The 57450-nt window shown below is 60.1% G+C and carries 46 protein-coding genes (2 of these 46 cut by a window edge); 18 read left to right on the top strand and 28 right to left on the bottom strand.

Annotation, left to right across the window (positions count from 1 at the left end):
- Window positions 1-1217: the 3' portion of a mandelate racemase/muconate lactonizing enzyme family protein gene (locus HNQ65_RS19430; RefSeq protein ID WP_184342091.1), read on the top strand. 166 nt of this gene lie to the left of the window's left edge; the window shows 1217 of its 1383 coding nt (coding positions 167-1383); its start codon lies beyond the left edge, outside the window; it ends in the stop codon at window positions 1215-1217.
- A gap of 33 nt (window positions 1218-1250) precedes the next feature.
- Here the strand turns inward: HNQ65_RS19430 and HNQ65_RS19425 are convergent, their stop codons facing one another.
- The 5 genes from HNQ65_RS19425 to HNQ65_RS19405 all read right to left on the bottom strand — a co-directional run bounded on the left by HNQ65_RS19425 (window position 1251) and on the right by HNQ65_RS19405 (window position 6623).
- On the bottom strand, window positions 1251-2030 hold the full coding sequence (locus HNQ65_RS19425; RefSeq protein ID WP_184342089.1) for a cyclic nucleotide-binding domain-containing protein: 780 nt from the start codon (window positions 2028-2030) through the stop codon (window positions 1251-1253).
- A gap of 53 nt (window positions 2031-2083) precedes the next feature.
- The gene (locus HNQ65_RS19420) at window positions 2084-2731 is read right to left on the bottom strand and encodes a family 16 glycoside hydrolase (protein WP_184342087.1); all 648 of its coding nucleotides are present in this window, start codon (window positions 2729-2731) and stop codon (window positions 2084-2086) included.
- Window positions 2731-4134, bottom strand: a complete 1404-nt coding sequence (locus HNQ65_RS19415; protein ID WP_184342084.1) for an outer membrane protein assembly factor BamB family protein — start codon at window positions 4132-4134, stop codon at window positions 2731-2733. The genes HNQ65_RS19420 and HNQ65_RS19415 overlap by 1 nt, the downstream gene beginning before the upstream one ends.
- A gap of 88 nt (window positions 4135-4222) precedes the next feature.
- A complete protein-coding gene (locus HNQ65_RS19410; protein ID WP_184342082.1) occupies window positions 4223-5824 on the bottom strand; it encodes a TIGR03790 family protein in 1602 nt (533 codons plus the stop codon).
- A gap of 10 nt (window positions 5825-5834) precedes the next feature.
- A complete protein-coding gene (locus tag HNQ65_RS19405) occupies window positions 5835-6623 on the bottom strand; it encodes an MBL fold metallo-hydrolase (RefSeq protein WP_184342079.1) in 789 nt (262 codons plus the stop codon).
- A gap of 127 nt (window positions 6624-6750) precedes the next feature.
- Here HNQ65_RS19405 and HNQ65_RS19400 point away from each other — a divergent pair, with 127 nt between their 5' ends.
- Complete coding sequence (locus HNQ65_RS19400; RefSeq protein ID WP_184342077.1) at window positions 6751-7548, top strand: hypothetical protein; 798 nt, start codon at window positions 6751-6753, stop codon at window positions 7546-7548.
- 22 nt (window positions 7549-7570) lie between these two features.
- On the opposite strand, the gene metX is transcribed toward HNQ65_RS19400, so the two are convergent.
- Window positions 7571-8776, bottom strand: coding sequence for a homoserine O-acetyltransferase MetX (gene metX, locus HNQ65_RS19395; RefSeq protein ID WP_184342075.1), 1206 nt, complete (start codon window positions 8774-8776; stop codon window positions 7571-7573).
- Between the two features lie 175 nt (window positions 8777-8951).
- On the opposite strand from metX, the gene HNQ65_RS19390 reads away from it, so the two are divergent.
- Window positions 8952-9890: a polymer-forming cytoskeletal protein gene (locus HNQ65_RS19390; protein WP_184342073.1), complete on the top strand. Its 939-nt coding sequence runs from the start codon at window positions 8952-8954 to the stop codon at window positions 9888-9890.
- 50 nt (window positions 9891-9940) lie between these two features.
- A complete protein-coding gene (locus HNQ65_RS19385; RefSeq protein WP_184342071.1) occupies window positions 9941-11716 on the top strand; it encodes a hypothetical protein in 1776 nt (591 codons plus the stop codon).
- A gap of 3 nt (window positions 11717-11719) precedes the next feature.
- On the opposite strand, the gene HNQ65_RS19380 is transcribed toward HNQ65_RS19385, so the two are convergent.
- From HNQ65_RS19380 to HNQ65_RS19355, 6 genes are all read right to left on the bottom strand, one after another.
- Window positions 11720-12508, bottom strand: coding sequence for an alpha/beta hydrolase (locus tag HNQ65_RS19380; protein WP_184342069.1), 789 nt, complete (start codon window positions 12506-12508; stop codon window positions 11720-11722).
- A gap of 76 nt (window positions 12509-12584) precedes the next feature.
- Window positions 12585-13991, bottom strand: a complete 1407-nt coding sequence (locus HNQ65_RS19375; protein ID WP_184342067.1) for a DUF1501 domain-containing protein — start codon at window positions 13989-13991, stop codon at window positions 12585-12587.
- 2 nt (window positions 13992-13993) lie between these two features.
- Window positions 13994-16531 carry a PVC-type heme-binding CxxCH protein gene (locus HNQ65_RS19370; RefSeq protein ID WP_184342065.1) on the bottom strand — a complete coding sequence of 846 codons (2538 nt, stop codon included), beginning with the start codon at window positions 16529-16531 and terminating at the stop codon, window positions 13994-13996.
- 106 nt (window positions 16532-16637) lie between these two features.
- Complete coding sequence (locus tag HNQ65_RS19365) at window positions 16638-17576, bottom strand: DUF6807 family protein (RefSeq protein WP_184342063.1); 939 nt, start codon at window positions 17574-17576, stop codon at window positions 16638-16640.
- Window positions 17573-18991, bottom strand: a complete 1419-nt coding sequence (locus tag HNQ65_RS19360; protein WP_184342061.1) for a DUF1501 domain-containing protein — start codon at window positions 18989-18991, stop codon at window positions 17573-17575. Before HNQ65_RS19360 ends, HNQ65_RS19365 begins: the two co-directional genes overlap by 4 nt.
- Before the next feature lie 3 nt (window positions 18992-18994).
- Window positions 18995-22045, bottom strand: coding sequence for a PSD1 and planctomycete cytochrome C domain-containing protein (locus HNQ65_RS19355; RefSeq protein WP_184342059.1), 3051 nt, complete (start codon window positions 22043-22045; stop codon window positions 18995-18997).
- A 117-nt stretch (window positions 22046-22162) separates the two neighbouring features.
- On the opposite strand from HNQ65_RS19355, the gene HNQ65_RS19350 reads away from it, so the two are divergent.
- Window positions 22163-22726, top strand: a complete 564-nt coding sequence (locus HNQ65_RS19350) for a sigma-70 family RNA polymerase sigma factor (protein ID WP_184342057.1) — start codon at window positions 22163-22165, stop codon at window positions 22724-22726.
- Window positions 22719-24308, top strand: coding sequence for a LamG-like jellyroll fold domain-containing protein (locus HNQ65_RS19345; protein WP_184342055.1), 1590 nt, complete (start codon window positions 22719-22721; stop codon window positions 24306-24308). The genes HNQ65_RS19350 and HNQ65_RS19345 overlap by 8 nt, the downstream gene beginning before the upstream one ends.
- Before the next feature lie 4 nt (window positions 24309-24312).
- Here the strand turns inward: HNQ65_RS19345 and HNQ65_RS19340 are convergent, their stop codons facing one another.
- From HNQ65_RS19340 to HNQ65_RS19300, 9 genes are all read right to left on the bottom strand, one after another.
- Complete coding sequence (locus HNQ65_RS19340) at window positions 24313-25404, bottom strand: serine hydrolase domain-containing protein (protein ID WP_184342053.1); 1092 nt, start codon at window positions 25402-25404, stop codon at window positions 24313-24315.
- Between the two features lie 34 nt (window positions 25405-25438).
- Window positions 25439-26215: a 3-keto-disaccharide hydrolase gene (locus HNQ65_RS19335; RefSeq protein WP_184342051.1), complete on the bottom strand. Its 777-nt coding sequence runs from the start codon at window positions 26213-26215 to the stop codon at window positions 25439-25441.
- Window positions 26216-26358: 143 nt separating this feature from the next.
- Window positions 26359-27069 carry an SDR family oxidoreductase gene (locus HNQ65_RS19330; protein ID WP_184342049.1) on the bottom strand — a complete coding sequence of 237 codons (711 nt, stop codon included), beginning with the start codon at window positions 27067-27069 and terminating at the stop codon, window positions 26359-26361.
- Window positions 27066-27776 (bottom strand): TrkA C-terminal domain-containing protein, encoded by a 711-nt coding sequence (locus tag HNQ65_RS27020; RefSeq protein WP_184342047.1) that lies wholly within the window; start codon window positions 27774-27776, stop codon window positions 27066-27068. The genes HNQ65_RS19330 and HNQ65_RS27020 overlap by 4 nt, the downstream gene beginning before the upstream one ends.
- A gap of 38 nt (window positions 27777-27814) precedes the next feature.
- Complete coding sequence (locus HNQ65_RS19320; RefSeq protein WP_184342045.1) at window positions 27815-28195, bottom strand: toxin-antitoxin system YwqK family antitoxin; 381 nt, start codon at window positions 28193-28195, stop codon at window positions 27815-27817.
- Between the two features lie 48 nt (window positions 28196-28243).
- Window positions 28244-29590 (bottom strand): hypothetical protein, encoded by a 1347-nt coding sequence (locus tag HNQ65_RS19315; protein WP_184342043.1) that lies wholly within the window; start codon window positions 29588-29590, stop codon window positions 28244-28246.
- A 19-nt stretch (window positions 29591-29609) separates the two neighbouring features.
- The gene (locus HNQ65_RS19310; RefSeq protein WP_184342041.1) at window positions 29610-30050 is read right to left on the bottom strand and encodes an Rrf2 family transcriptional regulator; all 441 of its coding nucleotides are present in this window, start codon (window positions 30048-30050) and stop codon (window positions 29610-29612) included.
- Window positions 30051-30208: 158 nt separating this feature from the next.
- A complete protein-coding gene (locus HNQ65_RS19305; RefSeq protein ID WP_184342039.1) occupies window positions 30209-30388 on the bottom strand; it encodes a hypothetical protein in 180 nt (59 codons plus the stop codon).
- 207 nt (window positions 30389-30595) lie between these two features.
- On the bottom strand, window positions 30596-30850 hold the full coding sequence (locus HNQ65_RS19300) for a hypothetical protein (RefSeq protein WP_184342037.1): 255 nt from the start codon (window positions 30848-30850) through the stop codon (window positions 30596-30598).
- A gap of 151 nt (window positions 30851-31001) precedes the next feature.
- On the opposite strand from HNQ65_RS19300, the gene HNQ65_RS19295 reads away from it, so the two are divergent.
- The 3 genes from HNQ65_RS19295 to HNQ65_RS19285 all read left to right on the top strand — a co-directional run bounded on the left by HNQ65_RS19295 (window position 31002) and on the right by HNQ65_RS19285 (window position 33773).
- Window positions 31002-31745, top strand: coding sequence for a hypothetical protein (locus HNQ65_RS19295; RefSeq protein WP_184342035.1), 744 nt, complete (start codon window positions 31002-31004; stop codon window positions 31743-31745).
- A gap of 55 nt (window positions 31746-31800) precedes the next feature.
- Complete coding sequence (locus tag HNQ65_RS19290; RefSeq protein WP_184342032.1) at window positions 31801-32721, top strand: sugar phosphate nucleotidyltransferase; 921 nt, start codon at window positions 31801-31803, stop codon at window positions 32719-32721.
- A gap of 62 nt (window positions 32722-32783) precedes the next feature.
- A complete protein-coding gene (locus tag HNQ65_RS19285; protein ID WP_184342030.1) occupies window positions 32784-33773 on the top strand; it encodes an aminoglycoside phosphotransferase family protein in 990 nt (329 codons plus the stop codon).
- A gap of 6 nt (window positions 33774-33779) precedes the next feature.
- Here the strand turns inward: HNQ65_RS19285 and HNQ65_RS19280 are convergent, their stop codons facing one another.
- Window positions 33780-34418 carry a C40 family peptidase gene (locus tag HNQ65_RS19280; protein ID WP_184342028.1) on the bottom strand — a complete coding sequence of 213 codons (639 nt, stop codon included), beginning with the start codon at window positions 34416-34418 and terminating at the stop codon, window positions 33780-33782.
- A 100-nt stretch (window positions 34419-34518) separates the two neighbouring features.
- Between HNQ65_RS19280 and HNQ65_RS19275 the strand changes: the two genes are divergently transcribed.
- Window positions 34519-35427: a phosphatidate cytidylyltransferase gene (locus HNQ65_RS19275; protein ID WP_184342026.1), complete on the top strand. Its 909-nt coding sequence runs from the start codon at window positions 34519-34521 to the stop codon at window positions 35425-35427.
- 18 nt (window positions 35428-35445) lie between these two features.
- Window positions 35446-36588: a 1-deoxy-D-xylulose-5-phosphate reductoisomerase gene (locus HNQ65_RS19270; RefSeq protein ID WP_184342025.1), complete on the top strand. Its 1143-nt coding sequence runs from the start codon at window positions 35446-35448 to the stop codon at window positions 36586-36588.
- A 107-nt stretch (window positions 36589-36695) separates the two neighbouring features.
- On the opposite strand, the gene HNQ65_RS19265 is transcribed toward HNQ65_RS19270, so the two are convergent.
- A complete protein-coding gene (locus HNQ65_RS19265; RefSeq protein ID WP_184342022.1) occupies window positions 36696-37940 on the bottom strand; it encodes a hypothetical protein in 1245 nt (414 codons plus the stop codon).
- 181 nt (window positions 37941-38121) lie between these two features.
- Here HNQ65_RS19265 and HNQ65_RS19260 point away from each other — a divergent pair, with 181 nt between their 5' ends.
- The 4 genes from HNQ65_RS19260 (at window position 38122) to HNQ65_RS19245 (ending at window position 50040) form a co-directional block, all read left to right on the top strand.
- A complete protein-coding gene (locus tag HNQ65_RS19260) occupies window positions 38122-44076 on the top strand; it encodes an alpha-2-macroglobulin family protein (protein ID WP_184342020.1) in 5955 nt (1984 codons plus the stop codon).
- Window positions 44077-44333: 257 nt separating this feature from the next.
- A complete protein-coding gene (locus tag HNQ65_RS19255) occupies window positions 44334-45617 on the top strand; it encodes a hypothetical protein (RefSeq protein ID WP_184342018.1) in 1284 nt (427 codons plus the stop codon).
- A 22-nt stretch (window positions 45618-45639) separates the two neighbouring features.
- Entirely contained in the window at window positions 45640-46506 is an 867-nt protein-coding gene (locus HNQ65_RS19250) for an alpha/beta hydrolase (RefSeq protein ID WP_184342016.1), read from the top strand.
- 60 nt (window positions 46507-46566) lie between these two features.
- Complete coding sequence (locus HNQ65_RS19245; protein ID WP_184342014.1) at window positions 46567-50040, top strand: PAS domain S-box protein; 3474 nt, start codon at window positions 46567-46569, stop codon at window positions 50038-50040.
- Between the two features lie 69 nt (window positions 50041-50109).
- On the opposite strand, the gene HNQ65_RS19240 is transcribed toward HNQ65_RS19245, so the two are convergent.
- Window positions 50110-50913 (bottom strand): alpha/beta fold hydrolase, encoded by an 804-nt coding sequence (locus HNQ65_RS19240; RefSeq protein WP_184342012.1) that lies wholly within the window; start codon window positions 50911-50913, stop codon window positions 50110-50112.
- Window positions 50914-51052: 139 nt separating this feature from the next.
- On the opposite strand from HNQ65_RS19240, the gene HNQ65_RS19235 reads away from it, so the two are divergent.
- On the top strand, window positions 51053-52324 hold the full coding sequence (locus HNQ65_RS19235) for an efflux RND transporter periplasmic adaptor subunit (protein WP_184342010.1): 1272 nt from the start codon (window positions 51053-51055) through the stop codon (window positions 52322-52324).
- Between the two features lie 51 nt (window positions 52325-52375).
- Here the strand turns inward: HNQ65_RS19235 and HNQ65_RS19230 are convergent, their stop codons facing one another.
- Window positions 52376-53725, bottom strand: coding sequence for a Gfo/Idh/MocA family protein (locus HNQ65_RS19230; RefSeq protein WP_184342008.1), 1350 nt, complete (start codon window positions 53723-53725; stop codon window positions 52376-52378).
- 90 nt (window positions 53726-53815) lie between these two features.
- Between HNQ65_RS19230 and gmk the strand changes: the two genes are divergently transcribed.
- Window positions 53816-54418, top strand: a complete 603-nt coding sequence (gmk, locus tag HNQ65_RS19225; protein ID WP_184342006.1) for a guanylate kinase — start codon at window positions 53816-53818, stop codon at window positions 54416-54418.
- On the opposite strand, the gene HNQ65_RS19220 is transcribed toward gmk, so the two are convergent.
- From HNQ65_RS19220 to HNQ65_RS19210, 3 genes are all read right to left on the bottom strand, one after another.
- Entirely contained in the window at window positions 54419-55189 is a 771-nt protein-coding gene (locus HNQ65_RS19220) for a carbon-nitrogen family hydrolase (protein ID WP_184342004.1), read from the bottom strand.
- Window positions 55186-56448, bottom strand: a complete 1263-nt coding sequence (locus HNQ65_RS19215; RefSeq protein WP_184342002.1) for an MFS transporter — start codon at window positions 56446-56448, stop codon at window positions 55186-55188. The genes HNQ65_RS19220 and HNQ65_RS19215 overlap by 4 nt, the downstream gene beginning before the upstream one ends.
- Before the next feature lie 87 nt (window positions 56449-56535).
- Complete coding sequence (locus HNQ65_RS19210) at window positions 56536-56790, bottom strand: hypothetical protein (RefSeq protein ID WP_184342000.1); 255 nt, start codon at window positions 56788-56790, stop codon at window positions 56536-56538.
- A 193-nt stretch (window positions 56791-56983) separates the two neighbouring features.
- Here HNQ65_RS19210 and HNQ65_RS19205 point away from each other — a divergent pair, with 193 nt between their 5' ends.
- Window positions 56984-57450, top strand: partial view of a hypothetical protein gene (locus tag HNQ65_RS19205; protein WP_184341998.1) — the beginning only. It continues 550 nt past the right edge of the window; only the first 467 of its 1017 coding nucleotides appear in the window; it begins with the start codon at window positions 56984-56986; the stop codon falls past the right edge of the window.

The raw sequence follows: 57450 nt of genomic DNA, 5'->3' as shown, positions 1-57450 counted from the left end.
GCTGGGGTGAGACGCCGCTGAGCGTGTCCTGGGTGTGGCCCAGCAGCCTGAGCGTGGCGGTGCGTGCGCAGCGCATGAAGGACTTTTCCACCCTGCTGGCCACGCGGCTGGTGGAAAGCGGCTTTTCCGGCCATCCGATGGAGATCGGTGCGGATTTCATGCACGGTCCGCTGGCTGCCACGCTGAAGGAGGCCAATGCGGCTGCTGGTGGAGACGAGATGCCCTACCTGGGATCTTTGGTGGCCTTCAGCGCTTTCGACATCGCCGTGCATGACGCCTATGGCGTTCTGCACAACCGTGACATCTACGCCACCTATAATGCGGAGTTCATGAGCCGTGATCTTTCTGCCTACATCACGCCGGAGGAAGGCAGTGGCATTGATTTCAAGGGACGTTATCCGCAGGACTATCTGGTGATGGACGCGCCAAAGCAGCTGCCGGTATGGCATCTGGTCGGCGGAGTGGATGCGCTGGAGGCGGCGGATCTGACCGGCTCTGAGCCCAAGGACGCCCACCCACTGCTCCTGGCGGACTGGATTCAGCGAGACGGGCTGAAGTGCCTCAAGGTGAAGCTGCGGGGCACGGATGCGGCCTGGGACTATGAGCGCATGCAGCGCATCGGGAAGATCGGGTTTGCCAATGGTGTGAAATGGCTGAGCGCCGACTTCAACTGCACGGTGAAGGAGCCAGGATATGTGAATGACATCCTGGACAAGCTGCTGCGCGATGAGCCGGAGATCTATGCCCGCACTCTGTACGTGGAGCAGCCTTTCCCGTATGATCTGGAAGCGCACCAGATCGACGTGCGCAGCGTCTCGGCGCGCAAGCCGTTGTTCCTGGATGAAAGCGCGCATGACTGGGAGTTTGTGCGCCTGGGCCGTCGTCTTGGCTGGTCGGGCGTGGCTCTGAAGACCTGCAAGACGCAGACTGGTGCGCTGCTGAGCCTTTGCTGGGCCAAGGCCCACGGCATGCCGCTGATGGTGCAGGACCTGACGAATCCGATGCTGGCCATGATCCCGCACGTGCGACTGGCTGCGCATGCAGGCACGATCCAAGGCGTGGAGTGCAATGCCATGCAGTTCTACCCTGATGCATCGCTGCCTGAGCAGGAGATCCACCCTGGACTTTTCCAACGCCGCAACGGCATCGTGGACCTCAGCACGATCCGAGGACCGGGCTTCGGCTACCGTGCCGATGAAGTGAAGCGCACGCTTTAAGCTGCGCGGAGAGCACCGCCTGCCAGGAGCTGCTTATTGCAGCTCCTCGATGGTGATGGAGTAGCGGTGCGGGCTGTCGGCGTTGCCAAAGATGATTTTGTTCTCGCCTGTTTTCAGTGAGGCGCTGATGCAGCCTGAATCGACGGAAACGTGCTCCCCATTCACCCAGGAGCCCAGTTTGCTGCCGCGGTCGCGCAGGACAAAATGGTCGTTCTCGAAGTCGATCTCACAGTGATTGCGCGAAAGCTGGTGGGGATGCACATCCTCAAGTGAGAGGTCGTTGCGAGCGAGGGAAGAGACGGCCGTGTCGAAGTAGCTGCGGCCGATGCGGAAGGGCAGCTTGGTGATGGTTTTTTCCACCGGCGGATGGTTGAAGCCGGTTTCACCATAGTGGGAATGAATCTTGACGCGGAAGACGGGTTCCTTGGGCGGCTTGGGCTTGCTGACCAGTGGCACGGTGGCGTTGGTGGTGGTGCTCAGCAGCAGGTCGGTGCGGCGGATGCGCTCAAAGAGCGTGGCCAGGTACACATGAAGACGATCCGAGCGCTGGATGATCTGCTGCTCAAAATCTTCTTCGGCGATGGTTTCCAGCGTGGTGTTTTCGAGTGCTGTGGCTGTGGCCGAGCGTGGGCGGTCCATGATCATGCCCATCTCGCCGAAGATTTCTCCCGGGCCCATCTTGGCGAGGGACTGGACACCGTGCGAGGTGTTGATGGTGATCTCCACCAGGCCGCTGATGATGAAGTAAGCCTCCTGGGATTTGTCTCCTTCACGGAAAATGACCTGACCTCTTTGAATGTGCTCGGTTGCCATGATTTAGGAGGATATGGGGTGGGCCTGTAAGGTCAAGCCTCAGGTCTGACAGTTTAGAGGCGGCGTATCTGCACCTGGCGAATACGCGCCTGAGTGGCGTAGCTGGCAAAACCGAATGGAGTGCATTTTTCAATGTCTCCGGCGCGCAGGCCGAGCTTGTGCCCGCGTGTGCTGGTGTTCACGAAAAGCTTGTCGTTGATCCAGGCGCGAAGTTCATCATCGCGTACTTCGATGCGTATTTTGTGCCAGCGATTGTTTTCAAAGAAGGCGTTTCCGGTGGTGGTGTTTTCGCTGGCGTCCATGTCGTCGATGCTGGAGATGCCCACCAGCGTGCCGCCCCAGCCGCCGACGACGAGGGAGACATAAGAGTCGCCGACAGGAAAGGTCACGGTGCCAAAGAAGTCATTTCCCTCCACGCGCATGGCCTCATACTCGATGGCGTAGCGGGAGGTGGGCAGCCCGGCGGATTTCCAGGCAGCCCATTGTGCGCCGGTCATGGGCTGGCCAGGGCTGAGGGTGATCTCGCCATGGTGAATGGTGATAGCTCCCTCTTCAGGGATTCCGGCAGCTATCCAAGCCGGGGCAAACTCATCTGCGAGCAGATGCCATTCTGTGCGCCGTGGCGGTCCGCATTGAGCGAGGATAAAAAAGAGGCAGAGCCATGCGGCTCTGCCTCCGAAGGATTTGATGTCAAAATTCATCAGCCTTTCACATCGTAGCAGGAGATGAACTCCTGGTCACGCAGATAGAGCTTGCCGTTTGAGATGACGGGGTGGGTCCAGATCTTGCCTTTGGGATTGCGCTGAGAGGAGGTGGCTGAGAGCTTGAAGCTGCTGATTTCCTGCCAGCCTTTCTTGGTGGCCTCGACAAGAGCGACGGTGCCGGTGTCTTCCGAGAGGCAGTAGAGCTTGCCGTCAGCATATGTGACAGCGCCTTTGCCGATGCCCTTTTCCTGCCAGATGATCTCGCCGGTTTTGAAGTCCTGGCAGGTCCAGCCGCCTTTGTCTGAGTAGCCGTAGAGCAGGCCATCGATGAGGACGACGCCGCCGTGGTGGTTGACCATGTTCGTATTGGAGTAGAGTTCGCTGACGCTGCCGCCTTCGATTTTCACCGATTTGCAGCCCACGCCGTAACCAGCGGCCACATAGACCTGGCCTTCGCTGTAGATGGGAGTGGGGATGACTGCGGTCTTGCCGGGGAACTCTGTTTTCCAAAGCACCTTGCCCGCTTTGGAGACGCCCATGATGCTGTTCATGAGAAGCTGCACGTATTCGCGTTCGCCGCCCTGAGTGATGGGGATGACGGAGGAGTACTGCGCATTTTCCGGCACATCACTGGTCTGCCACTCCACGTTGCCGGTCTTGGCATCGAGTGCAGCCACGGCACCCTTGGAGCCGCCGGGGGTCACGATGACGAGATCGCCATCCACGAGAGGGGACTCGGTGTAGCCCCAGCCTTGGATTTTACCGCCGAGGTCCTTGGTCAGGCTCTTTTCCCAGACCTTCTTGCCGGTGGCGGCATCGGCGCAGATGATTTCACCGGTGCCGTTGGTGGCATAGACTTTGCCATTGGCCACGGTGGGGGTGGCGCGAGGGCCGTCTCCCCAGCCGTTTTTCAAAATGGGGCCCACGGGAGTCTCCCATAGCTTCTTGCCGGTGGAGGTGTCGATGCAGATGAGCTTCTCCTCTGCGTCATAGAGGCCCATGGTGTAGAGCTTGCCACCGACGACGGCAAAGCTGGAGTAGCCGAGGCCAGCGTCTTCATTCACCCAGACACGTTTGGGGCCGTCAGCGGGCCATTTTTTGAGAAGACCGGTTTCCTTGGAGACGTCATCGCGGGCAGGGCCACGCCACTGCGGCCAGTCGCCTGGTGCAGCGCCGCTGGAGCCACCGCTGAGCAGGGCCTGGTCTTCTTTGCTAAGAGCGGTGAGCCCCAGGGTGACCAGCGTGCCGTTCTGGCGCTTGAGGGTGACTTTTCCACCCGCCACGCTGACGAGTTCGGCCTGGATTTCGTGGGTGCCGGAGGCGTCCTTCCAGGTGCGGATTTCTGCGCTGGCCTGGAGAGCGAGGCAAAGGGACAAGAGTACAGTCGTGGTGGTCTTCATGGTTTCGTGCGAATTAACGGCGGAGTTCAAACGGTCGAGAGAGGCCGGGTTTTAGCATAGAGCGCCACTTTCACGGTACAGGAAGTTTTCAGCCGCCCATATCTTTGAGCAGGGAATCTGCGGCGGCTCTGGCGGGCAGGTCTTTAAACGGGTCCTCTTTCAGCAGAGTGCGCAGCAGGCTGCGCGCGGCATCGGCTTTGTCACTGCGGCGGAGAATTTCGGCGCGGTAAAGACGCAGCCTGAGCAGCTCGGCTGGCTCTTTGGCGGTGGATTCAGCATGCTCCAGAAGATCGAGCGCCTGAGGCAGCTTGGACTGAAGCGAGGCTAGCAGGGCGGTGAGCTCCAGGAGGCGGGGGCGCTGGCGCTTTTCGGCAAACTCGGTCAGTGCGGTTTTGACGTGGCCGTCGGGCTCGCCTGCCAGGCGCTGCATCATGCCATGATAGAGGGCGTAGTCACGATCTGGTCCGTCTCCGAGCTTGGTGCCAAGGGCTTTGCCGAAAGGACGATAAAGAGGGTCGCCAAGGACGACATTCATCCAAGAGAGAGCCGGGGTGGCACTCCAGGCGGCCTCGGCCACGGTGAAGCCTTCGAGGAGGCGTTTGTTGAAGATGTCGAAATGCATGGTGAGGGCCAGATAGGGCTCGAACACATTGCCGAATGTGACAGCGGCCCCATGGGACAGCAGCGGGCCGACCCAGGCCTGATCGTGCGTGCGGATGATGCCGGCGCTGAAAGAGTGCAGGTGGCAGGCGATGGCCCCGCGCTTGAAACGAAACTCGGGAGAAGCCAGGGCTCCGGAGATGTGATCGGTGTACCAGCCAAAGTAGAGGATGGTGTCTGGCAGCGGCCAGTGATCTCGAAGGACTGCCTCTGAGTGGTCGATATAAACCGGGATGCCAGCGCGGCGGTAGGAGTCTGCGCAGGTTTTCAACCAGTCCTCTCCTTCCTGATAAGCCCCTGTTTTCAGTGCGAGATCAATGACGGCACGCCCGAGCAAGCCTGATTGCTCAGCTGCGAGCGCGTCATCGATCATGCGCTTTACGGTGGCGTCATCCGGTCCGTCCAGTCTGCCTACGAGCAGCAGGCCAGCGGTGTTTTGAGCCAGGGGAAAGCGAGATGGCTGGTTGAAGTAAGGATTGCGCAGGCCGCCTTGGATCGGTGGTTTGGCAAGCCCGAGCACTGCCAGTTCGGAGTCCACACTGGCTTCGTCCTCCTGGGATTGTTTGGGGTTTTGTGCTGAACGTCGGATCTGGAAAGGCACGCCGCGCATGATCGCCAGCACGCGGACCTTTTCGGTGGGCTGAGATGGAGTGCCAGGGGTGGGAGGCACCGCATTCCACCAGTGTCTGGACTCAAACATCTGCAGCAGAGGGCCTCGAATCTGAGTCTCGAACTCGCCACGCGAGATGGAGTCCTCCTTGGAACAGTGCAGGCCTATGAGACGCTCCTTGGGGATATGGCGCTGCTCGGCGTAATAGGAGGCGAGCTCTGCGGAGCCCGGGAAGTCGGCGTTGAAGACTACGGCAGTCTCCGCCGCCGCATTCCACTCAGGAATGTTTTGAGCGTGGGCGGAAAGAGTCAGCGCGGGAATAATGAGCAGCGCTGGGATGAGATGACGAAATTTACACCGGCCCGATGCCACTCTGGCCGCAGGCGGCTCGTTGATGGGCAGTGGGAAGTTGCTCGTCATTCGGAGGTTTTCATTGCACGTTCCATTCCAGTTTGAGCCCGTCGTAGGCGATGTTCACCCCAGGCGGCAGCTTCGGATCCTCCACGGAGTGCATGATCTCGCACTGGATGTGGGTGAACCAGGTCTGACGGGGCTGTAGCATGCGCTGGACCTCAAGGCTCTCGCTGAAGCTCATGTGCGTGGGATGCGGGGTATGGCGGAGAGCGTCGATGATGAGTGTGTCCACGCCGTGGAGCAGCTCGATCGTGTGTGGTAGAAGGGTCTTGCAGTCCGGGATGTAAGCGCAGAGCTTTTTGCCACCGCGTGTGAAGAGATAGCCGATGGTGTCCACCTTGCCATGCTGCACAGGCAGCGGAGTGAGGGTGGTCTCGCCGATGTGGAATGGGCCGTGAACCGGCTTGGGAAAAGGCTTGAGGTAGCCCCGGTAGCGATTCTCCCCATTGAAGGCATAGATGAACATGCGCTCCAGCACGGCGAGGCATTCCGCGGTACCATAGATTGGTAAAAAATGATCCGCCTCCACGGTGAAGCGGCGCAGGTCATCAAAGCCGGTGAGATGGTCCATGTGCGGATGCGTGAAGATGGCGGCATCCAGGCTGCGAATGTTTTCCCGCAAACATTGCATGCGGAAGTCGGGGCCGGTATCCACCACCCAGGAGGCCTCCGGCGTGCGGATGTAAACCGAGCTGCGCATGCGTTTGTCCCTGGGGTCTGTGCTGCGGCAGACGGCACAGTCACAGCCAATCACCGGAATACCGACAGAGGTGCCGGTGCCGAGGAATGTGAGGTGAAAGGACATGGGGAAATATGGGGCGTATCTCTTCAGATTTAGCCAAGATTTGCAAATTTCACAGGATGAGATGCGTCGAAATCATGGGCGATGAATTTAATCAGGGCGGAAAGGCTTTTTTCTCGACTTCTACTCAATGGTGAATTCAGACTCAATCAGGCAATCTATGAGCGAATCTCTCAATCCCTATGCTCCACCTGCTGCTCAAATAGCAGGCTTTTCCAGAGATCCGCTCAGGAGCGGCGAAATTTTGTCCAAGGCATGGTTCATCTATCGGAAGCATTTTGTGCTGATCGCACTTACGGTCATGGTGGTCTGGGTGCCATGCGAGCTTTTGGTCAGCTACATGGACGCATTTGTTTTCGATGAAAACGACACCCGCCGATCTTTCAAGTTTGCCCAGCTTGTTGGCAATGTGTTTGGCGTCATTGGCACAGCAGGTGTTATCCATGTGGCAATGAATCACAGCGCAGGCACGCCTGCGGGCATCGGCCAGGCTTTGGCTGCGGGGCTGAGCAACTGGTTCCGTATGTGGTGGACTCAGTTTCTGAGCACGCTTTTCCTTTTTTTATCATTTCTCCTGCTGATCCTCCCCTTTTTCTATCTGGCTCCCAGGCTGGCGCTGGTGGACAATGTGGTGGTTTGTGAGGGCCTCACCGGGACTGCTGCCATGAGGCGGAGCGAAGAACTTGTCCAAGGGCATTACTGGCAGATGGCGGGAATCTTATGTCTCCAATTGCTGATGGCATGCCTGCCCATTCTTTTCTACGTCGGACTGGCACTCTTTGAGATCGAAATCCCGAACTGGATGCTTGAAGCCGGAGTGGCGGTCGTGTTCGACATCATCGCCGCCTTCAGCACCGTTTGGCTGTATTGTGCCTATGAAGCGTTTTCACAGAAAAGCAGCGCCAAAATAGCTCAGCCAGCTGCCTGAGGAGCAGACTGGCGCGCAACCATTATTCCACCTCCGGCACCGGGCGGGCAAGGGAGCCTTTGTTCCAGCGGCCTTCCAGCAGGAAGGAGAGGTGGGGGGTGTAGAGCTGAGGTTCCAGGAGGAAGGAATCGTGGCCTTTGTCTGAGTGCACGGTGATGTGCATGTTGGACACCTCGGCTTTTTCGAGGTGGCTGACCAGCTCGGCCTGCTCCTCGGGATAGAAGCAGAAATCGCTGTCGATGCTGAAGACCAGGTAGTGCTGTCCTGCAGCGGCGCTGCGCGCAAAAAGCTCCGGGTAGGTCTGCACGCCTGCGTCCCGCAGAGGATCGTAGCGCAACCACATGTCGGCGATGCGCAGGTAGGTGTTGGCGTCGAAGCGTTTCACGAACTTTTTGCCCTGATGCAGCATGTAGCTCTCCACATTGTGCTGCACGCGGTACCACGAGAGGGTGTCGCCACCGTTTTTGACGTCCTGCCGGGCGCGACGCTCGATGGCATCCAGGTGGACGAACGTCTTGTGGCTGATCATGCGAGCGAGGGCGAGACCGTATTCAGGAGCTGCACCGTCATAGAAATTGCCGCCGCGGAAGTGTGGGTCGTTCTCGATGGCCAGGACCTGCTCAAACAGCGTCAGACGGGTGAGCACTGTGGTGCGGCAGCCGCTGGCGATGGGGACTACGAGCTTGACGCGTTCGGGGTGGAGAGTGGCGAGATTGATGGCCAGCAGGCCGCCGACAGAGGCACCGATGACGGCATGGAGCTGTTTGATGCCCAGGGAGTCCAGCAGAGCCAGCTGGGATTTGACGACATCGCTGGTGCGCACCTCGGGGAAGTCGCTGCCGTAGGGCTTGCCAGTGGCCGGGTTGATGGAGGCCGGGCCGCTGCTGCCGTAGCAGCCGCCGAGGTAGTTGGCGCAGATGATGAAGTAGCGTTTGGTGTCGAGCGCCTTGTCCGGGCCGACGAAAAGATCCCACCAGCCATTGTGGCAGTCCTCCGTCCAGCGGCCGTCTGTGCCGGGGACGTCGGTGGTGACACCTGCTGCATGTTGGCTGCCGGAGAGGGCGTGAAACAGCAGGATGGCATTGGATTTGGCGGCATTGAGCTTTCCGTAGGTCTCGTAGGCCACGGTAATGCCGGGCAGCTGCACGCCGGAGGCAAAAGTGAATGGTTCAGCGGCGCTTCCAGTGTGGAAAAATTTCGTTTCTTCGGTTTTGACTGCCTTCGACATGAGTGGCGGAAGAAAACAGGGTTTTGGAGGTGCGGCAAGGCGGATTGCTCATGGCTGCGCATAGACTTGGGCGGGGCTAGACAATGAATAAATGGGTGGTTGGTGCCCGCTGGAATGTGCTTAGGTACGGGATGGCCGCCTGGCGCGGCCCTTTTCCTCCTCCTTATCGCTCACCATGCTCGACCCGTTTGCCACCCTGGAAGAAGCTGGCTTCTCGCTACGGCGGGCCGGGGGCATGGACAGACTGGCCGGGTGGTCGCCGGAGCTGATCGCGGGCATGGACTGGGCACGGGTGTCTGAGCTGGCACGTGCGATCGCGACCGAGGCGGGCTGCGAAGTGGCTGGATCTCGTGTGATGCCAGATGGGGCGGTGCATTTTGGCATGATCGAGGAGCCCAAATCCGCCAAGGCCCAGCGAGCGATGGTGAAGACGGTGCCATGGAACGAGTGGGGGGCGACACCGGAGACAGTGCAGAGGTTTGCCCAGGAGGTGGGGGGGGCACGCAATGTACGGGGGATTTTGATCGCGCCGGGGGGATTCAGCCCTGCGGCGTTGCGAGCGGCTCAGGAGCTGCGGATTGAGGCGGTGGATGCTGCAGGTCTGGACGCTGCCGTGCGTGCTCTGCCGAGGGAGAAGAGCGACTATCTCTTTGTCATTACGACCGCAGGGGACTTTTCCGTGCCGTCATGCCCGGTGTGCCTGAAAAAGCTGCAACGGGTGGAGCAGGAGGCCTTTGAGCTGCCATCGCGACTTTTCGACATGGACGGGCTGATTGCCGACAACGTGGTATGCGACCGTCTGGAGGTGGCGGCGGGGTGCGACGTGACATTTTTGCATGAGGTGAAGGCGCGGGCGATCAGCGTTTCCGGGCATGTGGCAGGGGATTTTGTGTGTGAAGGCCCCGTGATTCTGGAAAGCGGAGGTACGCTCTCCGGTACGGTGGCTGCACGATCGCTCGTGGTGCGGGATGGTGGGCAGCTGCTCGGGCAGTTCCGCATCCTGGAGGGGGAGCTGGGCTCCTTTGTCAAACCAGTGGTCCGCTGGCACTGGCGCTGTGCAGGGGAAGAGGGCAAACGCGAGTGCGCCTGGGTGGTGTTTGAGCCGCACGAATGAGGGGAGAGTTCGCTCTTTGCACGTCGTGCCCTGCTGTGGCATGTAATGTCATGTCCTCCAACTCCTCCGGCCCCGGCGCTGTGCTACGACTGGTGTTTTATGCCGCCGCCATCGTGATGGCGCTGCTGCATGTGTTTGTGACATTTCGTGGACTGAGCAGCGCTGAGGGCATGAACCAGGCGCAGCTGGCCCGGCAGCTGGCGAGGACGGGCTCGTACCAGACGCATGTGATCGAGCCGTATGCCTGGGCTCAAATGGAGGCGGAGCAGAAAAAGACCACGCCTCTGGCGATGCCGGAGACCGTGCAGCCTCCGCTGCAGCCGCTGCTGTGGTCTGCGGCCTTTCGCTTCATGAAGCGCTGGGAGGTTTATGACCCCACGGCAGGAGGGGCTGTTTTCATTCTGGACCGCGTGATTGCATGCTTTGGCGTGTGCTGGTATCTGCTGACCATCTTTTTCACGCATGGTGCGGCACGGCGGCTGTTTGATGAACAGGTGGCGGCCATCGCAGCCATCGCGCTGCTGGTATGCGAGCCCGCCTGGGAGCTGATGGTCAGCGGTGCGCCTCGTGGGCTGCTGATGTTTTTGTTTGCCCTGGCCTTCCGCCTGTATGCGGCGGCGGCTGGGCGAGCGGTGGAAAATCGGGGGGCTTTTCTCCCGCTGATGAGCTTGGGAGTGGTATGCGCGCTGATGGTGCTGACCCACTGGATGGCGCTTTGGATTGTGATTGGGGTGCTCATCGGGCTGGCGATATTTCTTCCAAGGGGAAAGGCTGGAGCGATCGTGGTGGCGCTGCCGACGGCTGGTGTCCTGGCCGCCTGGGGCTGGTGGAATGTGCAGCTCTGCGGAGATCCGCTGGGGGGAGTGAAGGCGCTTCTGCAGGCGCAGACCTCCGCCACGGCGCATGACATGCTGTTGCGAGATTTTTCCCCCGGACTGCCCCTGCTGCAGGTGGATGACCTGCTGCGGCATGTGGGGATCGGCTGGCAGGATGAGATGGCCACACTCGTTGCGCATCTGGGTTATGTGGTGCCGGCGCTTTTGTTTTTTCTGGCGCTCATGCACCGTTTTCGCAAGGCGGATGCCGGCTCTGCACGCTGGATGCTGCTGGTGGTTTTTTGCTGCGTGGCGGCTGGCATGAGCTTTCTAGGACTGCCGGACCGTGAAAAGGATGACAATGCGCTCTACATCGTGCTCATGCCGGCCATGAGCGCCTTTGGCGCAGCGATGCTGGTGGTGCTGTGGTCGCGTTTTCAGGTGTCTGGAGAGTTCATGTCGCGCTGGGGCGCGCCGCTTGTGGCGCTGGTGATCACCGCGCTGCCCATGGCGGTGAATCTGCCAGTGGTGATGAAGTTTGGCCTGACCATGGGGGGGAAGATACCGCCGCACTGGCCGCCCTTTCTGCCAGAGCGCATCGCCATTCTGCGTCAGCTGGTGGAGAAGGATGAGTACACTTTTTCGGACTCTCCCGCCTTTGTGGCCTGGTATGGGGATGTGCCCTGTGTGAATCTCTGCACCCAGCGCGCCGACTACGAGGTCATGAAAGCCAAGGCGGAGGAGCGCGGAGCGAAGCTGGCAGGCTTTGTCATGACGCCGGTGTCTGCCAAGGTGGAGCGCATCACGGACATTTACACCGGGCCCTATGCCGAATGGCGCGATCTGGTGGCACGCGGGCCAATGCTGGCCTTTGACCGGGATTTCACCCCGAGCCCTGAATTTCCGTATAAAATTCCCATCCCGCTCGTGGGGCAGCCCGTGGGAGACAGGGAACACCTGAGCCTGCCAATGGTGTTTTATACCGACAAGGCGAGGTCTTTGAAAAAGTAGCAGCTAGAGCGTGAGGCAGGCTCTGAAAAAGCGGAGCGTGTCTGCCAGATGCTCGTGCCAGTAGTCCCAGGTGTGACCGCCGGGAAACTCTTCGTAAACATGGGGAATGCCAGCTGCCTGCAGGTCGTTGTGAAGCGTGCGGTTGTGCTCGATGAGGATGTCTTCTGAGCCGCAGTCGAAACGCAAGTGGGGCAGGCGTGGGGCGAGCTTGGCGCATTCGATGACCGCCAGCGGGTCTGTTTCTGTGATCTCAAATTCTACCAGTGACTCCTCCACAAAATCGCGCATTTGCGGGGGTACGTAAGTGATGCTGCTGTGTGCGCTGATGGCTGTGAATTTCTTCGGATTCAGCAGTCCCAGGCGCAGGGCTCCATATCCACCCATCGAGAGGCCGCTAATGAAACGCGTGGCACCCAGACAGCGTGCATCGATCTCAGCAGCGGCGTCAGGTACTTCATCGACGATCCAGCTTGCGTAGTCGGCATCGCGGTGCCGTACGTAGCCGGAGCCGTCTCCCCAGAGGCCGTCGGAGGGCATGGCCAGCATCATGGGAGGAAAGTTTTCCTCTTTGATGAGCCGGTCCAGCACCTCATGCGCGCGGCCTTTGTACAACCAGGCCCAGTGACTGCCGTAAACTCCGTGCAGGAGTATGATGAGGGGGAGCTTTTCTACAGCAGCATCAGGAGGAACGTAAAAGCTGATGTCTGCGCGGCGGTGCAGTGCGGCGGATTTGACCGTGACGTGATGAATGCCGTTGCCGATGGAGGCGGATTCGAAGGTGCGAAAGCTCATGGGACCAAGGATGACGAATGAATTCCGAATGTGCCAAGGTTTTTGGCCGTCCGGCATTTGTCACTGATTCGTCATTTCACGCGAGAATGTCTTTGATGACCTTGGCTCCCTCCACGCCGCTGAGGCGTGCGTCCAGGCCCTGGAACTTGAAGCTGAAAGCATCGTGCTGAATGCCGAGCTGATGCAGCATGGTGGCGTGGAGATCGTGAACGGTGGTGACTTTGTCGATGGCGGCGTAGCCTAGATCGTCGGTGGAGCCGTGGACGATGCCTCCCTGGATGCCTGCGCCTGCAAGCCAGACGGACATGGCCTTGTTGTGGTGGTCGCGGCCGCTGCCTCCCTGGGACATCGGGGTACGGCCAAATTCGCCAGCCCAGACGATGAGAGTCTCCTCCAGCATGCCGCGCTGCTTGAGATCGGTGATGAGCGCCATGCAGGCGCGGTCGATCTCCTGCGCCTTGAGGGCCACGCCTTCTTTGACACCACCGTGGTGGTCCCAGTCTTTGTGATAGAGCTGGATGAAGCGGGTGCCGCGCTCTGCCAGACGGCGTGCGAGGAGGCAGTTGGAGGCAAAGGAGCCGTCGCCGGGCTGGCAGCCGTAGAGCTCCAGAGTTTTTGCGCCTTCAGCACTGACATCCATCAGGTCTGGCACGCTGGCCTGCATCTGGAAGGCCATTTCGTACTGGGCGATGCGGGTGGCGATCTCGGGATCGTCCACCAGGCTGCTGCGCTGCTTGTTGAGCGCATTGATGGCGGCGACATCGCGGCCCTGCTGATCGCGAGAGATGCCACCGGGATTTGTGAGATACAAAACGGGGTCGCCCTGAGCGCGAAGCTGCACGCCCTGGTATTTGGAGGGAAGGAAGCCGCTGCTCCACTGGCGGGCGGCGATGGGCTGATTCTGGCCGCCTTTGCCGAGAGATGTCAGGACGACGAAGCCTGGAAGGTCTGAGGCCTCGGTGCCCAGACCGTAGGTGATCCATGAGCCCATGCTGGGGCGTCCGGCGATCTGCGAGCCGGTATTCATGAACATGTGCGCCGGATCGTGATTGATGGCATCCGTCGTCATGGAGCGGATGAGGCAGATGTCGTCGATAACGCTGCCGATCTGCGGGAGGAGAGAGCAAATTTCGATCTGGCTTTTGCCAAACTTGGCAAAGGGATGCTGCGGGCCGAAGCAGTTCAGGGGTTTGCCCTGGAGCTGCGCAAGCTGCTGGCCCTTGGTGAAGGACTCAGGCATGGGCTTGCCGTCCATTTCAGCCAGCTTGGGCTTGGGATCAAAGGTCTCCAGATGGGAGGGGCCACCTGCCATGGTGAGCCAGATGACGCGCTTGGCTTTTTGCGGCAGGGGCAGGGTGCCCAGGACGCCTCGTGTGGGAGCGGCCTGGGTGTGCTCAAGCAGGGAGGCAAGTGCCACCGCTCCAAGACCCTGGGAGGTTCTGCCGAGGAAGGCGCGACGATGGAGCGGGGATGGCGTTTGCATGATTACTTTGAACTCGGTTTCTTGCCCAAATTTTTCAATTCTTGTTCCGTCCACATGACCGTGCGGCCTTTGGTTTGTGTGCGGATGGCAGTGACTGCCTTGGTGTCCACAGGGGAGGCATTGTGCTCCCATTCGCGGCGGATGTAGGTGAGCACACCAGCGACATCTTCATCGGTAAGCTGGGGCAGGGGAGGCATGGCCAGATTGAAACTGCGGCCCCCGACTTTCACCGGACCGGCGAGTCCGTGCATGATGATGCGCGCGGGCAGCTCCGCTTTGCCGAGCACCCACTCGCTGTCCACCAGCGGCGGGGCCAGGCCGTCCAGACCAAAGCCGTGAGGCTGATGGCAGGCGGCGCAGAGGGTGGCGTAGATGGTTTTGCCTTTCTCATAGAGGGCGGTCTGCGCTTCGTTTAGAGGAACGATTTTCGGCGGTGGTGGTGCGCCGGGTTTGCCGGGCCAGGCGAGACGGGCCTCCACGCTGGTGAAGAGTTTGGCAGAGGTCTTGTCCGTCATCGCGGTTTTCAGCGTTTTGAGCGTGGCGGGCTCGGCTTCCAGCCAGAGCAGTTTGGGCGTGGTTTTGGATTTTGGATCAGCGCTGCTAGTGGCGAGGCCCTTGATGGCGGCCACCTGAATGGCACCGCCCTGCGGCTGTGCTGCGGCCAGCTCAAGCATGTCTTCAAAAGGACCGGCCTTGTTGGCGGATGCCAGCAGAGCGCCGAGTGCCTCGATCACAGGGGTGATGCTGGCGCTGTTGGATTTGGAAAGCTGGGCGGCCAGCAGCTTGGCAAAGGCTGCCTCTCTGCCACGCAGGCCGGTCAGGGCACCTTCGCGGACGAGGGCGTTTTTACCGTTGATGGAGAGCAGCTTGGCCACGGCGGTGTCGGCATCTGGGAGATTGAAGGAGGTGAGCTTGATGGCGAGATGCGCGAGAACGAGGGCGTCTTTTTCGGAGGTGAGCGCGATGAGGTCGGGTGCGAGGTCGCGACCGGAAATGCGCACGGCGGCGGCGCGCACCTGGGCGTCTTTGTCTGTGAGCGCGGTGCGGAGCAGATCTGGTGTGGCGGCGGAGAGGCCGTCGAGCGTCCACAGGGCGTGCAGACGTGTGATCGGAGAGTCGCTGGCGAGTAGCTCTTTCAGCGATGGAATGGCGGAGGAATCGCTGGATTCCACGATGAGGCGCTGGGCGGTGTCGCGCACCCAGCCGTTGGCGTGCGTGAGCATCTTGGCTTCCTTGCTTACCTTCACGGGCTGCGGGCGCTCCTTGGTGTCTGGCACGATGCGCCAGATGCGGCCCTGATTGAAGGGAGTCTCCAGCTTGCGGTCCTTGATGTTGGCGATGAGGTAGTGTGTGAGGAAGCTCTGGTGCTGGATGATGCCGCGATACATGTCCACGATGTAGAGTGCTCCGTCGGGGCCATCGGCGGCGTTTACGGGGCGGAAGCGCTCATCGGTGGAGGTGAGGAATTCGGTGGTCTTGGCCGTATTGGTGGCCTTCACGATGCCGTCATTTTCGCTCATGGTGAAGCGCTTCACCAGATTGGCGCAGGGCTCGGGAATGAAGGCGTTGCCGCGATAGGCGGCAGGGAAGGCATCGCCACGATAAATGAGTGCGCCGCAGGTGCCGGTGGGCTTGGTCAGCGTGCCGTCGGCGCGGAGAGATTTGGGATCATAGCCACGGTTTACTCCTGGTGTGGGGTGGGAGGGAAAGAGCGTCTGATCCGCAGCCACCTTGGCGTTGATGCTGGAGGCGTTGCGCAGGAGCGGATTACGAGTGAAGGCCTCCGTGGGCAGGAGGTCTGCGCGCAGCATGTCTGAGTTGTAGTTGAAGTAGAGTCTGCCGTAGTTGTCCTGGCAGAGGCCCCACTGGCCGCGACCGAGGCCGCTGTCTTTTTGCCACACGCCGCCGCGCAGCTTGAAGCGGGTGGAGTAACCGGCGCTCCAGATGGCGTTGTCCATGGCCCAGACTGGAGTGTTGGCCATGTGCTCAGGCTGGCCGCCGAGGGTGCCGTAGTCACTGGTCACGACCTCTTTCACATCGGCCTTGCCATCGCCGTCGGTGTCTTTGCAGAACAAGAGATTGGGCGGCTCGGCAACGAGGACGCCGCCGTTCACGGCCATGACCGCGCGGGGCATGACGAGCTTGTCGAGAAACGCAGTGGCCTTGTCCATGCGGCCGTCGCCATCGGTGTCTTCCAGCAGGGAGATGCGGCCGGTGGGCTCGGTTTCGCCAGCGCCGGCGAGGTCGTGCATGTAGCCGCGCATTTCCACCACGTAGAGGCGGCCCTGGTCATCAAAACTCACTGCTATGGGGGACTCGATCATGGGCTCGCTGGCCACGAGCTCGATGCGGAAGCCTTTCTCGATTTTGAAGGTCTTCATCTCCTCCTCCCAAGAGAGAGGGGTGGGAGGCGGAAGCTTGAACTTCAGCTCGACCTTTTCCGGGCCGGCGTTCTTTTCATTAATGGCCAGAGCGGGAGTGAGGAAGGGTGTCGTCAGCAGTAGCAGCGACGTGAGGGTGGTAAACCTGGGGGAAGGCATGGGGGCGCGTTTTTTGTGAGCGGGGCAGAGTAACCAACCAAAATTCCGGTCGAATCCTAGTCGCTCAATAACCAATTTTGGTATTTCTGGAGTCGCTGGGGCCGCCTCATTTTTCCTTCTTGGGCTTTGGCTGCTCCGAGACTTTGATGGTCAGCGCGGGAACGGGCATATTTTTTCCTGCGAAGGCGTTCCAGGCCTCTTGTAATGCGGCGGCATCGCGCACGTCTCCCTCGGCAATGAGCCACTGATAGTGCAGTTTGAAGGGGGACTCGGGCGTGGCTTTGCCTTTGGGGAACATGCCAAAGCGGCCGTAGTCGCGGTAGGCGGAGGTGGCGGTATCTTTCGGATTGTCGGGATGATTGAGGATCACGACGGTGAAGGTCTTGCCCTCGACGGTGAAGATCTCGGCGGCCCAGGGCAGGTCCTTGACCTTGTGGGCATCGATGTTTTCGCCGGGGAAGATGTAGGTGGTTGTTTTGGTGTCGACCTTCTCCGAGGGGCGGAACTGCGCGCCCGCGTGCTCGGGGTCTCCGCTCATCTCGGCTTCGCCGCTGACGGGCTTGATGGCGCTGGTCATGTCGATGCCGAGGTAGAAGGGCTTTGCCGGAGTGGAGAAGGTAAATCGGCGTTCCTCTGTAAGGAAGGCGTCCTTGGTGTCTCCCTGCCAGTCGATGGAGGCGGTGAAGCTGGAGTCTCCTGGAGCGACTTTGGTGACGACCTGATCGCCGCCTTTCATGTGCCAGCGGTCATAGGATTTGCCGCCGTAGCTGATCTTGCTGAAGCCGAGGAAGATGCCGCGGTGATGGGTGAAATTGAAGCCGTGGCCCTTCGTCAGACGGGTCGTGCCGCTGGAGTCGAAGACGTGAAGGTAGGGCTTGTAGGTCTCGTGGTGTTTCTCCGGCGTGCTCAGATCGTTCGCCATCATGAGACGGGCCACGACCTTGCCACCGGCGGAGACATCAACGTGGTCTTTGTCTGCGATGGTGATGTCGAAGGCGGAGGCGCTGAGGGATGCGGCGAGGAAAAGGAATGGGGCGAATTTCATGCGAGGATTTTCTTGATGACTTTGGCTCCTTCCACGCCAGAGAGGCGGGCGTCCAGTCCCTGGAATTTGAAGCTGAAGGCGTCGTGCTGGATGCCGAGCTGGTGGAGCATGGTGGCGTGGAGGTCGTGCACAGTGGTGATGTTTTCCTGAGCGGCGTAGCCGAGATCGTCGGTGCTGCCGAAAGTGACGCCGCGCTGGATGCCTGCTCCGGCGAGCCACATGGACATGGCTTTGTTATGGTGGTCGCGGCCTACAGGGCCTTTGTTTCCCTGGGCCATGGGGGTGCGGCCAAACTCGCCGCTGAAGACGATGAGGGTGTCGTCAAACATGCCGCGCTGCTTGAGGTCCTTGATGAGTGCCGCGCAGGCGCGATCCACTTCTTTGGCGCGCAGGGGTAGTTCCTCGCGCAGCAGGCTGTGGTGGTCCCAGTCGCGATGGTAAAGTTGAATGAAGCGGGTGCCGCGCTCCGCGAGGCGGCGGGCTAGGAGGCAGTTCGAGGCGAAGGAGCCATCGCCGGGCTGGCAGCCGTAGAGCTCCAGGGTTTTGGCGCCTTCGCCGCTGATGTCCATCAGCTCCGGCACACTGGCCTGCATCTGGAAGGCCATTTCATACTGGGCGATTCGGGTGGCGATTTCGGGATCGTCGCAGAGCGAGGCATGCTGCTTGTTCAGCGAGTTGATGGCGGCAAAGTCGCGGCCCTGACGCTCGCGGGTGACGCCGCTTGGACTGGTGAGGTAGAGCACAGGATCGCCCAGCGAGCGGAGCTGCACGCCTTGAAATTTGGAGGGCAGGAAGCCGCTGCTCCACTGGCGTGCGGCAATGGGCTGGGGATTACGGCCCTTGCCGGTGGACATCATGACCACAAAGCCTGGGAGGTCATCGGCCTCGCTGCCGAGACCATAGGTTACCCACGCGCCCATGCTCGGGCGTCCGGCGATCTGAGCACCGGTGTTCATGAACATGTGGGCGGGGTCGTGATTGATCGCCTCGGTGGTCATGGAGCGCACGAGGCAGATGTCATCCGCCACACTGCCGATGTGCGGCAGCAGCTCGGAGAGCTCCATCTGGCAGCGGCCATATTTCTGGAAGCTGAACATGGGTCCTTTGCACACAAGCTTCTGCCCCTGAAGCTGGGCAAGCTGCTGGCCCTTGGTGAAGGATTCCGGCATGGGCTTGCCATCCATCTCCGCGAGCTTGGGCTTGTAGTCGAAAAGCTCGAGCTGGGAAGGCCCGCCCGCCATGGTCAGCCAGATGACGCGCTTGGCTTTCTGCGGCAGCGGAAGACGACCCAGCACTCCTTGAGAAGCTGCGCGCAAAAGCTGCGGCTGAAGAAGCGAGGCCAGTGCCACGCCGCCGAGACCTTGTGCGGTGCGGCTGAGGATGGCTCGGCGTGTGAGTGGAGAAAAGGTGCTCATGGTTCAGCTCCGGGTGATCGTTTCGTGCAGATTGAGCAGCACGCGTGTGACATGTGTCCAGGCTGCGAGCTCACTCTTGTTAAGGCTGGCAGGGACTGCGGCTGCACCGGTTTTGAGCAGGGCTTCGGCAGAGGCGGCATCTTTTTGATAATCGGCGAACTGCTTGTCGTGGAGAGAGGTCAGTGTCTGCAACTCTTCGGTGCTTGGCTTGCGCTGCAAAGCCTGCTCAAAGGCCCAGGTGATGCGCTGGCTAGTGTCGCCGTTGCATTCGGAAAGAACGCGGGCGGCGAAGGAGCGAGCGGCCTCGACATAGGTCGGGTCATTCAGCAGCACGAGGGCCTGTTGCGGGATGTTGGAGCGGTTGCGCTCGGCCACGCATTCTTCGCGGCTGGGGGCGTCAAAGGCCAGCAGGGAGGGCTGGAGGAAGGTGCGCTGCCACCAGGTGTAGAGGCCACGGCGATAGAGGCCCTCGCCACTGTCGTTCTGCCATTCGCGGGTGGGAAAGTTCAGGTTTTCCCAATACTTGGCGGGTTGATAGGGCTTCACGCTGGGGCCGCCGATTTTTGGAACGAGCAGGCCGGAGATGGTGAGGGCATTGTCACGCACGAGTTCGGCATCCAGGCGGAAGGGGCTCTGGCGGGCGCATTCGCGATTGTAGGGGTCGGCGGCGCTCAGTGCCTTTGTGGAGGTGGAGACTTGCTGGTAGGTGGCGCTATCCACGATGATGCGGATCATGTGCTGCATGTCCCAGCCGCTGTCCATGAACTCGCAGGCCAGCCAGTCCAGCAGTGCTGGGTTCACCGGGGGCTCGCCCTGGGCACCGAGGTCGTCGAGCACCTTGCTCAAGCCGATGCCGAAGAACTGCTTCCACAGGCGGTTCATGACGGTGCGGGCGGTGAGAGGATTGTCCTTGGAGACGAGCCACTGCGCCAGATCGAGACGGGTGAGGTCGCGGCCTTCGATCTTGGGCTTGGGCAGGTAGCCGGGCAGGGCGGCCTTCATCACCGCGCCGCTTTCATCCATCCAGTTGCCGCGTGGCAGGATGCGCACGGTGCGCTTGTTCATGTCGCTGACTGAGACGATGCATTTGGGTGCGCTGTTTTCGAAATCTGCCTTCTCTTTTTCCACGGTGGCGATTTTGGAGCGAAGCTCGCGGAGCTCAGGGGCGATCTGCTTGTAGGCAGCGGAGAGCTGGCCTTTCTGTGCAGCGGTACGCTTTTCAGGTGCGGTCTTCAGGATGGCGGCAATCTCAGCGGAGGGAAGGGCGGTGCCGGGGGCGCGGATGGGCTTGGGCGCGCTGGTGGTGCTCAGGCGCAGGTTGGCGATCTCGTGATTGTCTCCCCAGGCGAAAGTGAGCGTGAAAGAGACCGCGGAGTCGGCTTCAGCGAGTGGCTGCGCCAATTCAAGATAGAGCGCCTGATCAGCTCCGGTGCCGCCCAACACGCCCCAGCCGTTGTTCTTTTGATCTGCGATGCCGTCGATAGCGGCTGATGCAGGAAAGGTCTTCTGCTCATAGGTGGCGCTGGCGTGAGAGACGGTGAGTTTTCTTGACTGCTTTTTGCCACCGCTGGTGAGGGCGATCTCGCTCAGCACGAAGTTGCCATTAGATGCGAGGCCGATGCCGCGCAGCTTTTCCTTCAGAGCCTCGATGCGGATTCCGGTGGTACCTGCAGGCAGCTTGGCGGTAAGGGTGTAGGTATCGGTGCCGTCGTTCTGTTTCCGCTCATTGCGCTTGGCGTCGATGGTGCCGCGGATAACGCCTTCCTTGTCTGCTTTGAGGGTGACGTTTTTCTTGGCCGAGGTTGCAGTGACCTGCTTCAGCGGCTGCCACTGGCTGCTGGAGGTCACGGCTTCCTGCGCCTGCTTTTCCCACGCCGCCTGACCTGTGGCGAGCTCCGGGCGTGACTTGGCAAAGTCGGCCTGCAGTGCGGCTAGTCGCTGGGCGATGTCCGCCTGCTTCTTCTGCCCTGCCTTATCCAGCACCAGCATGCCGGGCTCGCGGCGGCCAAGGATCGGCTCCTTGATGTCGGCAAAGAAGGCACCGAGGGAATAAAAATCGCGCATGGTCCAGGGGTCGAACTTGTGATCGTGGCACTGGCTGCAGCCGGTGGTCTGCCCCAGCCATGCATTGCCTACAGCACGCACGCGGTCGGTCAGCATGCGCTGCTCGTAGTCCTTGGCCTGGGCACCACCCTCCTCGGTGGTGAGCAGCAGGCGGTTGAAGGCGGAGGCCACGCGTGTCTCCTGGCTGGCGTCTGGCATCAAGTCGCCGGCGATCTGCTCGATGGTGAAGCGGTCAAAGGGCTTGTTGCTATTGAAGGCGTTGATGACGTAGTCGCGGTAAGGCCAGACATTGTGCGGGTTGTCGCTGTGGTAGCCAATGGTGTCGGCAAAGCGCACCACATCCAGCCAGCCGATGGCCATGCGTTCGCCGAAGTGCGGATTTTTGAGCAGGCTGTCAACGAGCTTTGCGTATGCGGCAGGGGAGTGATCGCGCTCAAAGGCGGCCACCTCCTCCGGTTTGGGCGGCAGGCCTATCAGATCCAGGTAGAGTCTGCGGATGAGCGTGCGGGGATCGGCCTGAGGTGAGGGCTTGAGTCCGACTTCGGCCAGGCGCTTCAGCACCAGAACATCCACGCCGTTTTTACCTGCGGGAACAGCAGCTTTCACCGGCTTTTCATAAGCCCAGTGCTGCTGGTAGGCCGCTCCTTGGTCGATCCATTTTTTCAGGATCTCCTTCTGCTGCGGCGTGAGCTTTTTGTGGGAATCCGGCGGCGGCATGAGGTCGTCCTCATCGGTGGTGAGGATGCGTGAGACCAGCTCGCTCTCCGCGCCCTTGCCGGGGATGAAGGCCTTGGCGCTCAGGGCTTCCTCGCGGATGTCAAGCCGCAGGTCGGCCTCGCGGTGCTTGGGGTCGTTGCCATGGCAGTAGAAGCAGTTGTCTGAGAGGATGGGCCGCACATCGCGATTGAACTCGATCTTGGCCGGCACGGGAGCTTCGGCGGCGTGGAGGCCGAGGGCGGAAAGCAGAAGGAGGCTGGTGAACTTGGTCATGGTGGAAATAACGTGCCAGAAGAACGTGATCTATGATGACTGATTTGCCGCCAAGGCGGGGATCTCACAAAAAATGTTTTTGTGTGAGATCCGCGAGTCTGCGGCAAACTGTGGCTGATGACTGATCCCTCCCAGATGGATTCCGTGCTGGACGCCGTGGCACGCGGAGACTCCGCCGCCTTCATGCAGGTGGTGCAGGCGCACGGACTGATGCTGCGCAGCTACATTGGCGCGCAGGTTTTCAACACCGGGGATGTGGACGATCTGGCGCAGGAGACCTTCATCGCGGCGTATCGCTCGCTGCACAGCTTCAAGCGTGGCGATGACATGGGCGCGTGGTTGAGAGGCATCGCACGCAACAAGGTGCTCATGCACTTTCGCAGCAGCCAGCGGAGGTCCAGCGCCCTCGACCGCTTCCGTGCCGAGGTGGCGGAGATTGTGGGTGCCGAGCTGGATGTAGCGGCCGCGCATGAAAAGCCTGAACACATTGAGGCCCTGCTGCGCTGCATCGCCAAGCTGCCGGACAAGCTGCGGCGTGTGGTGCATGCGGGCCTGGAGGGGATGAAGGTGCAGGCGCTGGCAGAAGCGCTGCAAACCTCTGCCGGGGCGATCTACCAACTTCACTATCGTGCCAACCAGCTCCTGCGGGAGTGTGTCGTGAAGGAGGTGCAAAATGTCTGAGGAGCTGCATGATATCATCGCTGCATGGTTTGGCGAAGAGATGACGGAGGCACGCCGTGCGGAGTTGCTGAAGCGGCTGCGTGAAGATGCTGCGCTGAGAAAAGAACTGGTGACGGAACTGCGCACCTTTGGAAGCCTGCAGGCTGTGCAGGCACCTGAGCCCCGCTGGCTGGAATTGCAGGACGAGCTGGGGCTGGCGGCGGTGAGAGAAGACTTTGCCGAGGAGCAAATCCGGGCAGCGCTGCGCCAGCAGCCGCGCCCGTTTGTGGCCTCCTGGTGGCGGCCTGTGGCCGCGCTGGCAGCCTGTCTGGCGGCGGTGTTTGCGGTACTGCTCATCGTGCAGTCGCCGCAGCAGACAGACACGGCCTCCGCAGGTCGTGAAAATCTCGCGCTGGTGGTGCGGATGGATGCGGTGAAATGGCATGCTGCGCAGGCGAATCAACCACTTGTCGGAGGACTGGTGGGCGCGGGAAATCTGCGTTTTGAGAGCGGACGTCTCACGCTCGCATTCTTGAGCGGAGTCAGTGTCCACATTGAAGGTCCGGCAGACATCACGCTGCAAGATGCCGAGCGCATCACGTGCAGGCGTGGCAATGTGCGTGCACATGTGAATCAAGGAGCGGAGGGGTTCACCATCGAGACGCCGGGAGGTGCGGTGGTGGATCTGGGGACGGAGTTTGGCGTGAATGTGGAAGGCCAGGGCAAGACGCAGGTGATGGTCTATCAGGGACAGGCGGAATTGGCGATGCTCTCCAAGGATGGCAGCCCGCTGCGGACTCGGCTGCTCAGCGCGCAGCAGTCTTCGGAGCTGGACCCACAGGCGAAAACGCTGCGCGGCATCGATCCACGTGAGATGCTCAGCGCACCTGATCTGCGGATCCCTCCGCTTGTTATGAGAGCGGATTATGCGCAGCGAATTCTCAAGTCCAAACCGCTGCACTACTGGCGTGGTCAGGCGGCTGCGGAAGGGAGTATTGCAGATGCGGGTCCGGGCGGCAAAGCTTTGCGCATTCTAGGCGGCATCCTGCCCCAAGCTGACGGCAGCCTGGCCTTTGCTGCTGAGAATGAACCGCAGTATCTGCGCGCTGATGGCGAGTGGACCCCGCCCGATGAGTTTGCGGTGGAGCTCTGGTTTGCCAGCGATGCGTATCACAGCAGCGTGCTGGCGGTGCTGCATGCGCTGGACGATGAGCACGACACGCTCTCACTGCTGCAACTGACGCGGCGCGATGCACGCAATGCCCTGCGGCCAGGCCGGGTGCGCTTTCTCTTCCGCTGGCCTCCTGGGAGCAGGGATGGCATGAATGTGTACAGCACCCCGCTTTACACGCCCTACCGCTGGCAGCATCTCGTCTGCCAGCGCCGTGGCAGCACGCTGGAAATGTACCTGGACGGCAGGCTGGTGGGCGACACCGAGCTGCTTGGCACGGAAAAGACCACCGCCTGTGCGCTGCGCTTTGGCCGCCTGTTTGAGGCTGCGGGAAACAAGGATGCACGCCAGTTCGTCGGACGCATGGCTGAAATGGCCGTCTATGAACACGCGCTCAGCGAGCAGGAAATCCGCGAGCATGCGGCGCGTTGAAATTTCAGCGCGACCTGGCCACCACGTCTGACACGGGATGTAGTATCGTGTCTGCGGAAATGCGAGACGGCAGCGAGGTAAGGATGACGCACGTGGTGTCCGTGGCCGGGTCTGCCCAGGCCAGAGTGCCGGTAGATCCCGAGTGGCCAAAGCTCCTGTCTGAGCAGCCTTTGCCAAAGCCCTCTGGGCCCAGGGCAAAGCCGATGCCGCGCCGTGCACCGAGACCCTCGCTGTGATTTTGCAGCATCAGACGCACGGTTTCTGGACGCAGCACTTTGCCGGAGAAATGCAGAAACGAGTCAAGAAATCGAGCCACGTCGCCGGCTGAGCCATGGGCGCCACCCCAGGGCGCGGCGAGATTGCGCCAGTAGGGGCTGTTCCAATCCCAAGAGGCGGCTTTGGGATCGCCAGCACCGGATTCGGGCGCGGCGTGCTCGGTCTGGCAGCGGATGGTGTCTGCGATTTTGAAGCGGCCCAGTCCGAGGGCGCTGTGCTTCATGTCGAGAGGTGTGAAAACTTCCTTGGCAAGAAAGTCTGGCAGCGGATTTTTGGTAATGCGCTCCACGATTTCCGCCGCCAGCAGAATGCCCATGCTCTGGTAGTGGAACTTCGTGCCGGGGGCAAACAGCAGCGGTGTGCGGATAGCACCCTGCACAAACTCTGCCAGCGGTGCATGGCGTGCGCGCAGTGCGGCATTGTCTTCCAACTGATCCGGAAGGCCGGAGGTGTGTGTGAGCAGGTGCTCGATGGTGATTTCCTTGCGCGCGCCTTCGCTGAACTCGGGAATGAACTTCATTGCAGGATCGGTGATCTGCAGTTCGCCTCGCTCCGCCAGCACCATCACCGCCGTGGCGGTCATGGTTTTGGTGATGGAGGCAAGGAGGAAAATGGCATCGGCATTTGCAGCTTTGCCAAAGGCCTGCTGAAAGGTGTCCTGCTTCCTGCGCACATGCAGCACGGCGGATTCGAGGGTGCCGTCTTTGATCTGCTTCTGGATGATCTGAAATGCGTCGTTCATGAGGGAAGGGGTGAGGCCGTGACCGCTGGTGGCCGCAAGCCCGGCGAGAGAGGTCAGAAAGGTGCGGCGGGTGTTCATGGCAGTGGAAATTTTTGCAGCTTGTGATCGCAGGCTAGTGATCGAGCTCCTTGATGAAGATGCGGCGGAACTCCACACCATCCTTGTGGTTTTGGAGGGTAATGGGTCCTTCGGCCGGAATCTGTTTCACGCGTGCGCCCTGGATGATGTCCACTCCGTTGAGCGTCACATCCACGCGGTCGCCGCGCAGGGTGATGAAGAAGCGGTTCCATTCGCCGGGGCCTTTGTCGGCACGGACGCTGGGCATGGTCTTCATGCGTTCTTCTTTCGTGGCCTCAGTGTCCTTGAATTTGGTGCCCACCTCGCCGCTGCCGCAGGGCTGGCACCAGATGTTTACCTGTGCGGCACGTGCACCACGCAGGTAGATGCCGCTGTCTCCCCAGGTGAGATTGTCCTTCATGATCACCTTGCCGGCGGCATCGGTATGAAACTGGCCGTCGTCCATGAGCCACTGGTGCGGTTTCACCACGGGTTTGCCGGTGAGACGCCAGTCGATGAGCAGCACAAAGTCTTTGTATTGCTTCGCAGTGGAGAGGTTGTAGTCCTTGCCGCGCTGGCGTGGCGGTTCGTCGGTGCGCAGGCGGATGGTGCCATCAGCGATTTCCCACACGCCGTCGAGATGTGGCTCATGCTGCCAGTTTGCCCAGGTGCGACCATCGAAGAGCGGGACAAAGCCGGATGGCGGCGGGTCCTGACTCGGACTCACTGTGTTTTCTGCGGCTTGGCTGCAGGGCATGCTGCCGAGAGCGGTGAGTGATGCGGCCTTGAGAAAGGTGCGCCGGGATGCCCTGGAGAAAAACGGTGTGCTCATGATTTGGTGCCCAAGATTCAGAACCCGCAAGCGCTCGGAGCAAGCACACCAGCAGTGTTGGTCTGAGTCCAGAAGGTGCTGTTTCCAGGGGAGAATACGTGAGTAGCGGGAGAATCATGCCGCATCCTCGTGCGGCGCGAGGTCTATGCCGGCTTCACTGTGAAGTCGCTATCATCCAGAGAGCGCAGCACCAGCTCGCGCGGGACGCAGAAGTCGTCCATCTCCAGGCAGCGAATGATGCCGTCGGCGATGTGCTCGGGCTTGAGAAAGAGCTGCTTTGGGGCCTGGCGCTGGGAGGCGTCGTCCCAGAAGGCGGTGTCCACACCACCGGGCAGAATGGCGGTGACGCGGATGCGATGCGGGGCGGCTTCTTCTGCCAGGCCCTGCGTGAAGCCGCGCACGCCCCACTTGGCCGCGCAGTACACGGTTTCGCTCGGGATGCCACGCAGGCTGGCGGTGGAGATGACATTGATGATGTGGCCACGCCGGTGCGGGATCATGGACTTCAGGGCTGCCTGAGAGCCGAGGATGGTGCCCTTGAGATTCACTGCGAGCATGAGATCGATCTCGGCTTCGGTGTAGTCGGGTATCCAGCGATGCCGTGCGAGACCCGCGTTGTTTACCCAGACGGAGATGGGGCCGAGTTGTTCGGTGACCTGATCCAGAGCAGCCTGAACCTCCGCAGCTTGCGAGACATCGCAGCGGATGGAGAGAGCGTCAGGGTGATCCAGCACCACGTTTTCGAGGTCGAGCAATGCTAAACGGGCACCGCGTGCGAGCAGGGCGTGGGCGGTGGCGAGACCGATGCCTTTGGCTCCGCCGGTGATAACGCAGACTTGCTGGGAGAGGTTCATGATTTGGGTGAGGTTTTGGAGGAGGGCTCAAATGGCTGAGTCATGGCCAGAAGATGAGGTTCCTTGCCGTAGGCAGTGAGGATGTCTCCAGTCTTGATGAGATCATCCCGTGCGGGAATTCCGGAGTGAGTTTTACCATCGCGCGTGATGGCAAGAATGACGACTCCTCGGTCCCACGGGCGCGATTCGCGCAGCGTGCGTCCTGCGAGGAAGGTGCCAGCAAGCACTTCGATCTCCGAAACCACATAGCCGTGCTGAATGCGCAGCAGCAGCTCATAGTCCAGCGCACGCACCATGCCGGTGCGCTCCAGCGTGCGCTGGATGACGTGATCGAGAATTTTTTGAAACCACGCGAGGCGCGAGATCATCAGCATCACCACCAGTCCGGCGGCCAGCCAGCCCAGCATTAGCATGGTATCCCCGCCAGAGCTGCTCTGCAGCAGGGTCACGATGAGTGTGGCCAGTGCGGAAGTCAGGCCCACGTTTCCAGCAAGAATGAGATCGCGGATGATGCGGCGGCGCACGGGGTGATTGACCACCAGCTCAGCTTCCTTCGTGGTGAAGCCCACGCCGAAGAAGGCCGAGTAGGCCTGAAAGCTGGCGGTGTCCCAGCTGATGCCGGTCATCATCAGCGCCGTGGCACCCACACGCACCACCAGCAGGGAAACCAGGGCGATGATGAGCAGCGCGATGACGGGAGCGGCCACGAACTTGTGATTAAAGTTTCAGGTTTAAAGTTCCAAGTTCAGAGATGCTTTTCGCTGACGGACTTGTCGTGGTCGTATATCTGCTCCTTGGTCTGGCGGCCCTTCATGTCCCAGTAGCGGTTGAGCCCGTGGCGCTGGCCGTTGTCGAAGTTCGTTTCGGCGGACTGCTGGCCGTTTTCCCACCACTCCTTCATCACCCCCTGCATCTTGCCGTTCTGGTAGGGGTACTCACCGGCGGTCTTGCCGTTGGAGTGCTTGTTGCGGACAAGGCCGGTGTAGGGCTTGCCTTTGTAATGGGCCTCCTTGCCTTCGTTCAGCAGCTCGATGTCCTTGTCCGCGAAATCCACCTCAGGAGGCTGTTTTTCTCCACAGGAGGTGAGGCAGAATGCGAGGAGCAGGAGGGCGAGGAGCTGTTTCATCGGCGCAAGGGTGGAGATGGTGCGCACATTTTCAACTCGCAGCACAGCTCACTTTGCCGCCACCGCTTTCTTCCATGAATCAGGGACACCGGGAAGTGTCTCGGCCAGGATTCGGCGAATGTGGCCGCGTTCTTTTTCGGAGAGGTAGGCGAAGTGACCGGTGGTGTCCTTGCCGTCCAAGATGGTCCATAACCGGTTAAGCACGGTCTGCTTCAGCGGGGCGGTGAGGTGCTGGAAGGTGAGGGAATAGACCATGTAGCTGCAGCGGTATTTGAAGAGGCGGTGCAGGAGCTGGAAGTCCTTGAGGCTGCGGCCGTCGCTGCTCTGCGGGGCGTTTTTGGTGAAGGCGGTCTGGAAGGCGGGATCTCCCTCAATGCCGCCTTCGGGCAGGGCGGCCTCGTCTTTGAAGAGCAGCGCCTCCACCACGTCCTCGGCACTGTGGTCGATGATGCGGCGTGCGCTGCCGGTGGGTTCAGTGGTGACAGTCTCTCCCAGCTCTTTTTGGAGGCTTGTCTGCATGTGCATGGCGCGCAGGGAGGTGTGGTTGGCCTTGGTCAGGATGTTCTGCACGCTGGTCTGGTGCTCCAGCACCATGAGGGCCACGATATCGCTCTGCTTACGCTTGTAGGGGCTGGTGTCGAAAAACTTGCCGAGGTTGGAGATGTTGGCACCAGCTTTGAAATTGATGTCGATGCTCTGGTCGTTCTTCTCGGTGGCGGTGACGTTGCCACGATGAAGGATGTTTCCGTGTCTGCCGGTGACATACCAGCCACCCCAGCGGTCACTGAAGGGGGTGGTGGTGTCCACGACGGTGCTGCCTTGGCTCATGATGGGGTGGCCTTCAGGTCCTGGATACACGGAGCGGACGATGACGCCGGGCACGCCGGGGGAGAAGGGGCCGCCGTGGCAGCTCAGGCAGCTGTTGTCCCTCTGAAACTGCAGAGGCTTGGAGGGTTCTTCGTTGGGATCGAGCAGGTAAAAAATGGGGCCGAGCTTTGGGTCCACCGTGGCCACCTCGATGCTGCCGCCAAGGCAGTAGCCGACGTAGGCGTTGTCGCCAAAATAAACCACGCGCGGTGTCTGCGGGCTGATGCGGTCGTTCTGTTTGCTGGTCTTGGAGAAGACCATGACCTGGGATTCCTGCGGGATGTCGAATTGCTTCATCACATCACGCAGCACGGTCCATGCGTCCGTGCGGTCGATCTTGACCTTGCCTGCGGCCATCAGGCGTTCGAGCCGCTGGGCGGCGTCGTTGGGCTCGGTCTCAGAATAGCGGATGGGGGCGTTTTCGTACTCATCCTCGGCCTGGAGGAGGGAAGCTGAGAGCAGCATGACCAAGCTCAAACGCAGCAGGAAAGAGCGCTGGCAGGAAGTGCGGGGGATCGAGAAGTTCATGGCTGTGAGAGGTGGGGCGTCAGTCCTTTGGCAGCAGCTGTTTTTTCATGCCCGCTCCGGCATTGCCAGCGACGAGGTCGCTCAGCGTATGGCGGTCGAGGGTTTCGTAGAAGGCATTTACGGCCTGGGCCAGGGCGCCTTTGAGGCGGCAGGAGCCATTGATTGGGCAGGTATTGTGCTGCGGATCGAAGCACTCCACGATGATGGGCGAATCCTCGGTTCGGCGCACCACCATGCCGATGCGGATTTCCTCAGCTGGCATGCCTAGAGAGATGCCGCCGCCTCTGCCGCGTCGGGTTTCCAAATAACCGAGCTTGGCCAAATAGTTGACCACCTTCACAAGGTGGTGCCGCGAGATGCTGTAGGCCTCAGCCACCTCGCTGAGGGAAAAGGCCTCTCCCTTCAGGGCTGCAAACATGAGCACGCGCAGGGAGTAGTCGGAGAAAAGGCTGAGTCGCATGATTCGATTTACGAGGGCATCCGACTAAACTTGCACCCGGCGTGCATGTTTAAAGAGCTGCTGCCAAAGGAGGCACAATGGCTGACAAGATCTGCGTGACGCGGCCACAAAAAACCCGGAGGTTTCCCTCCGGGCTTTGAGATCCGATGTGCTGGAAATTACTTCTTCTTCGCAGGGGTGGCGCAGCAGGCGGCGTGAGCCGTGGTCTTCTTGGCGGCAGGAGCGCTGCAGCAGGAGGTGCAGGTTTCCTTCTTCTTCGCGAAGATGCAGTGGCCGTTGGAGCAGTTGCTCAGCAGCAGGCTGGAGGACACGAGGGCAAGGGTGAGAAGTGACTTCATGATGATGTGGTAGTGTTGGTGTCTTGTGGCTGGCAGAGGCTTTTGGGCCCGTGCTCAGACGATTAAGAGGATAAAGAAAACAAATTATTTCAGCTAATCTCAAGAATAATTGCGAATTCGCACAAGCTTGGCGTGCTTTGAGACACAAAAAAGCCCGGAAGGGGCGCTTCCGGGCTCAACAGGTGATTAGGTCACCGCAAAATAGGATCAGCCTTCCTTGAGGGATTCCACCTTCTTGTGGGAGCTGACGGCGGTCACCTTCTTGCCGACGAGCTTGTCAGCGCCGGAGACGGCGGCGGTCAGGGTCAGCTTGACGTCCTTGCCGTCAGCTTCGATCACGATGGACTTAGAGTCGGAATCAACGGACTTGAGCTTGCCGCTGGTGGTTTCGGTTTTGCCGCAGCCAGCGAAAGCGGACACGGAGAGGCCAAGAACGGCGAGGGTAGTGAGGATGGATTTCATGTTGAGTTGAGGTGGTAAGCTTTCCGTCAGGGAAGTGACCAGGCGGATTTACACCCATTCAAAACGACTGCCGCCCACCCTGACAATCAAAAAAATGTGGGATTTTTCAAAAAAGGTCGTCACAGCGGCCCGGGCGTGCCACGCTGACCGGATGAATAGAATCGTTTCCAGCCTCAGTCTGCTAGCCGTCTTGGCCTTTACGCCCAGTGGCATGGCGCACCCCCTGCCGGACGTGGCTGTCAGGTCCCATTTTGAGCAGGGCGGCGAGTACCTACTGCAGATCGAGATCGACCCGCGCAGCTTTGAGCCGGACCCCAATGTGGCCCCCTATCTGACCAATGCCGATCTGGGCGTCACCCCGGCAGAGCAGCAAGAAAAGCTGAAGACCAAGGCGCAGGAGTATGTGCAGAAGGTGGTGGAGGTGGTGCTGGACCCCGTGGCTGAGGTGAAGCCTGAGCTTTCCTGGGAATTCACGGCTGCGGAAAATGTACCTCTAAAGCAGCCCGAAGACCCTGTCATGCTCACCGGCACCTGGCGCACCAAGCTGCCTGCGGGGTCGACGGGCTACTCTATCAAGGCGCTGCCGGCGGGCACTCTCAGCGTGCTTTATCACAACACCGCCTTGGGCAAAAAGGTGGAGCGCTTCCAGATCCTCTTTCCAGGAGAGACGAGCTACGTGCTGGACCTGAAAACCTTCACGCCGCGCTCCAAGGCTCCTCCGCCCATCACGGAGGAGTCCGCAGCTGGTACTGCTGACGCAACGCTGGATGCCCCCGATGCCATGTGCGCCCTGTGCGGCACGGGTTCCCAAGGCGGCGGCACGACCGCGACTTTGGTCTCGGTAGCGGGCATCGTGGCCCTGGTGGCCTGGCTGAGAAAGAAAAAGGCGGCTTGAGCCTCAGGCGCCAACTTCCGTTTGCGCCGCCACCTTGTCCGCGTAAATGCCGCGCGTGAAACAGGCATTTGTATTGGGCGCAGGCATTGGCGAGAGACTGAGACCTCTGACGGAGCAGCTTCCTAAGCCGCTGGTGCCGGTGTTTCACCGTCCCCTCATTACTTATGCCTTCGATCACCTGATTGCGGCTGGGGTTTCCAAGCTGGTGGTCAACACCCACCATATTCCCGAAGCCTATGGGCAGGCCTTTCCCGGGCAGGGCTATCGAGGCGTACCGATCCAGTTTCGCAATGAGAGCCCTGTGCGGCTGGAAACCGCCGGTGGCATCTCCAATGTGCGCGACCTGCTCGGCAACGATCCCTTTCTTGTCTATAACGGCGATATTCTCACGGACCTGCCGCTTAAGCCGCTTCTAGATGAGCATCGCACCAAGGGCAATCTCGTCACTCTCATCCTGCGTAGTCATGGCCCCTCCCTGCATGTGGCCTTTGATCCCGGCACTGGCCTGGTGACAGACATCCGCAACAAGCTGGGAACCGGAGACGAGGGGAAATACCTCTTCACCGGCATCTATGCCTGCGATCCGGCCATCCATGACTGGATTACCCCCGGCAAGGTGGAGTCCGTGATCCCCATTTTCCTCAACATGATCCGCGCCGGTGCCAAGCTGGGTGCCGTGGTGGTGGATGAAGGCAGCTGGTGGGACCTCGGCAGCCGCACAGCCTACCTGTCGGCACACTCAGCTCTGAATGGCATGTATGGCCCTGCCATCGATCCCGCCGCGCAAATCGAGGCCGGTGCGGTGCTGCGTGGCATCAATGTCGTGGGAGCCGGGGCTGTGATCGAGGCGCGTGCGCAGCTGGAAGACTGCATCGTCTGGCCTGGAGGCCGGGTGCTGGCGGGTGCGGAGCTCAAGCGCTGCATCGTCCGCAGCGGTGTCACCGCCGCTGGCAGAGCCGAGGATTCCGATTTTTAGACCCGCACGGCTTTGCGGTGGACATTCCGCCTTTCGCGCCCGTCATTCCCTTTTTCCCGACCATGCTCCCTGAACACGAGGCCCTGCTCATTTTCACCCGCGAACACTTTCCTGAGCTGAAAGCGACGCCATGTGATGTGGAGGTCATTCTCAAGGGGGCCTCCGACCGGCATTTCTATCGTCTCAAATGGCAGACGGAGCGTGCCCCCATGATCCTCATGGTTTACACCCTGGCGCGCCGGGACAATCCCAAGTTTGTACCCGCCACCCACCGGCTGAGGAAGATCGGCGCGAACGTGCCGGAGATCTATGCTTTTGATGAGCAGCGCCTGTGCGTCTGGCTGGAGGATCTGGGCCGGGTGGATCTCCAGTCCTACGACAGCCAGCCGTGGGAGAAACGTTTTCCGCTTTACCAAGCCACCTTGCGGGAGGCGGCCAAGTTTCATCAGGTGGGGGAAAAGCAGCTGGCTGTGGGAGATCTCAATGAGCTGGAGCCGGGCTTTGACGAGGCGCTCTATGATTGGGAGCAGAAGTATTTCCTGGAGCATTTTGTCGGCGGTTATCTGGGCTGGGACGTTGATGGCGCGGAATTCAATGCTGCGCATGATGCGCTCAAGCAGCTGCGCCGCCGCCTGGCCCGCCTGCCGCGCTGTCTGGTGCACCGGGATTTCCAGAGCCAGAATGTGCTAATCCGTGGGGCGGATGCCTGGCTGGTGGACTACCAGGGGCTGCGACTCGGGCTGGCGGAATACGATCTCGCATCGCTGCTCTATGATCCTTATGTAAACCTGACGCGGACAGAGCGTGCCGATCTGCTGCGCTACTACGCTGAGCACCGGGGCCTGAAACTGCAGGAACTGCGGGAGATCTTTTACCTTTGCGCCGCCCAGCGGCTTATGCAGGCGCTCGGGGCCTATGCCAACCTCAGTCGAAACCTGGGCAAGCCCCATTATGAGCAGCACATTCCAGCTGCGGTGGCCAATCTGACCGACGTCTGCTCCGAAGGGCACGGGCTGCACGAGCTACGCGCGTTTTTTGCTGGGGGGCTGTGATTTTGCTCAGACTGGAGGCCAGCGGAAGCACTGGCCGGGTGCCAGCTTGCCCCGGGAGTAGGCGGAGATGCGGACTCGGTTGGCGCTGTTGCCGCTGAGCAGCCAGACATTGCTCTGGTCCATCGCGTGGAGAAAGCCCACATGGCCGCTGGCTCCGGCACTGAGGGGCTGCATGACCACGATACAGCCGTAGGTGGGGGACACGGGGCGGCCGTAGCTGATCCATTGCCCGGCGAGGCCGGTGTGGAAGCCGGGAAACCCCGAATTTAGCAGGTTCCAGTTCACAAAGGCGGCGCACCAGCTGGTCTCATCCCCACCGCGCACGCCCACGCTGGCCAGGTATTCGATGATGCGTGGGTTGTCCCCAGGGTTCCATTCGGCCACTCCCTGCTCCCGCAGGGCGGACTCCATCCAGGGTGGTGCCTGCGGCACGAAACCGGCGGCTGGCTGCGTGGGGCTGACAGGTGCAGGGGACGCACCTGCAGCGGCGTCCACCTGGAGCACCTGGCCGGGGAAGAGGATGCGGCAGTTGTTTTTGGCGTCGCACAGACCCGGGTTCAAGGCTTTGAAACGGTCAAAGCTCATGCCGAATTTGCGGGCGATGCCGAACGGAGTGTCGCCGGACTGAATGAGGTAGGCCGCCATGCTGAGGGCAAATTAACGGTGCAAGAAGGAAAGCCAAATGCGAAATCGCATTGCTCTACACGGCGGGATAGGCTCTAAATGGCGCACCCCAACCCGCCGCATGTCAGAAACCGCCGCCGCACCGCCGTCCACCGCGCCCAGCAAGCGTCGAGTTTTTGCGTCCCGTTTGTTCAGCACGCTGTCGCTGTGGACGCTGCTGACTGTGGCGTTTTTGCAGTGGCAGAACACGTGGCTGATCATAGCGATCACCGGTTTCTTTGGGGTCGCGGGCGCGGTCGAGTACTTCCGTTTGCTGAGGAATGATCCGCATGCACGCTCCTTCAATGCGCTGGGTTTTGTCATCTGCATTGTGTACTGGGGCGTGGTGCTGTGGTACACGACCTCAAAGCACAAGGCGCCGCCGATGGAGTTTGACCTGGCTGCCCTGACCGCCAGCGTGCATGGCTCCTTCATCCTCTGCTATCGGCACCAGCTGGAAGGCACGCTGACTCTACAGCGCATTTTCAACACGGTGTTTGGCACTGTTTATACCGTCATCTTTTTTGGATTCATGGTGCGTTTGATGTACTTCCATGCCGACGGCAAGGGTATCACGGACATCTTCCTGGTGCTCTTCCTCATCATGGTCACCAAGTTCAGTGACATGGGGGCCTACGTGGTGGGCGTGCTGTTTGGAAAGCATAAAATGATCCCGCACATCAGCCCGGCAAAGTCCTGGGAGGGGTTTGTGGGGGCCTTCATCGGCTCTTTTACCGCCGCCGCCATTCTGCTGGCCACCATGCCCGAAAAGCTGGCCCCGATCACCTGGATGCACGGCATGCTGCTGGCTCCGGTACTGTGCGCTACTGCCGTCACCGGAGATCTGGCTGAGTCTGTGCTCAAGCGCTGCGTGGCCATCAAGGACAGCGGCCATACTCTCCCCGGCATCGGCGGTATACTGGATCTCACCGACAGCCTGCTCTTCACCGCGCCGGTGTTTTATTTTTACTTGTCCGCCATCGCGCGATAAGCCAAAGCAGCAGACCTGATGCGCAAAGTTCTCCTCCTCGGCTCCACCGGCTCCATCGGCACCAGCGCCCTCAAGGTCGCGCGAGACATCCCTGAGCGGATGCAGATCGTCGGGCTAGCCGCCAACAGCAGTGTCGAGTCCTTGGTGGCCCAAGTGCGCGAGACGGGCGTGAAGCAGGTGGCCCTGACGGATGCCGCTGCTGCAGACAAGGCGCGTGCCCTGCTGCCTGCAGACGTTGTCCTCCATACAGGTGCTCAGGGGCTGGTGGATCTGGTGAATGAGTCGGATGCTGACATGGTGCTGGTGGCCATCGTGGGCACCGCCGGACTGGCTCCGGCACTGGCCGCCATCGAGCGCGGCATGCACCTTGCTGTGGCCAGCAAGGAAATCCTCGTCATGGCCGGTGAGGCTGTGACCGAAGCCGCCAAGCGTAAAGGCGTGAACATCCTGCCCGTGGACAGCGAGCACAACGCCATCTTTCAGTGCCTGGAAGGCCACCGCCACAGCAGCGTGCAACGCATCCTTCTCACCGCCAGCGGCGGGCCCTTCCGTCAGCTGCCTGCGGATCAGCTTCCGGGCGTCACCGTGGCCCAGGCGCTGAAGCACCCTACCTGGACCATGGGGCGCAAGATCACCATCGACAGCGCCACGCTCTTCAACAAAGGGCTGGAAATGATCGAGGCCAAGTGGCTCTTCGAAGTGCCGATGGACAAGATCGAGGTCGTCGTGCACCCGCAGAGCATCGTGCACAGCATGGTCGAATTTGCCGACAACAGCGTGATCGCCCAGCTCAGCCACAGCGACATGTGCTTTCCCATTCAGTACGCCGTCACCTGGCCTGACCGCGTGCCGAACAATCTCAAACCGCTCGACTTTGCCAAAGTCGGCGCGCTGCATTTCGAGGCCCCCCGGGTGGACGACTTTCCGGCGATCAACCTCGCCCGCCATGCCGGCACTGTGGGGGGAACGCTGCCTGCCGTGCTCAATGCGGCCAATGAGGTGGCGGTGGATGCCTTTCTGGGAGGCAGACTCAGTTTTCCCGGCATCTGGCAGACTGTGGAGCGCGTCATGACCGCGCACCAGGTGGTGGAGCATCCGGATCTGGAAGCTCTGATTGAGGCGGACGCCTGGGCGCGGCGTCAGGCTGCGGAAGTGCTCTGAAAGCCAGCCGCCATATTACTGCACGTTTTCTGCGTCATCTGGCTGTAACTGAAGATCTCAGTACAGGACCGAAGGGTTATCGTTTCTGCGGACTATGCATCACAGCCCTACTGGCCAAGCCATTTGGCGATTATGCCGAAAATGATCCCAACCCATGCCCCAAAGAATACTCCTGTGAGCAGCGGAACAGTCCATTCTACGATGTTTTCAGATGCTGGAGTCGCCCGATCTAGCACAATGGCGTCTTTCACCTGGCGGTTGTCCGCTTTCATTCCAGCGATGATAAACTCGTCCAGAAGTGCGTTGAGAAAAATCCGCGTGTATTGTGGCTCGTCACTTGTCGCCAGCACATTGAAGACAGCACTGCCTCTGGTCATTGCTACACGTATGTCGACATCTCGCTCTTTTGCTTCAGGCATGAGCTTTTTGACACGCCGCATGGCTCTCAAAGCCATTTCACGTGACTCCAGGTCACGAATGATTTGGCCGTAGTCTTTAATGTTCCCCGAGCTGTCCGGGACAGGGCCATTGCTGGTTTTGCTGACTGCCTGCAATTTGGCCAGCGATCTGAATTCAGCGGGCATGCTTGCGAGCTGGATGATTTGGACGGACAGACCTAAAAGTACGCCCGCTGAAACTCCCCAGACCAACGGATGTCTTCTGTGACTCCAAGAGCTTTGAATTTGCCTGGGGATCGATTTCATGCCAAGCGCCTCAGCCGAATCGGAGGTGGTGATGGAATGAGAAGCTCTCTCAGGCCTGATCAAAATGAATGCCAGAAGCAGCCCGGCTAGAAGACCTGAGATTCCGCCTGTGATCACACCACTGACGGCGGGCTCCAGCCAGTCATCTAGTATACGAACCGCTGGTGATGCCCGTTTCAATACAGCATAAGCACCGCGTTTTTGTGAAACAGGTTCCTCGGATAGTTTTGAAAAAGCGGCAAACTCATCCATCAAAGCGTCAAGAAAAGCGGTGGTGTAAGCCGATTGGCTGCCCTGGGCGCCAACATAAATAACTGTACTGTTTTTGAAGTGCCAGCCTTCCAACTTAACCGGGCACATGGTCAAGGAGGGGGAGGTGACCAGGAGACTGGACACGGCACGACTCTGCATTTCTTCGGACTCCAACTCGTCCATGACCATGTTGAAACAGTCCTGGAGACGATTCTCGGAGGCTGAGGCGGAAACACTCAGAGGCTCTGCCAGGACAGCGTCCAGCGCCGCTGATGAATAGAACTGAGGTGTGTCCTGCTGCAGCACAAAAACTTGAAGTGCTGTGCTGATAGAGATACCCAGAAGCACAACGACAAGCACAATAATCAGGCGCTGGGATCTTTTGGCCTCGTCCATGGTTGTGGTATGGTGAGGTGAACCAAGCGCCGGGGGAAAGTCAAATGCGATGTTGTATTCTTAAGACGATCAAGGGTGATTAGTTGAATCCTTGTGAGCCTGAGGGCTTCCAAAAAGTCTCCAAAAATATCCTCGCCCTCGCAGGAGGCGTGCTACTCTCTGGACGAACCTGACGTTCGCCATGAAAACCATTTTCAGCCTCGCGCTGCTGCCAGCCATGGCGCTGGCTTTTGCCGCTGCTTCGCATGCGGCTCCTGCCAAAGGAAAATCTGACTCCAATCCGCCGCCTGCCCAGGAACTGCATGCGGACATCACCATCAGTCCGGAAGAGCTGGCTCCGGAATCCACGATCGAAGTCGTGTTTCCCACCCCAATGGTGGGGAAAGATCAGATCGGTAAAAATGCTGCGACCTCTCCGCTCGTCGTTGTGCCTGAACTCACCGGCACCTTTGAATGGACGAGCACGCGCAGCGGCCAGTATCACCTCACGCAGGCGCCCAAGTTTGCCAGCAGCTATGAATTCAAGCTGCGCTCCGGTCTGGCCGACCTGACGGGCAAGCCTGTCGCTGCGGAAAAGCTCGACTCCGTGAACAGTGCGAGCTTTCGCATCATCGATCAACACCCACGCTGGCTGGATGACAGTTCGCAGAACCGCACGCCACGTCTTCTCTTTGAGTTCAACGACAGCGTGAACCCCGCTGAGGCCGTCAAGCACGTCAAGTTTGTGTCTGAATCTTCACCGCATCCGGTGGTGGCCAAAATTCGCCATGCCACGGGCAAGGACTTTACTCGTATGAGCTGTGATCCGCAGGCCACCTGGGCGGAGCAGATTTCCAAGGTGAAGCCAGCGCTCACGGATGATGCGGCGCGGCTCAGCGCCATCATCGTCGAGCCTGAGACGCCTCTGGCCGTGGGCAAATGGCAGCTCAGCATCGCGCAGACACTGAGCAACACCTCGGGGGTCAATCAGATTGCGACGGGAGATGACATCCAGCTAGGTGAGATCAAGCCCTTTGCGGTTAATGGCATTGGCGCGCACACGCCTTTCGATGACGACTACTACATCGATGTCGATTTCAACAAACGCCTCATGCCTTCGTCGGATGAAGAAATCACTGATGAGATGAGAGCTGCTTTTGCGCAGAAGCTGGCACCCTTTGTCTCCATTCAGCGCCTTTCATTGGGGCAAAAACTGGCAGCGGTTGTCAACAAAGATGAAGGTCCGCTCAAAGGGCTGAAGGTCGAGATTTTGGGCCGCACGCTGCGGTTCTCCGGCCCCTTTGAGCCAAACAAGAAGTACTCCGTCACTGTCGATGCCGCGATGACTTCGGGGGATAATCTGCCCCTGCAGGCCAACTTCAAAGATGAGGTTACCTTCGTCCCCAATCCCCCTTATGTGGCAGCGCCGACTTTCATCAGCGCCCAGCTGGCCAAGGGAGATGCGGGTTATGAATTCAGCGCCGCCAACGTCAAGCAGGTGCGAGTACGCGCCAAGCGCCTCAATGGTCCTGAGCTGCTGAAGGCGCTGGATTTGTACCGTGGCTATCGCACCGCTTATTACGGCAATGACAAGCAGAAGGCCGCTTACAAGACGCAGTCCATCGATGCTTATCCGGGCACCCAGGTGTATGACCGCAGCTTTCCAGTCAGCAAGCCGCTGGACCACAGCGAGATCCTAAAGCTGAACTGGCGCGAGGTGCTGGGAGATTTTCCCGCAGCGCCTTTGTTCATCGAACTCGAAGGCAGTGCCGCAGCAGGAGTGGAGGGGAAGGGCGTCATCACACAGACGCTGGTGCAGTTTACCGACCTTGGGATCATGCAGAAGAGCAATCGGCGTGAGTCCATGATCTTTGTAACCTCCCTGGAAACGGGGAGCCCGGTGCCCGGTGTGCGGCTCACGCTGGTGGACAATGATTTGAAGCTCATCGGCTATGGCGACACAGATGCCAGCGGCATTGCCACTGCTCCGGGGGCCACGCCTGCCTTTGTGCTGGCGGAAAAGAATGGCGACTGCGCCGTCATTGAGTGTGGAGACGGCGGCATTTCTATTCCCTACGACATCTCGCAGGCTTATGAAAACGTGTGGCAGCCTCAGCGTCGCACCTTTGTCTTTTCCGACCGTCCGCTTTACAAGCCCGGTGACACCGCGCACTTCAAGGCGCACACACGCCTGCTTTCGGGCGATGACCTCAGCCTTGATCCTGCTGAGGTGGAGGGGCGGCTCGTCATTCGTGATCCGCGCTATCGTGTGGTCGTGGACAAGCCGGTGAAGTTCGCCACAAATGGAGCCTGGGCTGATGATGTGGTGCTGCCCACCGGGCCGGCGGGGTGGTATGATCTTTCGATCAATCTCAAGTCGCCCAATCCCAACAGCCAGAGTGATTCCGGCGGCGGCATGTCTTTCAGGATCGACGATTACAAGCCCAACACCTTCGAGGTCAAGCTGGACACCCAGGGCATCAAATTCCAGCCTGACCGCATTCATCTTCCGCTGAGCGCGAACTACTACATGGGCAAGGCGCTTTCGGCGGCCAAGGTGCAATGGAGCGCCAGCTCCCAGCGCGACTATCAGCCGCCAGAAGCCTACAGCGCGTATCACTTTGGCGAGGCACCTGCCTGGGCGCATTATGCGCAGGATCGCGATGCCGATGGGGACTACTCTGGAAACAGCAATGACCAGACAGAGAGCGAGTGGTTTGTGAACGGTAACATCTTCCTGGGTGAAGACGGTGCCGCCACGCTGGAGATGCCGCAGCCGCCGCCAGACCGCGCCGCCCTGCCGCAGCGGGTGCGGGTGAATGCCGAAGTCACCGACATCAATGAACAAACCATCAGCTCCGCCGCTGAGTTTGAAGTGCCTGGCGCCAACTTTCTGCTCGGGCTCAAAGGGCCTGACTACTTTGGCACCGCTGGCAAGGCCATGCAGCTTGAGGTCGTGGCGATAGACTCCAAGGGCGCACCTGCCGCAGGGCCTGTGCATGTGGAATTCAAGGTCGAGCGCCAGGAATACCACACGCTTAAAATTGCCACCGCAGGCGGCGGATCGACCACCAAGGACCAGGTCATTCTGCGGGAGGAGCTGAAGCAGAGCGTGGATCTGAAGCCTGCGACGGCCGGCTCGGCTCCTTCCATCGGCATTCCATTCACCCCTGCGGCTGGTGGTGTGTATTTTGTGACGGCGGAAGCGACGGATGCCAAAGGCGCCAAGGTGCTCTCCCGCATGCCCTTCTATGCTGTGGGTGGCAAGGAATTTCCCTGGGCGATGGAGGACGGCAACCGCATGAATCTGCTGCCGGAAAAAACAACGCTCAAGCCCGGCGAAGATGCAGTCATCGTGGTCAAAACGCCCATCGCAGGCACCGCCCTGGTCACCGTGGAGCGCAACAAGCTGCACCGTCAGTTTGTCACCGAGCTCACGCTCGACAATCCGATCATCCGGGTGCCGCTGGCGGAGGATGAGTTCCCGAATGTGTTCGTCTCCGTCATCGTCATCCGTGGATCCGCCGCCAGCACCAAGCAGCACAAGATGCCTGAATACCGCATCGGCTACTGCGAGCTCAAGGTGGATTCAGATGCGAAGGACCTGAAGATCGCAGTGAAGCCCGACCGCGACGAAGTGCGTCCGGCAGAGGAGGTGAAAATCACCACCACCATCACCGATGCCAAAGGTGTGGTGATGCCTGGAGCGGACGTCACGCTTTATGCCGTGGATGAAGGCGTGCTCAGCCTCATGAAGCACGAGACGCCTGATCCCTCGGCGTATTTCCATGCGGAGTTTCCGCTCGCTGTGGACAGCTTCACCTCGTTTGGCAGCCTGCTTTCTGAAGAGGCTGCGGAGCGTGATCGCGGCAACAAGGGCTTCCTTGTGGGTGGTGGGGATGGGGATGGCAACGGACCGAACATGGAAGTGCGCAAAAACTTTGTGGCGACTCCGCTGTGGCTGGCCTCCGGTACCACGGACGGGCAGGGCAGGCTGACCGCCAGTGTGACTGCGCCGGACAATCTCACGCGCTACCGCATCATGGCCGTGGCGGCTCATGGTGCCGACCGGTTTGGCCATGCGGAGTCCGCGTTCAAGATCAACAAGCCGCTCATGATTGAGCCAGCCGTGCCGCGGTTTGCCCGTCTGGGAGACGAATACCTCGTCAAAGCCGTGGTGCACAACACCACGCCCAATGCGGGTGCGGTGGAGGTTTCCCTCGAGCTCGATGACACCGCCAGCTTCATCCAGGAAAAGCGCGATTTCATTCCCGCGTCTCTTAAAGCTCCGGCTGGTGGCACTGCCAAGCTGCAGAAGATCACCCTGCAGATCAAAGCCGGTCAGACTGCCGCCACCGCCTTCCCGGTGCAGTTTGTGCAGCTGGGTACGGCCAAATGGAAATGGACCGTGCGCAGTGTGGAATGGCCTGCGGCTGTCAGCGATGGCATGGAATCGACCTTTGAGGTGAATCATCCGGTGCCGGAGCTGCGCTATGTCAGCTACCCGCTGCTGAAGGCGGATCAGCCGAATGAAAATCTCATCAAGGAGGTGAATCCCGCCCTGCTCGAAGGCGAGGGGTCGCTGACTCTCGGCATCAGCAACAGCCGTCTCTATGAGGCGCGCGATGCCATCGACTACGTGCTGCATTATCCTTATGGCTGCGTGGAGCAGACCACCTCCTCCACCATGCCCTGGCTGGCGCTGGGCAAATATGACACCCTGTTCCCGGACCAGCTCGGCGGTGGCAAGGCCAAGCAGGCCATCCAGGCTGGCGTGAACAGGCTGCTGCAAATGACCACGGACGAAGGCGGCCTGGCTTACTGGCCCGGCGGCACAGAGTCCAGTTTCTGGGGCAGCGCCTATGGCGGCATGATGCTCCTGCGTGCACGAGACATGGGGGCGGATGTACCTGCGGACACGATCAACAAGCTCGTCGAGTTTCTTTCCAAGAAGCTGCGCGGGTTGGATGAGGAAAAGGATCTCTACAACATCACGGACTCTGCCCTGGCGCTCTACACGCTGGCCAAGGCTGGCAAGCCTGAGCCAGCCTATCAGAACCTGCTTTTTGGCAAACGAGAGCACCTACCCGAAATCGCCCGGCTTTATCTGGCTCTCTCCATGTGCCTGACTAATGCACCCGAGCAGCAGATCAAGGATACGCTCGGCTGGAGGCCCGTCGAGCACGCGGCCCCTTCAAAAGCGGACAGCAAAGCCAAGACCGCCAAGGCGGAGCCCAAGCCCAAAGCAACCGCGCCTGCTCCGCGTCCGGTCGTCTGGAGCCACTGGGCTGGCAACGGTGCCAACAAAGCACTGCGCCTCATCTGCTACACCCACCTTGGGCTCACTGAAGATGCGGAGCATCTGGCGCTTTCCATCCTGCAGTCCCGCAACGGGCGCGGTGAATGGGGGAACACTTTCACCAATGCCTGGACGCTCACCGCGCTTGCCGCTTATGAGCGCAGCCTGAAAAAATCCGGTGAACCGCTCACAGCGACCGGCCATTGGGACACCCAGGCCGTGCCTTTGAATCTGGCGGCTGGATTCTCCAGCAACCGTGTAAACTTTGCGCTGAACCAGGCGCTGAGCTCCAAGCCACTCAGCGTTGAGCTGCCTGCTGGGCGGGAGGTCTTTGGCCGCATCGAGGCACGCAGCTTTCCACCACAGCGTGACTTTGCCGGTGAGAACAAAGGCTACGCCATCGAGCGCAGCTATGAAAAGCTCAACATGGACGGATCCACCTCCGGCATCGAGGATCTGCGTGTCGGAGACATGGTCGTCGTCACCCTGAAAATCGAGATTGGTGGCGGAGATCGTTATCTTGCCATCGACGACGGTCTGCCCGGTGTCTTTGAAGCCATCAATCCCGAGTTCGGCACGCAGAGCGAGCGCGAGGGCGACCAGCTCCCTGATGGGACGCAGGCGTGGTTCTGCGACCACCGCGAGATCCGCACTGACCGTGCGCTGTTCTTCACCGACTACGCACCTGCCAAGGGCAAGTTCAGCCTGCAATACCTGGCCCGTGTCATCGCCGAGGGGGACACCATTGCGCCGCCAGCGCGGATCGAAGCCATGTACCAGCCTGAGAAATACGGCCTCAGCCCAACCCAGCGTATCCGCACCCTGCCCGCCAGCAATGCGAAGGTGGCGGGCAAGTAAAATGAGACGCTCACTTTGGCCATGTCATGGCGTTGGCTGCTCCTGCTGATTCCGCTGTACTTCTTAAGTTTGGCTGTGAGGGCTATCAAGCGCGGCCGGATCGAGCATTGGTGGCAGGGAAGAGCCGCTGTGTTTCAGCGCCAATATGATCCATGGATGTTTTGGTTTTTGACAGCCAGTCTTATCAGCGTTTCCATCATGATGTTTTGTGCGATCATCATTGTTTCCCTCGCGCAAACCAAACCGTAGTCTCAGCATTGTCCGACGTCTCTAACATTTCCCAAATCCGTGCCTCCTTTCCGGAGGAGGGCTTTTTTGCGGAGAAGGAATGGGTGCTTTCGCCAGAGGCCTTTGCGCTGGATGAGAAGACCGTGGAGCTGATCCGTGCTCTGGGCTCTGCGCTGAGGGCGTTTCAGCGGGCGTGCAACCGGTTGTACTTTCATGAGTCATATCCCTGGGTGGCGAAGCTGCTGGATCAGGGCAAGCCGCAGCGTGTTCTCGATCTAGGTCGGAATCCGCGCTGGCATGATGACCTGCCGCGAGTGCTGCGGCCGGATCTGGTGCTAACGGAAACGGGGGTGACGATTTCAGAGCTGGATTCACTGCCCGGCGGCATTGGTCTGACGGCGTGGCTGAATGAAACGTACGCGGCGCTCGGACAAGATGTCATCGGTGGCGGAGCCGGCATGATCGAAGGCTTTGCCGCTGCTTTTCCAAGTGAGGACATCCTCATCTCTCGTGAATCCGGCGACTACCTCCCTGAGATGAGCTGGCTGGCCGAGAGGCTGGGGCGGCGTGTGCTGCGGCCCTGGGAGGTGCAGCCTTATGAGCTCAATGGTGCAGCTATTTACCGTTTCTTTGAGCTGTTTGATCTCGAGAATGTGGAAAATGCCGATGTGATGCTGCGCATGGCGGAGCGTGGGGAACTGAGCTTCACGCCGCCGATCAAAGCCTTTCTGGAGGAAAAGCTGTGGCTGGCGCTGTTTTGGTCGCCCACGCTGGCTGGGTACTGGAAATCAGTGCTGAGTGCCGAACATCTGGCGCTGCTGCAGCAGTGCATTCCCATGGGCTGGGTGGTTGATCCTGTGCCGCTGCCGCCCTTTGCCGTGTGGCCCAAGCTCGACATCCAGAGCTGGCATGAGATGAAATCCTTTGGCGGCAAACTCCGGCAGTTAGTGCTGAAAATCAGTGGGTTTTCTGAACGCGGATGGGGCTCGCGCGGTGTGTTCATCGGCCATGATCTTTCCCATGAGCAGTGGGGCGCAGCGATTGATGAGGCGCTGGCCAGTTTCCCGAGCAATCCCTTTGTGCTTCAGGAGTTTCACCGTGCCAGGGTGGTCTCACATCCAGCGTGGGATGAGGACAGGCAGGCGACGCGCGCCATGCAGAGCCGGGTGCGGTTGTGCCCGTATTACTTTGCCACATCGGAGGAGGACCATGATCCTGCTCTCGGTGGCGTGCTGGCCACCGTTTGTCCGGCGGACAAAAAAATTCTCCACGGCATGCGGGATGCGATGATGCTGCCTTGCGCTGCGCGGTGAATTCCGCTCCAATAGCGGCACCATGAAGCTCCTTCCCGCTCTTCTGCTTGTCTCTTCGTCGCTTTTTGCTGCGGATCCCGTCGTTGTGAAACTCTGGCCTGGCGGAGCACCTGAAAAGCCGGGGGTGAAGATCGAGGCTGAAAAGGAGGTGCCGAAAAAGTCTGCGGAGGACGTGGTTCGCATCACCAATGTGACCGATCCTATGATCACGGTCTTCAAGCCTGAGAAGCCCAATGGCACTGCGGTGCTGGTATGCCCTGGTGGCGGCTATGGCATCCTGGCTTATGAACATGAGGGGTCTCAGGTGTGCGATTTCCTGGTGAAGCATGGTGTCACCGGCATCCTGCTCAAGTATCGCGTGCCAAAGCGCGACCCCAAAGATCCTGGCCGCGAGGCGCTGCAGGATGCACAGCGCGCCATGGGAATCATCCGCCATCGCGCTCAGGAGTGGGGGCTGAAGCCGGACCGCATCGGCATCCTGGGTTTTTCTGCCGGCGGGCATCTTACGGTCATGACGTCTCTGCATGCGAATGAGCGGACCTATACGACTGATCCCGCGCTGGATGTGGAGGATGCCACGCCGAATTTCGCCATTCCCGTGTATCCGGCTTACCTTGTGAGCAAAGATGACATCTCGCATCTTCTGCCGGGCTTTGAAGTCACGGCCAAATCGCCGCCCATGTGCCTTGTGCATGCCAATGACGATCCCTGGCCCGCCAGCGCCAGCGCCCTGCTCTACATTGAGTACAAGAAGCTTAACATCCCCTGCGAACTGCACATTTACGCCAAAGGCGGCCATGGCTTTGGCATGCGCAAGAGCGGCGGCCCTGTGAATGACTGGCCAGACCGTGTGGCCGAATGGATGAAATCCATGGGCTACATTCCCTGACCCCCCTCATCTGTGAGGTGGCTTGTGCACCACACTAGGGTATGGTGACGCTGTGCTGAAATGAAGACACGCAAGACTTCAACCACTGCGGTGCCTGCGCCCCCGCATGCGTTGCTGACCCCAGATTCCTACCGCACGGTGGTGGAGGATTTGACGGAGCTGATCTGCCGTTTTCGACCGGATGGCACCATCACGTATGTGAACGAGGTGTACTGCCGCTTTTTTGGCAAGACGCATGAAGAACTGATAGGCATGCCCTGGCAGCCTTCAGTCGTGGCAGACGATCTTTCTCTGATCGAGGGCCGGCTCCGAATGCTCTCGCCGAAGACTCCGGTGGTAGTGATTGAGAACCGGGTTTATGACGGCAAAAAGCGCGTGCGGTGGATGGAATTCGTCAACCGCGCCTTTTTTGACGCGCAGGGGCATTTGCAGGAGATGCAGTCGGTGGGGCGTGACATTACCGAGCGGGTTCAGGCAGAGCAGCGTTTGCAGGAAGGCGAGCAAAGGTGGAAGTTTGCCTTGGAAAGTTCTGGGTTTGGCGTGTGGGACTGGGATCTCGCGAGCAACAAGATCTTTCGTTCCAGCCAGTTCAAAATGATGCTTGGCTTTGGGGCCAATGAGTGGATACCCGGTTCAGAAAACGGCTGGCACCCCCTGGTGCATCCGGACGATCTGGCCGGAACAGAGAAGGCGGTGAATGACCACCTGACATGCAAATCGGACGATTTTGTCCATGAGTTTCGCATGCGGTGCAAAGACGGTTCGTGGAAGTGGGTGATGGGCCGTGGGAAAGTCATAGTGCGAGATGTGGAGAACCGTGCTCTGCGAATGACGGGGACCTTGGAGGACATTTCGCGGCGCAAGGCTGCTGAAGAGCGTGAGGCACACAATCTGCAGCTGATCGTCGAAGGGGCCCCATACACAGCCGTGCTGGAGGCCATTGTGCGCAGTGTCGAAGCGGGCAATCAGGGCATGCGCTGCAGCATCATGCTGGCAGATAAAACAGGCACCCGGCTGGAAATGGTCGCTGCTCCCAGTCTGCCAGAATATGTCAAAAAGGCCCTGGATGGCACTCCCATCTCGCCTGACATCGGCATCTGTGGGGTGGCCACCTTTACCGGCAAGCGAGTGATCTGTGCGGACATCCGCTCTGAACCTCGGCTGGAGGCCTACCACAGGCTCTCGGAAAAAGCCCGGCTGAGCTCCTGCTGGTCGGAGCCTGTAGTCAGTGGAACAGGGCAGGTGCTAGGTGCCTTTGCCTGCTATCGGCGGGAGATTCATAATCCAGACCAGGCAGAAATTCAGACGATCACTGCGGCAGCACGACTGGCGGCGCTGGCCATCGAGGGGGAGAAACGCCGGCTGGAACTCCTGGTGAGCGAGGAGCGCTATGCGCGAGCCATGCGCGCCACTACTGACGGCCTGTGGGACTGGAACCTCATCACGGGAGGAACTTACCTCTCGCCACGCTGGAAGCAGATGCTGGGCTTTGATGATGATGAGCCTCTAGGGACCGATCAGGAGGCCTTCATGTCTCGTCTGCATCCGGAAGACTGGCCGCGGGTGAAAGCTGCGAGACAGGAGCATTTTGACAAGCGGGTGCCCTACCAGGTGGAACTGCGGCTGCGAACCAAGAAAGGTGATTTTCGCTGGTTTCTCACCCGAGGAGAAGCCGACTGGGATGAGCAAGGCCAGCCCATACGCATGACGGGCACCATTTCGGACATCTCGGACCGGAAGCAGGCCGAACAGGCATTGCGTGAGAGTGAGCAGCGGTTCAGGGCTGTCTTTGAGCAGGCTGCTGTCGGTGTGGCAGAGATGGATACCGTCACCGGCCGCTTCTTGAACGTAAACCAGCGCATCTGTGAGATCAATCTGCGCACCCGGGCGGAGATGCTGAAGCTGACCTTCAAAGAGTTGACCTGCGCGGAGGATCTTCCTCGATCGCTGGAGCGAATGGAAGCTCTGAAAGCCGGAAAAATCCGCAATTACAACCTCGAGAAGCGCAACATCCTCCCGGATGGAACTGTGAAGTGGGTCAATCTTACCGTCTCACCCATGTGGCTGCCCGGTGAAGAGCCACTGCGTCATGTGGCGGTGGTGGAGGACATCACCGAGCGCAAACGCGTGGAGCAGGCGCTGCAGGAGAGCGAGCAGCGTTTCCGCGCTGTATTTGAGCAGGCGGCCGTAGGAGTGGCTGTCATTGATACGCCGACCGGGCGCTTTCTCAGCGTGAACCAGAGGATGTGCGAGATCAACCGTCGCAGCTCCGAGGAAATGCTGAAGCTGACCTTCATGGACATCACCTGCTCAGATGACTTGCAGGATGATCTCTCACAAATGGAAGCTTTGAAGGCTGGAAAGATCCCCAGCTTTAAACTGGAAAAGCGCAACGTGGGCCCTGATGGCGAGCAGCATTGGATTCATCTGACTGTTTCGCCGATGTGGCGCCCTGGCGAGCCGCCTTTGAGGCACATTGCTGTCGTCGAAGATATCACTGAGCGAAAGCAGGTGGAGCTGAATTATCTGCGGGAGCTGGCCTACAATCAGGCGCTGGTCAGCCATACATCTGCCTTTATTGCCGTGCTTGACCTCGAAGGGCGGTTTGTGCATGCAAACTCCGCATTCAGCGCCACGATGGGGTACGCGCAAGAGCAGATCATCGGCAAGACACCATGGGAGCTCGGGCTTATGGATGAGGCGGAGACGGCTCGCTCCCAGGAGCGCTTTGCCCGGCTGATGCGTGGGGAGGAAAATCCCCCTGCCGACTCTCGCATGAGGACAAAAAGCGGTGAATGGCGCTATGTGGAAATCCGCAGCACCGTCACACGCAAGCCTGATGGCACCTATGACCGTATCGTCGTCACCGGCACGGACATGACGGAACGCAACCGTCTGCAGCAGGAGGTGCTGCGCGTGGTGGAGCAGGAGCAGGCGCGCGTGGGCCATGACCTGCATGATGGTGTGGGCCAGACCATGACCGGCATCGTTTCGCTGGTGGAGGCGCTGGAGTCGGATCTTGCAGGAGATACCAGGCAGCAGGCCCAACGTATTCATGAACTGCTGCGCCAGTCGGTTTCTGAAGTGCGCCGCATGTCGCACGGACTTTCTCCCACAGGAGTCAAATACCGCGGCCTTGTGGGGGCGCTGCGACTGCTGGCTGAGACCGTGAGGACTAATTTTCGCACGCCTTGCGAGTGCAATGTGGACCCTGCCATTGCACCTCAGGCCAATGACATCGAGACGCATCTTTTCCGCATCGCCCAGGAGGCAGTGAATAATGCGCTGAGGCATGGCAAACCATCGCAGGTGAAAATTTCCCTTCAGCAGGTAGGCCCCAAGGAGGCGGAGCTGCGCATTGAGGATGATGGTGCAGGCATGAAAAAGCCCAAGTCCGGGAAGAAAAACGGGATCGGGGTTCGGGTGATGGATTACCGCGCCAACCTCATTGGGGCCCGGCTGACGATTAAAAACAAGGTCAAGCGTGGCGTGGTGGTGACCTGCCGCTTTGACATCGCCGCGGGCAAAAAATAAAACAGGCACGCAGCCTTGCGGCCACATGCCTGTTTCGATGGACGCAGAGCGCGTCGTGACAAGGTCAGATCAATGCTTCAGCAGCCATTCTGTGGTGCGTGGATTGAAGTCGCCCAGGCACTCCCAGTGGAAGGCATGGCCGGCATTGTCATAGAGATGCAGGTCTGCTCCCGGGATGGCGGCGGCCACTTCCTCGCTCATCCAGCGGGGGGTGAAGGTGTCGTTCTTGCCGCCGATCACCAGCGTGGGGCATTTGACGTTCTTGAGTTCATTGAGCGTGTTGTGCGTCATGGCGGCGGCGCTTTGTGCCTCGGTGGCGTGCACCGGCTGCGGGGCGGGGTTGATGGCGGCATCCTTCAGGCCCTGCTGCATGTTGTTCCAGCAGTCGTCGTTGTCGAACCAGGGCTTGGTGAAGATGAGCATCTGGATCCACTGCATGAAGTCCTCCGGACGCATGCTGGCCTTGGCCTTGATGAGGTGCTGCCAGGTGTAGAGGCCGAAGCGGTCCTGCCGCGCCCAGGTGCACATGAGGATCATGCTCTTCACCTTCTCCGGGTGGCGCAGCGCCAGCTGCTGGGCGATCACAGAGCCCAGGGAGCAGCCCACCACGCGGGCCTGCTTGATGCCCAGTTTGTCCATGAGTCCGGCGTAGTCGTCAGCCATCATGGCAGTGGTGTAAGGACCGGCGGGTTTGTCGGTTTCGCCCACACCGCGGTTGTCTCCCAGAATACAGCGGAAGTGCTTTTCCCATGCCTGCGCGTGTGCGTCCCACACACCACCGGGAGCGGTCACTCCCATGATGCAGACGAGCGGTTCGCCGCTGCCGCGTTCCTGATAAAACATCTTGATTCCGTTGGTTTCGACGTGGGGCATAGGAGTGGTGTTCTCGGTTGGGTGATTCGCTGTGTGCAGATCTCTGCTGCGCGGGGCAGATTCTGAACAGAGTACGCTGAAAGCAACAAGCAAAAATCACCTGTCGCCGCACGAACTTGGCGCATAATGGAGTCACGCCATGCCTGAAGCCCCCGTTTCTCCATCATCAACCGTTCCTCCCTGGGAAGCCAAAGCGCCAGTCACGAGGCGCGGCTTGTTTCGCAAGCTGTTGTTCTGGTCTGCTCTGGCAGCGCTCGTCCTCGTGATCGTTTATGCCCTGCAGCCGAGACCAGTGGAGGTGGAGACGGGTGTCGTGCACCAGGGGCCGCTGACGGTTTATGTGTCCGAAGAGGGCAAGACCCGCATCCGCAACCGCCACGTCATCGCCGCGCCGGTGGCTGGCAGCATGCAGCGGGTGACGCTGAAGCCGGGGGATGTCGTTAAAGCAGGCGAGACGGTGCTCACACGTATCGAGCCGGCTCTTTCTCCGCTATTGGATGCCCGCGCCCGCACCCAGGCCCAGGCACGTGTGGACGCCGCCATGGCCACACGCAGCCGTGCCAATGAAGATGTGGAGATGTCCCGTACCGCGCTGAAATACGCCCAGGCCAACTGGGACCGCGTCAAAAACAACACCGACAAAGGCACCATCAGCGACACCGACCGCGATACCTTTCAGCGCGAGGCTGAGATGAAGACGCGGGAGGTCCGCTCCACGGAGTTTGCCATGCAGGTGGCCGATTTCGAACTGGCTCAGGCCAAGGCAGCACTGGAGCAGATCGACAAACCTGGAGCCGGAGGCGCAGTGATCGATGTCCGGGCACCTGTCAGCGGTGTGGTGCTGCGGGTGCAGCAGGAAAGCGCCACGGTGGTGACGCCGGGCACTCCGATTCTTGAAATCGGCGATCCAACGGATCTGGAGATTGAGGCTGAGATTCTTTCCCGTGATGCGGTGACGATCAAGCCGGGTGCGCTTGTCACTGTCGATCAATGGGGGGGCGAAGAGCCTGCCAAGGCCCGCGTGCGTCGCGTGGAGCCCGCGGCTTTCACCAAAGTCTCCGCATTAGGTGTGGAGGAGCAACGCGTGCTCGTTTTGAGCGATTTTACCGAGCAGACACCTGCCCTGAAGTCCCTGGGAGATCGCTATCGTGTGGAAGTGCGCGTCGCCGTCTGGCACAGTGATGACACACTGCTGGTGCCTGCGGGAGCGCTCTTCCGCGAGGGTAGTGACTGGAAGACATTCGTTTATGACGCTGGCAAAGCCAGAGCGGTGGTGATCAAGGCCGGACGCACGGATGGCAAGCTGACCCAGGTGCTCGGAGGCCTCAAAAAAGGCGATGAAGTGCTGATGCATCCACCAGACACCGTGCGCGATGGCACCAGCGTGGTGAAGCGTGAGGAGTCTAAATAAAAAAGGCGGCCTCTTTCGAGGCCGCCCCTGGAGACAGATTCCGGTCACAGACTAGACCACCCAGCCAGCGCGGTAGTCGCGGGTCAGCCACTTGGCGTCGCCACCGCTGGTGTATTCGTGCTTCACTGGATCCCACTTCATGGAGCCGCCGTGGTAGTAGGCCTGGCTCATCAGATGGCAGGAGATGGCCGTGCTGGCGCCGATGGCCACATCGCAGATCGGCTTCTCGCGGGTCTTGATGGAGTTGAGCCAGTCTTCGTGGTGGTTCTTGGAGTTGTAGAGCTTCACCTTGGCATCAGCCAGGTATTCGCGCTCGGTCATGATGACTTCGCGGTCCAAGGAAGTGCCTTTGTCGGTTTCCTTGTCCCAGAACTTGTGGATGGTTTTGCCACCGAGTACGAGTTCGAACTTGCCACGGTTCACATGCACTTCGCCGTTGGCGCCGTAGAAGGAGACGCCGCGGCCCTTGCCATTGTGCAGAAGCGGAATGCCGCTGGCGTAGATGAGCTTGGCGCCGTCGTTGGCGTCTGCGAATTTTTCCGGTGCGATGATTTCGACCGGACCGTGCTCATCTTCCCCCAGGCCCCATTGGGCGATGTCGATGTGGTGGGCACCCCAGTCGGTGATCATGCCGCCGCCAAACTCGCGGGTCATGCGCCAGGCAGGGAAGTGGTTGTGCACGCCACGCGGGCTGAGAATGCTGCTGTAGGGCACCAGTGGGGCCGGGCCGCACCACATGTCCCAGTCGAGGCCGGGCTCCATGGGCTCCTCAGGATTGGCATTGGGCTTGGCAGGGGCGCCGAATGCGGTTTCAACACGGTCGATCTTGCCGATGATACCGTTGCGAATGAGTTCTGCTGCCACACGGAATTCCTTGCTGGAGCGCTGCTGGGAGCCGGTCTGAAGGATGCGTTTGTTGCTGCGCACGGCATCGATCAGGGTAAGCGCCTCGTGGATGTTGTGGGTGAGCGGCTTTTCGCAGTACACGTCTTTTCCTGCTTTTAACGCCGCAATCGCGATGAAGGCATGCCAGTGGTCCGGTGTGGCGATCACCACCGCGTCGATGTCCTTGCGCTCCAGCAGCTTGCGGAAGTCGCCATACGCCTCGCAGCCTTTATAATTGGCGGCCTTGTCCTTGGCATAGCGTTCTTCGACCGTTTTTTTGGCATGTTCGCGACGGTTGGTGTCCACATCGCAGACGGCCACGATCTGGACCTCCTTGCGGCCCAGGAAGTTGCCGAGGTGGCCGCTGTTCATTTTGCCCATGCCGATAAAGCCCAGCGTGAGGCGTTCGCTGGGAGCGGTTTCTGCGCTCCAAACGTGAGAGGGGAGGATGAAGGGGGCTGCTGCCGAGGCGGCGGCGACCTTGAAGAACTGACGACGAGAAGCTGCAGTTTGCATGGTTGATAGGAAGGTGGGGCTCTAGGGTGGAACAGTACTGTCCGTTTGCCAAGTCTCTTGCACTTGCCGTCGGCGTGGGTATTCGGCAGCATGGATTTTTCAAAACAGCGCCTGGGCCAGCTTATCGTCGTTTCCGGCCCTTCCGGCACCGGCAAGACCACGCTGGCGCGCAAGGTGTGTGACCGCGGCGAGGCCGTTTTTTCTGTCTCCTGCACCACACGAGCCCCTCGTCCGGGTGAGGTGGACGGCAAAGACTACTTTTTCCTGACCGAGGAGGACTTCCTTGCGCGCGTGGAGCGTGGCGAGCTCTTTGAATATGCCCGTGTTCATGGCCGCCTCTACGGCACGCTGAAAAGCTACGTGTATGAAAACCTCCAGCGCGGAGTGGACGTCATCATGGACATCGACGTCCAGGGGGCCATGCAAGTGCGCGCCTGCGAGGACGATCTGGTGAAGCGCTGCCTGCTGGAGATCTTTGTCATGCCGCCGAGTTTGGACGAGCTTAGAAACCGCCTCTCCGGCCGTGCCACGGAGGATGCCGCCGCTTTTGAACTGCGTATGCAGAATGCGGCGGCGGAGATGGAGCACTGGCGGAAATACGGCTACGTGCTCGTCAGTGGCACGCGGGAGGACGATGCGCGGCGGTTTGATGCCATCCTGGAAGCCGGGCGCATGCGCACCAGCCTCTGGTGATCAGCGCAAAATGTCCGCATCCTTGAGCGCTGGAAATTGTGCCCGCCAGTCGCGCACGATGGCGGTATCGAGCTCTGCGCAGATGACGCGCTCTTGCTCAGCGGCATCGGCAATGATGATGCCGTGCGGGTCCACGACAAGGCTGCGACCTGTGTAGGTGAACTGGGGATCAGTGCCGCAGCGGTTCACACCGATGACATAGGCTTGATTTTCGATCGCCCGTGCCTGCAGCAGCGTGATCCAGTGCTGGATGCGTTTCACAGGCCAGGCAGCGATGTAGATCAGCACCTCTGCCCCACTACGCACGGCCTTGCGTGCGAGTTCCGGAAAGCGCAGGTCATAGCAAATCATCGGAGCGATGCTTAGCCCCTGCCATTCAAAGAGGCTGCCGCCTATGCCTGCCTCGTGGACCTCAGCTTCACCGCCAAAGGTGAAGGGATAATTCTTGGTGTAGCGGGCCAGGATGCTTCCGTCCGGGGAGATGGCCACGGCCTGGTTCATGCCACGCCCATTGCCGGCCTGGGTCACGACGCCGCCGATCACACAGCATTGGTATTGCTCTGCCAACTCTCGCAGCAAATGCTCAGTGGGACCGTTTTCGGGTTCAGCCGTCACCGCCACGTTCATGCTGAAGCCGGTGGAAAAGGTCTCTGGCAGGATGATTAAAGATCCTGGCTCTGGATTGGCGCTGGCAATCAGCCTGCGTGCCTTGTCATGATTAGCAGGGCGGTTTTCCCAGACGGGATCGAGTTGGACGAGGAAAGTTTTCATAGGCGTTCCTGGCGTGCTCCGGGGCGGAGGCGCTCGGCGGATTCGGAGCTGGTGCGGGCGCGCACCCCAATGAAGCCGCTGGCAGAGAGAATCGACAGGCCGCAGATAATCGCAAACATGTCGAAGGACATAAACTTGATCATCCCAAAAGCCAGGGAAGGGGCAATGAGGCCGCGCACGCCAGTGAGAAAGGTGTGCACGCTCATGTACTCTGCCACGGCGTGCTTCGAGGCCAGCTTGGTAACCCACAGCGCCCAGGTGACATTGCCTCCCGCATTGGCCATGCCCCACAGTCCCATGCCCAGAGTCCACCAGAAGAGGTTGTGTCCCAGGTAAAAACACAGGATGCCGGCGGCAAAGAAGACATTCAGCACGGCACGCACGGTGAAGAGGTGAAAGTGGTCATACACCAGCCCCCAGGGGTAGGAGAAAATGACACGCGCCAGCACCGGCACCACACCTGTGATCCACGCGACGTCAAACTCGCTCAGATTGATGCCATGGCTCGGGTTCGCCAGATACTCGACGAAAAGGCAGGCCGCGGCGAGGTTTCCGATGCCCATGATCATCCATGAGATAAGCAGAGTGCGGAAATCTTCATCCTCCCGCACCCAGCGCATGGAGCTCCACAGGCTGGTGCTGGAGTTTTCCGGGGCCTCCCACTGGGTGACGGGCAGGCCATAGGTCCAGAAACCGGAGATGAAGCCACTGGCCGCAAAAGCCCAGAGAAGCCAGGTGTAGTTTCCGAGGTGCCATCCCAGCAGCTTGCCTCCGACAAAGCCAAAGCACATGGCCGCAGCCGCACGCGTGACTCCGGTGACCGCGTAGAGTTTGCCTCGTCTGGCAGCCGGGTAGTTGATGCGGTAGATCTGCGTCAGCAGCGGGATTTGCATCGTGAAGCAGAAAAGGCCCAGGCTGAGGCCGCCAATGTAGAGAAAGGCATTCTGCGGAAAGGCTGCTGAAACCGCCATGCAAGCTCCGCCGAGGATCTGAACCTTGGCCGCCGTGTGCGCGATGGTGCTCCTGGCGCGCAGCAGCAGGGGGACGACAAACAAGCTGGCCACCATGCCGCCGCTCGTGGCACTGAGAAAGACGGACTTGCCCACATCTCCCATGTGAAACACCCGCACGGCGATCAGCATGCCGAAGGTGGCGGTCAGGGTATCGATGACGCCAGAGGGGATGGAGCGCCACAGTTCGTTGCGCAGGGTCCGGCTGGTGGTGATGGCGTCCGCTTCATTCACGCGGCCTATTCGCATGAACAAAGATGCGCGTCCAGCACGGAGGCTGGCCGCGCATCGCGGGGAAGAAAAGAACAAAAAGCGCAAGCCGCCTTAGGGCGGTGATCAGGCGGCCTTCTTGGCCTTCTTGGCCGGTGCCTTGGCTGCGGGCTCTTTGACGGCCGGCTTTTTCACCAGCTTCGGCGCGGGCATCGGGACGACGGTCAGCCACTCCTGATAGTGCACCCAGCTGTCGCTGCCTTCATCGCGGAGGTAGTCGGACTCGGCCAGGATTCCACGCTTTTGGAAATCAAGGATTTCCTTCTTGGAGAAGGGGCCAAATTCGACGAAGGAGCGGCTGAGATAGACAAGGTCTTTCATGGTGTGCTTTGTATTGGTTTTAGGTTTTGGGGGGGGAGGGGCCGTAACATCACTCACCATGTGGAACAAGCAGCAATCTTGCCACAGTTCCACAATATGTGGAGGCCGCTTCTTGGAGGGGGGATTTTTTGATTTCATCAAATCATGTCCGCTTGCGGCTCCTCATAGTGGGCTCTAGTTTGTATGAGTATTAATGATTATTTGCCTCGAATCCTCCGTCCTGGGTGGGTACCTCTCCAATGAAGTACCCGGCTTGGTGACAGGTGTGTTGCATCTTGCAGGGCAAAATCAGTCCATTCGTGTCGAACTTGTGGGCAATTTTTTGCGGGACATCGCGGGTTGCCGTGTGGATTTCCATAATCCACTGCCAGATGCCAATGAGAGCCTGGTTGGCTCCATCTCCACCCTGCAGCATGGCTACAGCGGGCTGATGACCGCCTCCTACCGTGTGGCCAAGCTGCCACGACGTAAATCACAGTCTGGCTCAGGGCCCTCGCTGCCAGATCCTCCCGGGCTGAAAAATCTGCTCTTCTTTGAGTGGTTCAATCACGAGCATCAGCGCATCCTCATCCAGTCCTGGCACCTGCAACTGCGAGTCTCCCCGCCCCGCTGGCAGCTTACCAAGGAGGAGGAAGCCTCTCTGCTGCGCCAAAATCGTGC

The organism is Prosthecobacter vanneervenii (genome assembly GCF_014203095.1).
In the GTDB taxonomy this organism is placed as follows: Bacteria; Verrucomicrobiota; Verrucomicrobiia; order Verrucomicrobiales; family Verrucomicrobiaceae; genus Prosthecobacter; species Prosthecobacter vanneervenii.
Note: the sequence above shows the minus strand (reverse complement) of the source record. Positions and strands in the feature narration are given on the sequence as shown.

What these genes read in the sequence shown, in the direction of transcription:
- HNQ65_RS19425 (WP_184342089.1), bottom strand. Translation starts at nt 2,030, where the DNA reads ATGGCAACCGAGCACATTCAAAGAGGTCAGGTCATTTTCCGTGAAGGA.
- HNQ65_RS19420 (WP_184342087.1), bottom strand. Translation starts at nt 2,731, where the DNA reads ATGAATTTTGACATCAAATCCTTCGGAGGCAGAGCCGCATGGCTCTGC.
- HNQ65_RS19415 (WP_184342084.1), bottom strand. Translation starts at nt 4,134, where the DNA reads ATGAAGACCACCACGACTGTACTCTTGTCCCTTTGCCTCGCTCTCCAG.
- HNQ65_RS19410 (WP_184342082.1), bottom strand. Translation starts at nt 5,824, where the DNA reads ATGACGAGCAACTTCCCACTGCCCATCAACGAGCCGCCTGCGGCCAGA.
- HNQ65_RS19405 (WP_184342079.1), bottom strand. Translation starts at nt 6,623, where the DNA reads ATGTCCTTTCACCTCACATTCCTCGGCACCGGCACCTCTGTCGGTATT.
- HNQ65_RS19400 (WP_184342077.1), top strand. Translation starts at nt 6,751, where the DNA reads ATGGTGAATTCAGACTCAATCAGGCAATCTATGAGCGAATCTCTCAAT.
- metX (WP_184342075.1), bottom strand. Translation starts at nt 8,776, where the DNA reads ATGTCGAAGGCAGTCAAAACCGAAGAAACGAAATTTTTCCACACTGGA.
- HNQ65_RS19390 (WP_184342073.1), top strand. Translation starts at nt 8,952, where the DNA reads ATGCTCGACCCGTTTGCCACCCTGGAAGAAGCTGGCTTCTCGCTACGG.
- HNQ65_RS19385 (WP_184342071.1), top strand. Translation starts at nt 9,941, where the DNA reads ATGTCCTCCAACTCCTCCGGCCCCGGCGCTGTGCTACGACTGGTGTTT.
- HNQ65_RS19380 (WP_184342069.1), bottom strand. Translation starts at nt 12,508, where the DNA reads ATGAGCTTTCGCACCTTCGAATCCGCCTCCATCGGCAACGGCATTCAT.
- HNQ65_RS19375 (WP_184342067.1), bottom strand. Translation starts at nt 13,991, where the DNA reads ATGCAAACGCCATCCCCGCTCCATCGTCGCGCCTTCCTCGGCAGAACC.
- HNQ65_RS19370 (WP_184342065.1), bottom strand. Translation starts at nt 16,531, where the DNA reads ATGCCTTCCCCCAGGTTTACCACCCTCACGTCGCTGCTACTGCTGACG.
- HNQ65_RS19365 (WP_184342063.1), bottom strand. Translation starts at nt 17,576, where the DNA reads ATGAAATTCGCCCCATTCCTTTTCCTCGCCGCATCCCTCAGCGCCTCC.
- HNQ65_RS19360 (WP_184342061.1), bottom strand. Translation starts at nt 18,991, where the DNA reads ATGAGCACCTTTTCTCCACTCACACGCCGAGCCATCCTCAGCCGCACC.
- HNQ65_RS19355 (WP_184342059.1), bottom strand. Translation starts at nt 22,045, where the DNA reads ATGACCAAGTTCACCAGCCTCCTTCTGCTTTCCGCCCTCGGCCTCCAC.
- HNQ65_RS19350 (WP_184342057.1), top strand. Translation starts at nt 22,163, where the DNA reads ATGACTGATCCCTCCCAGATGGATTCCGTGCTGGACGCCGTGGCACGC.
- HNQ65_RS19345 (WP_184342055.1), top strand. Translation starts at nt 22,719, where the DNA reads ATGTCTGAGGAGCTGCATGATATCATCGCTGCATGGTTTGGCGAAGAG.
- HNQ65_RS19340 (WP_184342053.1), bottom strand. Translation starts at nt 25,404, where the DNA reads ATGAACACCCGCCGCACCTTTCTGACCTCTCTCGCCGGGCTTGCGGCC.
- HNQ65_RS19335 (WP_184342051.1), bottom strand. Translation starts at nt 26,215, where the DNA reads ATGAGCACACCGTTTTTCTCCAGGGCATCCCGGCGCACCTTTCTCAAG.
- HNQ65_RS19330 (WP_184342049.1), bottom strand. Translation starts at nt 27,069, where the DNA reads ATGAACCTCTCCCAGCAAGTCTGCGTTATCACCGGCGGAGCCAAAGGC.
- HNQ65_RS19320 (WP_184342045.1), bottom strand. Translation starts at nt 28,195, where the DNA reads ATGAAACAGCTCCTCGCCCTCCTGCTCCTCGCATTCTGCCTCACCTCC.
- HNQ65_RS19315 (WP_184342043.1), bottom strand. Translation starts at nt 29,590, where the DNA reads ATGAACTTCTCGATCCCCCGCACTTCCTGCCAGCGCTCTTTCCTGCTG.
- HNQ65_RS19310 (WP_184342041.1), bottom strand. Translation starts at nt 30,050, where the DNA reads ATGCGACTCAGCCTTTTCTCCGACTACTCCCTGCGCGTGCTCATGTTT.
- HNQ65_RS19305 (WP_184342039.1), bottom strand. Translation starts at nt 30,388, where the DNA reads ATGAAGTCACTTCTCACCCTTGCCCTCGTGTCCTCCAGCCTGCTGCTG.
- HNQ65_RS19300 (WP_184342037.1), bottom strand. Translation starts at nt 30,850, where the DNA reads ATGAAATCCATCCTCACTACCCTCGCCGTTCTTGGCCTCTCCGTGTCC.
- HNQ65_RS19295 (WP_184342035.1), top strand. Translation starts at nt 31,002, where the DNA reads ATGAATAGAATCGTTTCCAGCCTCAGTCTGCTAGCCGTCTTGGCCTTT.
- HNQ65_RS19285 (WP_184342030.1), top strand. Translation starts at nt 32,784, where the DNA reads ATGCTCCCTGAACACGAGGCCCTGCTCATTTTCACCCGCGAACACTTT.
- HNQ65_RS19280 (WP_184342028.1), bottom strand. Translation starts at nt 34,418, where the DNA reads ATGGCGGCCTACCTCATTCAGTCCGGCGACACTCCGTTCGGCATCGCC.
- HNQ65_RS19275 (WP_184342026.1), top strand. Translation starts at nt 34,519, where the DNA reads ATGTCAGAAACCGCCGCCGCACCGCCGTCCACCGCGCCCAGCAAGCGT.
- HNQ65_RS19270 (WP_184342025.1), top strand. Translation starts at nt 35,446, where the DNA reads ATGCGCAAAGTTCTCCTCCTCGGCTCCACCGGCTCCATCGGCACCAGC.
- HNQ65_RS19265 (WP_184342022.1), bottom strand. Translation starts at nt 37,940, where the DNA reads ATGGACGAGGCCAAAAGATCCCAGCGCCTGATTATTGTGCTTGTCGTT.
- HNQ65_RS19260 (WP_184342020.1), top strand. Translation starts at nt 38,122, where the DNA reads ATGAAAACCATTTTCAGCCTCGCGCTGCTGCCAGCCATGGCGCTGGCT.
- HNQ65_RS19250 (WP_184342016.1), top strand. Translation starts at nt 45,640, where the DNA reads ATGAAGCTCCTTCCCGCTCTTCTGCTTGTCTCTTCGTCGCTTTTTGCT.
- HNQ65_RS19245 (WP_184342014.1), top strand. Translation starts at nt 46,567, where the DNA reads ATGAAGACACGCAAGACTTCAACCACTGCGGTGCCTGCGCCCCCGCAT.
- HNQ65_RS19240 (WP_184342012.1), bottom strand. Translation starts at nt 50,913, where the DNA reads ATGCCCCACGTCGAAACCAACGGAATCAAGATGTTTTATCAGGAACGC.
- HNQ65_RS19235 (WP_184342010.1), top strand. Translation starts at nt 51,053, where the DNA reads ATGCCTGAAGCCCCCGTTTCTCCATCATCAACCGTTCCTCCCTGGGAA.
- HNQ65_RS19230 (WP_184342008.1), bottom strand. Translation starts at nt 53,725, where the DNA reads ATGCAAACTGCAGCTTCTCGTCGTCAGTTCTTCAAGGTCGCCGCCGCC.
- gmk (WP_184342006.1), top strand. Translation starts at nt 53,816, where the DNA reads ATGGATTTTTCAAAACAGCGCCTGGGCCAGCTTATCGTCGTTTCCGGC.
- HNQ65_RS19220 (WP_184342004.1), bottom strand. Translation starts at nt 55,189, where the DNA reads ATGAAAACTTTCCTCGTCCAACTCGATCCCGTCTGGGAAAACCGCCCT.
- HNQ65_RS19215 (WP_184342002.1), bottom strand. Translation starts at nt 56,448, where the DNA reads ATGCGAATAGGCCGCGTGAATGAAGCGGACGCCATCACCACCAGCCGG.
- HNQ65_RS19210 (WP_184342000.1), bottom strand. Translation starts at nt 56,790, where the DNA reads ATGAAAGACCTTGTCTATCTCAGCCGCTCCTTCGTCGAATTTGGCCCC.